We start from the raw sequence: 56,727 nt of genomic DNA, 5'->3' as shown, positions 1-56,727 counted from the left end.
TGGAGCCCAGGACCTCGTAGTCACCCCACTCCTTTACGTGGACCAGCATGGTGTTGCCGCCAGACACGAGGCTTGCGACAAAGGGCGGCTCGAGCTCGCGGTTGGCGAAGAGGTTCGCCAGAAGGTGACCCTCGAGATGGTTCACGGCCACGAGCGGAAGGTCGGTTGCGGCGCAAACGCCCTTTGCGAAGGCGACGCCGACCACCAGCGCGCCCACGAGGCCGGGCCCCGCCGTCACGCCCACGGCAGAGAGGTCCGCGGGAGTCAGTGTGTCGCAGCCAAAGTGGGCGCCGGCCCGGGCGAGCGTCTCCTCGAAGACGCCGACAATGGCCTCGACGTGCTTGCGCGAGGCAATCTCGGGCACAACGCCGCCAAAGCGGGCGTGGAAGTCGATTGAGGTCGCGACGACATTCGCGCAGATGGTTCCATGCGAGTCGATGATGGCCATGGCGGTCTCGTCGCAGGACGACTCGACCGAGAGGATCAGGCCTCCCGCGGCATCCAGCGCGCGCAGGCAGTCCTCGCTCCTCTTGCCCACCTCGATGGGCCACGGGCGCACCGAGGCGCTCGGCTCGACGCGCTCCCCCTGCAGACGCGATGCGTCGAGCGGCAGATCGACCGAGAGGATGAGTGCGTCCTCGCCCTGGCCGTAGTAGTTCGGACGCTTGCCCGTCCGTCGCATGCCAAGGCACTCGTACAGCGCGCGGCCCGCCGCGTTCTTCTCCTCCACCTCGAGTGAGGCAGTCTTGGCACCGAGCATCTGGGCGTCATAGGCAATGCGCGCGAACAGGCGCGACGCCAGCCCCTCGCGACGGCGCGCGGGGCACACGACCACGTCTGTCACCTCGAAGTCATCCCCCGCGAGCATGCCGCCCGCAAAGCCGATGATCTCGCCGCGATCATGCGCGACCCACCAGGAACGTCCCGGCTGGGAGAGGTCCTCGAAGAAGAGCTGGCGAGACCACGGCGTGTGCGCCGCGTCCTGGTAGACCTCGGCCTCGAGCTCCGCGACGGCCTCGAGGTCGTTCACGGTCATCGGCCTCAGCTGCGAGTGAATGCCCGCCAGCAGGTCGTCGACGCCCGTGGTCTGCACGCTGGCCGGCTCCGCCATGCCAAGGCGCCTGCGCTCGTTTTCCTCCGCGTCGGAAAGGCGCGTGTAGATGGGAAGCACCAGCGCGGGGTCGCCGTCGCCCAAATGGGCCTCGGGCGCGACGGCTGCGTGCAGCAGGCCGGAGCCGGTGGGATGCCAGATGGCCTCGTCGGCAATGCACGAGAAGCCCGCATCCTCGAACTTCGCGCGGTACTTCTTGAGGCCGTCACCCGATATCGTCAGGTCGCCCCCGTCGCCGCGGGCGGAGAGCTCCTCGACGAACGCGTCAGCCTTGAGGACGCGCTCGGACGCGAACCGTCGGTGCGCGCCATTGTCATCGAGCGCATAGTCGCCCGGATAGACCTCTCCGCGCATGGCGTCGCCCACCACCAGGAGCTTGCCGCGCACGCCAGCCTCCCACGCGGTCCAGGCGGCCGCGTCGAGCGTCGACGCCCCGTACAGGGGCTTGCCCAGACCACAGGCCAGCCCCTTTGCCGTGGCGATGCCGATGCGGACCCCCGTGAAGGAGCCGGGCCCCCTCCCCACCAGGACCGCGTCGACGTCCGCCATCGCAAGGCCGGCCTCCTCGAGCGCGGCGCGGCAGCTGTTGGCCAGCTCCTCGTTGGCATGACGACGGCACAGGTGGTCGCGCGTGGCCAGCGTCTTGCAGCTCGGGGCCGCGTCGCCACCCTCCCATGTGCCCACGGCGCAGGCGAGCATGTCGGTCGAGGTGTCTACGGCAAGGATGGTGCGGACGCTCATCTGGGGTGCTTCGGTACTCATGTGCGATTGTCTCTTTCGTAGGCCCGCGTCACAACGACGGGCAATTTGCGGGGCGAGAAGCGCATGCACGCCATGGCCCTTACCCCGCCCTTCCGGTTAGTTCATCTGCTGGGCCTGCGCCTCGAGGGCGTCCAACAGCTCTTCTCCCCGCGCGTCGTGAGCGCGCAGGGAGATCAGGCGCGGCGGCTCCTCTCCCGGGGCCGCCTCGTCGTCGAGGCGCGTGACGAACACGTCGATGCGCTCTTCTCCAATGTCGTCAGAGAACTGCTCGCCCCACTCGATGACGCAAGGACCGTCTGAGCCCAGCACGTCGAAGAGGCCCGTGTCCTCAAGCTGCGAAGCGGAGTCCAGGCGGTACAGGTCGAAGTGGTAGAGGGGAAGGTCGCGGCCCTCGTAGACCATCTCGATGGTGAAGGTCGGGCTCGTGACGTCGCCATCGACGCCCATGCCGCGTGCGATTCCCTTGGTGAGCTGGGTCTTCCCCGCCCCCAGGTCGCCCGTGAGGACGAGCACGTCGCCCTCCCGCAGGACACGGCCCAAGGCCTCGCCCACGGCTATCGTCTGCTCGGCCGAGGTCGAGCGGAACTCGCCCCTTCCGACCCTTGTCGCGACGCTCATTGTGCCTCCTCCTGCCTCGGGCTTTCCTTCAGCCAGTCACCCAGCATCGTCAGGTCTGCCTCGAGCAGCGGCGTCCACTCCTCGTGGTAGAGCGTCGCCGCCGGATGGAACGTGGGGATGACCTTGAAATGCCCGGTCTCGTACATCTTGCCGCGAAGCTGCGTCACGCCCCTATCGGTGCGCAAGACGAACTGCGTGGCGAAGTTGCCCAGGCACACGATCACGTCTGGCCAGATGCTGCGGATCTGCTCGCGCAGGAAGGGCGAGCAGGCCTTGATCTCCTCGGGACGTGGGTTGCGGTTCGAGGGCGGCCGGCACTTGATGACGTTCGCGATGTACACGTCCTCGCGCCTCAGCCCAGCCAAGCCCAAGAGCGAGTCAAGCCTCTTTCCGGCCTGGCCCACGAAGGGCTCGCCCTGGACGTCCTCGTTCTTGCCAGGCCCCTCGCCGACGAACATCACGCGAGCATGGGGGTTTCCCGTCCCGAACACGAGGTTGGTTCGCGTCTGGCCCAGGGGACAGAGCTGGCAGTTGCCCATGACGTCACGTATCTCTTGGAGCGCGACCTCACCCGGGCGCTGGTGCTCATGCCCGGGAATGTGCATGACACCCACAAGAACCTCCTAGACGAAGACCCTGTCAAGACGCTGCGAGAAGTTGCAGACGACCTCGTAGTTAATCGTGTTGCGACGCGCCGCCATCTCGTCGGCCGTGATCTCCTCGTCGCCGTCGCGACCGATGATGGTCACGACGTCGCCACGCTCGACCGAGCGGGCCGGGTGATAGGCGCGGATGCTGTTGACGTCCACGGCGAACATGAACTGGTCCATGCAGATACGTCCGACCTGGCGGGCACGGGTGCCGTTGCAGATGACATCCATGTTGTTGGAGAGGACGCGCGAGAGCCCGTCCGCGTAGCCCACGGGAACCGTGGCGATCTGGATGTTGGGCTTCGGCACGCGATAGGTCAGGCCGTAGCCGACGCCCTCGCCCACGGCCGGGTTGATGACGCGCGTCACGCGGGCGCGCACGCTCATGGCAGGCGTCAGCGCGATGCGAGGCGCGGTGGTCTCGGCAGCCTGAAGGCCGTAGAGGCCGATGCCCACGCGGCACATGTCATAGTGGAACTCGGGATGGAGCAGAGTGCCGGGGGTGTTGTCGCAGTGCACGAGCCCCGTCTCGAACCCCGCCTGGCGAAGCGCGCCCACCGTGTCGGCAAAGCGGCGCGCCTGCTGTTTGAAGTCCCAGTCGCCGATGACGTCGGCCGTCGCGAAGTGCGTGAATGTGCCCGCGCACTCCAGGCCGCGATGGAAGTCGATGCTGTGGCGGAATTCGACCGCGTCCTCGGGAAGCACGCCGATGCGCGTCATGCCCGTGTCCACCGCCAGGTGGTACTTGCCGACCTTGTCCAGGGCGACGGCGCGCTCGCCATAGGCATAGGCGAACTCCGTGGTGTAGATGGCCGGCATGATGTCGTAGGCCAGCAGGTCGTCAATGCCCTCGAGCGGCGACTCGTTGAGCATGAGGATGGGCTGGGTCACCCCGCCCTTTCTCAGCTCGATACCCTCGTCGACCGTGGCGACGGCAAACTGGTCCGCGCCCGCGGAGTGCATGGTCTTGGCGCACTCGACGGCACCGTGACCATAGGCGTCCGCCTTGACGGCGCACATCATCTTGGTGCCGCGCTCAATCTGCGCCTTGAAGGCCCTGGTGTTCTTGCGAATGGCGTTGAGGTCAACCTCGACCCATGCCCATCGGTTCTTGGGATACTTAACGGTCGGCATCGCTGCGTTTCCTCCAGTCGCTAATCCATATCCGTGGATTCGGGGAAGGCGATCTGCTCTTCGAGCGCGTCCTCGGCGAGTCCCAATGCATCAATAATGTCACGCGCCATCACGCCGTGAGAGCCAAAGCGCTCGGCCGCAATCGAACCGGCGTAGCCATGGACCTCGCAGGCGAGCGCGGAAAGAACGGGTAGGTCATCGTTGCCCACGTTGGAGCGGGCAAGAAATGCCGCGACCACGCCTCCCAGCACGTCCCCAGACCCGGCGGTGGCCAGGGCCGCGGGGCCTGGCTTGGGCAGGACGGCCGCGTCGACGCTCACACACGCGGTTGCGGAGCCCTTGGCGACGACCGTTATCTCGCTGCCACCATCGGTCCAGACGATGCGCCTTGCGGCCTCCATCGCTGCGGTGAGGGACGCGGGAGGAACCTCCTGCTGCCCCACAAGCCTGCCGAGCTCGCGACGGTGCGGGGTCAGGATGAGCGGCTCGTTCCTGCGAAGCAGCTCGGGGAAGTCATCCAGCTTGTTGGACGTCAGGCGAGCCAGGCAGTTCAGGCCATCGGCATCGATGACCAGCGGGACCTCGCTCGAGATCAGCTTGGAGACCACGCCGACCGTGCCACCGCTCACGCGCATGCCGGGGCCAACCAGGGTCGCCGTGCGCTTGAGGGCGAGCTCGGCCACGATGTCCGCGGCCTCGGCCGAGAAGGTGCCGTCCGGGTCGGAGGGAAGCCCCATGACCGGAATCTCGGGCATCTGCGACTGCAGGATGGGGGCGACAGGCTCGGGAACGGCAAGGGTCACGTAGCCGGCGCCGGAGCGAGCGGCCGCCTGGGCGGCCAGGAGCGGGGCGCCCGGGAAGCGGAGGGAGCCTCCGACGACCAGCACCGACCCGCGCGTGAACTTGTCAACCGCATTGGAGGGCGGCGCGAGCACGTCGACATAGTCCTCGAGGTCGGCCCTCCAGGCGACGGGGTCCGCCTCGAGCACCAGACGCTCGGTCTGCTCGGCAAGCGGGGCGACGACGATGGTTCCGCAGGCGTCGCGGCCCATGTCCGCAAGCAGGCCGGGCTTGAGCACCAGCATGGTGACCGTCATGTCGGCGATGACGCACCTAGAAGACGCAAGACCCGTCTGGGCGGAAAGACCGCTGGGGACGTCGACGGCGATGACCGTGGCGCCCGACGCGTTGATGCACTCGATCCAGATGTCAAAGGGGGCGCGGGGGTCTCCGTGGAACCCGGTGCCCAGCATCGCGTCGACAACGACGTCAGTCGAGAGCAGCAGCTCCTCGACACGACCCTTCGGCGGGGCGACGAGCATCTTCACGCCGGCCGCCTGGGCGCTCTTTGCGACCACGCGGGCGAGGTCGCCCTGGATGTCATCGGGGGCGACCGGCGTGACCACCGTCACGTCGATGTCGCGCTTGCGAAGAGACTCGGCGGCAACCCAGCCGTCGCCACCGTTGTTGCCGAGGCCGCAAAAGACCGTGACCGAGGACACGTCGTCGGTGCGCATGACCTCGTTCGCGGCGGCGGTGCCCGCCCTGTGCATGAGCTCGGAGATGCTGACGCCCACCTCGGTCAGGCCGCTCTCCACACGCTTTACGTCCTCGACGTTAAGTACTGGCTGCATTATTCGTCACTCCCCCGAGCATCCGCAAAGGGTATCTGCTCCATCGCGGGTTCTTCTTCCCCGCGCTCTTCCCCGTCAAGTGTGTCCAAGATTCCGTCCTGAAGGCGCTCAAGCTCGTCAATCACCGAGCGGGCCTGCTTGAATGAGGCCTGGAGCTCCTTGAGGGGGTCCGTCGTCTCGTCCGCCTTGGGACGAACGTCGTCCGTCATCGCCACGGCGTTGGCCACGGCAACCTCGTGGGTGTGCGAGAGCGACAGCAGGACCTCCTGGACGCCCTGCTCCGCCGCCACCTCGGCGGCCCTTCCCGTCAGAACCGCGACGGGACGGCCCCGCGAGTCTCGCCCGACCGACACGTCACGCACCTTCACGCCCTGCGAGAAGCCCGTGCCCAACGCCTTGAGCGTCGCCTCGCGCGCCGCGAAACGGGCCGCATAGTGCTCGGTGGGACGCGCGGTCCCCTCGCAATAGATGCGCTCCTCTTCGGTGAACACCCTCTGGAGGAAGGAGGGATGGCGGCTGATCGCACGCTCCATCCTCTTGATCTCGAGCATGTCCACGCCCACGCCGGCTCGTGCCACGAATAACCCCTACTCAACCGTAACGGACTTAGCCAGGTTGCGCGGCTTGTCGACGTCGCAGCCACGGCTGCGGGCGACGTAGCGGGCAAGCAGCTGCAGGTGGACGATGGCCACCAGAGGAACGATCCACTCCTCGGGACAGGGCGGGATCCAGAGCGTGTGCTCGCAGAGCTTCGCGACGCGCTCGTCCCCGTCCGTCGCGACCGCGACGACCATGGCGCCGCGGGCGATGGACTCCTCGATGTTGGAGACCGTCTTGTCGTGAACGTGGTCCGCCGGGACGATGGCGACCACGGGGAAGCCGGGCTCGAGCAGGGCGATGGGGCCATGCTTCATCTCGCCTGCGGGGTATGCCTCGGCATGCAGGTAGCTAATCTCCTTCAGCTTAAGAGCGCCCTCGTATGCCGTCGTCGAGTTGACACCGCGGCCCAGGAACAGCGCGCTCTTGGCGTTGCGGAACACCTGGGCGGCCTGCTTGTCCTGCCAGCGGCGGCTGATGACCTCGCTCATGAGGCCAGGAACCTGCTCGAGGTTCGCGAAGTGGCCGCGCACGCTGTCGGAATCCATGGTGCCCTTGGCCTTTGCGATCCTCAGGGCAAGAAGCGCGGAGGCGACCATCTGCGCGGTGTAGGCCTTGGTCGAGGCGACGCAGACCTCGGGGCCCGCCTGGATGTACATCGTGCCGTCGCTCTCGCGGGCAGCGGAGGACCCCAGGACGTTGGTGATGGCGAAGACCTTGCAGCCCATGGCCCTCATGCGGCGCGCCGCGGTGAGGGTGTCGGCGGTCTCACCGGACTGAGTGATGATGACGCAGAGCGTGTGCTCGGTAACGAGCGGCTCCTTGTAGTTGAGCTCGGAGGCGTACTCGCAGAAGACCGGCACCTTGGCCCAGTCCTGAAGCAGCTCGCGAGCGATGAGGCTGACGTGATACGAGGTGCCGCACGCGACCATGTAGACGCGATCGATGGCCGCGAGCTCCTCCTCGGTCATATCGAGCTCGTCGAGCTCGATGCCGTGCTTGCCCAGGCGGTCCTTCAGCAGGCGCTCGATGGCCGCAGGCTGCTCGGAGATCTCCTTTGCCATGAAGTCGGAGTAGCCGCCCAGCGTGGCCGCCGAGGCGTCCCAGTCGATGTCGAGGGTCTTGGGATGGTCGACGCGGTTGCCGTCTCGGTCCTCTACGACAATGCTGCCGTCCTCGTGGAGCACGGCGATGTCGTGGTCGTCAAGCTGGATGCAGTGCGACGTGACCCGGGCAAGCGGCATGACGTCGGAGGCGGCGTAGGCGCCGTCCTCGGTCGAGGCGACGACCAGGGGGGAGGCGTTCCTGGTCACCACGAGCTCGCCGGGGCAGTCCGCGCAGGTGACGGCAAGGGCCCACGACCCCTCGAGCCTGTCGCAGGCGTTGCGCACGGCAGCGGCCAGGTCGCCCTTCGCGGGTCCGTTCCAGGCGTCCTCCACCAGGTGCGCGACGACCTCGGTGTCCGTATCGCTCTTAAAGCCGTGGCCCTCGGCCATGAGCTGGCGCTTGAGCTGCTCGTAGTTCTCGATGATGCCGTTATGGACGACGGCGATGCGACCGTCGCAGCTGGTGTGCGGGTGGGCGTTCTTGTCCGTCGGGGCGCCGTGGGTTGCCCAGCGCGTGTGCCCGATGCCGGTGGTGCCCACCAGGTTGGCAGCCTCGCAGCGCTCGCGCAGGGCGGCAACGCGGCCAGCGACCTTTACCAGGTGAAGGTTGTTGTCGGGAGAGAGCACGGCAACGCCCGCGGAGTCGTACCCGCGGTACTCGAGCGTCTGGAGACCATAGAGAAGGAAGTCCACCGCCTGCTTCTTGCCGGTGTAACCGACGACTCCGCACATGTTGTTACCTCCTGGGTTATCCCTGCCGCCCATAAGGCGGCATTGCATACTAGCTCTTCATTCTACCAGCGAGGTGTTATCGCTGCGACAGCGCCACAAAAAGACATGCCACACGCGAGAAGGGCATGCCACCAGCTGGGAGGCACGCCCTTCTCGCGAAAGCGTCACTATGCGCAGCGTCTCGAGCGGCGGAGCTACTCCTTGTAGGGCTCCAGCGCCTTGATGACGATGGCGTCCGCCTGCTGGCAGAGCTCGTCGGTGGGTGCCTCCGCGAGGACGCGGATCAGGGGCTCGGTGCCGCTCGCGCGCACGAGGACGCGACCATTGCCCTCGAGGAACTTCTCGGCCTCGGCGACCGCCGCCTTGATGTCGTCGGAAGCCATGACCGCGTCCTTGTCCTGAACGCGAACGTTGATCAGGAGCTGCGGGTACAGCTTGACGGGGCGGGTGAGCTCGGAGAGCTTCTCGCGCTCGGCACGCAGCACCTCCATGATGCGGAGGCTGGTCATGATGCCGTCTCCGGTCTTCTCGAGGTCACCGAAGATGATGTGGCCGGACTGCTCGCCGCCCAGGGTGTAGCCGTTCTCCATCATGCAGGCCCAGACGTTCTTGTCGCCCACCGCGGTCGCCTCGTGGCCGATGCCCGCGGCCTCGAGCGCCTTGAAGAAGCCGAAGTTCGACATGACCGTGGGAACGACGACGTTCTTGGCAAGGCGGCCGTGCTTGGCGAGGTACGTCGAGCACACGTAGAGGATGAGGTCGCCATCGACCACATGGCCGCGCTCGTCGACGGCCAGGCAGCGGTCGGCGTCGCCGTCGTAGGCAAATCCGACATCGAGGCCGTTCTTGACAACAAAGTCACGCAGGCGCTCGATGTGGGTGGAGCCGCAGTCGACGTTGATGTTGAAGCCGTTGGGGGCGTTGTTGATCACGTGGGTCTCGGCGCCCATGGCGTCGAAGACGGGGCGGGCCACCGAGGACGCCGCGCCGTTCGCGCAGTCCAGGCCGACCTTGACGCCCTGCATCGAGAAGCCGCATGACGAGATCAGGTGGGCGATGTAGCGGTTGCGGCCCTGCATGTAGTCGACCGTGCAGCCAATGGAGTCGCCGGTTGCCAGGGGCACGTCGAACTCGCCGTCGATGTAGGACTCGATCTTCTCCAGAACGTCCTCGTCCATCTTGTAGCCGTCGGTGTTGACCAGCTTGATGCCGTTGTCGTAGTACGGGTTGTGGCTCGCGGTGATCATGATGCCGCAGTCAAAGCCGCCGTCGGCCGTCTCGTATGCCAGGCCCGGCGTGGGGATGACGTGCAGCATGTAGGCGTCGGCTCCCGACGCCACGAGGCCAGACACCAGGGCGCTCTCGAACATGTAGCTCGACCTACGCGTGTCCTTCCCCAAGATGATGCGGGCCTTCTTGCCCTCGCGGGCACCGTAGTACCAGCCGACAAAGCGACCGATCTTGTAGGCGTGATCGACGTTCAGGCCCTCGTTTGCCTTGCCGCGAAAGCCGTCCGTTCCGAAGTACTTCATTTCGCTCCCCTTCTGGTTGCGAACACTTGCTCACGTTTGGCGCGTCAACGAGGCCGCGTCAAACGTATGGTGACAGAAAAGGGGCCTGCCGAAAAGAATCGACAGGCCCCCTGACAGGTATCTGTGACCCAAAGGCCTTAGCGCTTGGAGAACTGCGGGCGCTTGCGAGCCTTCTTCAGACCGTACTTCTTGCGCTCGACCGCACGGGCGTCGCGGGTGAGGAAGCCAGCCTTCTTGAGGTCGGCGCGGTACTCGCCAGCCTCGAGGAGAGCGCGGGCGATGCCCAGGCGCAGGGCGCCGGACTGGCCGTTGATGCCGCCGCCGTCGCAGTTGGCGAAGACGTCGAAGCGATCGACGGTGTCGGTGACGCGGAAGGGAGCGAGAGCGTTGTCGACGAGCTGCTGACGACCGAAGTAGTTCAGAGCGTCGCGACCGTTAACGGTAACCTTGCCGGTGCCGGGAACGAGGCGCACGCGAGCGGTGGCCTCCTTACGACGGCCGGTGCCGGTGTAGACAGCGGAGTTGTCAGCCATCGGTTAAGCCTCCAGATCAATCTTAACGGGGTTCTGTGCAGCGTGCGGGTGCTCGGGGCCAGCGTAGACCTTGAGCTTGGTGGCCTGCTGGCGACCAAGGGTGGTGTGGGGAAGCATGCCCTTGACAGCGTGCTCGATGACGCGCTCGGGGTGCTTGGCCATAGCCTCCTTGAAGGACTCGGTCTTGAGGCCGCCGAGCCAGCCAGAGTAACGCCAGTACTCCTTGTGATCTGCCTTGACGCCGGTAAGCTGGACCTTGTCGGCGTTGATGATGACCACGAAGTCACCGGTGTCGGTGTTCGGGGTGTACTGGGGCTTGTTCTTGCCACGAAGAATCATGGCAGCCTTCGTTGCAAGGCGGCCAAGAGTAGCGCCCTCGGCATCGATGAGAACCCAGTTGCGCTGGACCTCACCCTTCTTGGCGAAACGAGTCGACTTGTTCACTTGACTCCTCCATGTACCTACGAAATGAGAACTGCTTTTTCCTTGAGATTACGGGGCTCAGTGGAAAAGCCTAAGAAGTATACAACAGCGCCCGCAGGTACGTGGCAAAACACCACATTCGTCCACAAAATGTCGAGAAGGACGTCTCGTACGCCCTTCTCGCCCTTCTTGGCCATGCGCCGCGGCTACGCCTCGTGGCCGATGAACGCCGATATCTCCTCGATGCGTCGGGCTGCTTGCTGGCGTCCCTGGATGTAGAGGGAGTGCAGGGCCCCACCGTCCGCGCCCCTGACGTCGACCGTCACGGGCTCCTCGGGAGCAATGACCAGCACGCGCGAATCCTCCTGCTCCTCCATCTCGAACAGGCGCCTGCGCTGCTCGTTGTAGCGCAGGTGGCGCGTCTCGAGCGCATGGGTGAAGTAGGGGTAGTTGTCGTAGCGGTGGGAGCGCAGGATGAGGCCCTCGTTCCCCAGGTCCTTCTGGTAGCCTCGCTCGCGCGTGAGGACAACGACGGCCTTTTGCGCGCCCCCGTATCCCTCGACCTCGTTCGCGCCCTCGAGCCCGAGCGCCGCCTCGTACGGGATGGAGTCCGTGGTGCCGCCGTCCAGGTAGCGCCCGCCGTCGACCTCGACCATCTGCGAGACGCCGGGCATCGAGGCCGATGCGCGCACCTTGAGGACGTCCTCGGGAAGGCTCTTGCACTCGAAGTACTCCGGCGTGCCGAACACGACGTTCGACGCGACGGCGAACATGCGCATGGGGCTTTCGTTGAAGCGGTCGTTGTCGCAGGGGTCGAGCACGTTCTGGACCTCGTCGAACATGAACTCGCTTCCCGCCATGTTGCCCGTGGTCAAAAACGACCAGAGCGACATGAACCGTCGGTCGTCGCGAAACGCCAGCATGATGCGGGCGACGCGTCCGATCTGGTGGCTCTTGAAGCTCAGGGCGCTGATGGCTCCGGCCGAGACGCCCCAGACGCTCGAGAAGTCATATAGCCCGTGCTCCATCAGGACGTCGGTGACGCCCGCGGTGAACATGGCGCGAAACCCGCCGCCCTCGAGCACCAAAGCGTTGTTGGTCATGCGAACCTCCGTGCGAAAGGGCGCCCCGTGGGGCGCCCGGAAAACGTTTCGTGGTGAGGTCATTATCCCCACTTTATGTGACGCGTTTCAAACCAGCGCGGGTCGCGACGCGAACAACTAGGAGCGCTGCAGACGCGCCCTGCCGACGACAAACGCGACGATCACGAAGACGATGGCGTAGAGGGACACGATGCCGAGGCACCCCCACATTTCCACGCCCGCCTCGGTGTAGGCCGTCTCGATCCCGAGGACCTTGTCTATCGCCTGGGTGGCCCAGAACGACGGGGCCAGGTGAGCTACGGAGAGGATGCCGTCGCCGACGATGGACAGGTCGATCCACGCCCCGCCCATGAACGACATCACCATGCCGCCGACGTTCGCGAGAGCGTTGGCGAGCTCTTCTCCCACGCCCATCTGGCCCAGGAGGAATCCGACGCCGACTGAGACCATGGCGTACGCAAGGCTCGGGAGCGACAGCAGCGCGGCCGTTGCCGGGGCGTTGGCGACGAGGGCCTGGCCGTAGAACGCGAGGCCCACGATGACGACGAACGCCCACGCGACGAGGCCGGCCACGACGCAGGCGGCGAACTCCTGAAGGCTCCTGGAGAAGGAGGTGGTGGGGGCCGCAAGGAGGCGCCTGCGCACGTCGTCGCCGTTGAGGGACTTCATCAGCACTGCGATGCACACCGCGCACGAGCAGAAGAGCGGGTACTCGGTCCACATGAAGTACTGGACGAGCGCCTCTGAGACGCTGGAGTCGCCCGTGTCGACGATGGAGACGTCGGCCTCCCGGGACATCGCGTCGGAGGCCAGGCGCGCGACCTCCTCCTGGTCGGCGCCGGTCGCAGACGCGTAGCCATAGAGCGACTGGAGGTACTGCTTGACCTTGATGTCCATCAGCGAGCCAGCCGCGCTCTGGTAGCTGATGACCGTGCGGAGCGCCGGGGCGTCCTGGCCGTCGGCGGCCGCGGACATCAGGTCGTCGCCGTAGCCCTCGGGAATCACGAGTATGTAGGAGGCGGCATCCTCGGCCGTGGCGTCCTGAATGGCACGCTGGCTGTCGTCGACCTGGACCTCGGTGCCGCTTCCACTCACGTACGTGGCGATCGAGCGGGAGATCTGCGAGCCATCACGGTCGATCACGGCGACGTTCGGCTTGGCGGCGGTGTACTCGGTAACTCCTCCCGTGTTCGCCTGGGACGAGATGATCACGCCCATCGCCGTCATCATTACGAGGTAGATAAGGACGTAGAGCTTGTGGCGCCAGAGGACGCGCAACGCGGACTTAAAGATTGACATAGCTGGTCCTCCTCATACGAACCGCCGCGACCGAGCCGAGCACGAGCGCCGTGACCAGAAGGGTCGCGCAATGCGCGGCGAAAGGCTCGAGCGAGTCATAGTACATGAGCGAGTAGAAGGCCTGGGAGATCTGGCGAATGGGGTTGGCCGCCGCAAGCAAGGGCAGGTTGTGGGCGACTTGGTCGGAGAGCTGCTGGGAGTAGGTGCCGTACAGCCCCGCGAAGAACGAGAGCACGCAGGTGATGGCCGTCAGGACCCCGCTGCCCGAATCGCTGGCGAAGGTGCCGAAGATGGCGCCGGCCGACGAGGAGACGAGGGAGGCCGCGCCCAGGGCCAGGAGGGCAAGTCCTTCTCGTCCGCCGAAGTCGACGCCCAGAACGAACCGAATGAAGGCAAAGCCCACAGCAAGGCAGGCGTAGCTCGCGAGCCACGCGGCCGCGGTAGACGAGACGAGCACGCGCCAGCGCGGGAACCCGGCCAGGGTCCTGCGGGCACCCAGGGCGGTCGCGTTTGCCTGGGTCTCGCGAATCGCCTTCATGGCCAGGACGGAGCCTATGCCCGCGGCCATGCCGAGCAGCGCGTAGTAATAGCGGACGCTCGCCTTGGGGTCGTTCGCCGTGACCGAGAGCCTTTCGGTCGAAACGGCGTCCGAGCTGAACCTCTGCAGGACGGTGGGGTCAGCCAGGAGCATGGGGTCCTTCTTCGCAAGGTCCTCCATCTCGGAGCGGACGCGGATGTAGGAGTCCAGCACCGACTGGGCCGAGGTGAGCGATCCGGAGCCGAGGCTAAACGAGGCGCGCGGCGACAGGTGGAGCGAGGGGTTCGCGTCCGCGTCAAGGCAGATGTAGCCCGAGACGTCCCCGTCGACCACCTTGCGCTCGGCCTCGGCCACGCTGCCGACGGAGCTGACGTCGAACACGTGCCACTCGTCGCCGTCGTCGTCGACCGATGAGAGCAGCTCGTCGAAGCCGGTTGCCTTGTCGTAGTTCGCGTCGCGAACGACGGCGACGGAGACCGGCTGCAGGCGATATGCCTGCTCGAGCCCCGAGAACATCATCGAGAAGACAAGCGAGAGGATGATGGGAAACGCAAGCGGCCAGAACAGGAGGCTCGGCGAGCGCACTATGGAGAGGAGCGTCGCCTTGAAGTTCGCACGCATCATGGCAGACCCCCTATGCCTCGTCGCGAAGCTCGCGACCGGTTATCTCGAGGAACACGTCGTTGAGTGTGGGCGGCTCGGAGAGCACGCGGCCGTAGCTCACGCCACGATCTCGAAGGACGCCCAGGATGTCGGAGAGGTTGTGGTCTCCCGCGAGGCACTCGACCAGAAGGTGACCGGACGCGTACGTCGCAGCGCGCACGCACGAGAGGGAGCGGACCGCCTCGAGGGTGGCCTCGTCGGGAACAGAGCACCCGACGTTGATCTTCTCACCCGTGCCAACCATGGACTTGAGCTCGTCTGCCGTGCCGGAGGCCACGGTGCGCCCGGCGTCCATGATGGAGATGCGCGTGCAGATCTGCTCGATCTCCTCCATGTAGTGGGAGGTGTAGATGATGGTCGCGCCCTCGCGGTTGAGGCGTTGGATGCCCTCAAGAATCGCGTTTCGGCTCTGGGGGTCAACGGCGACCGTGGGCTCGTCGAAGATGATGAGCTCCGGCTTGTGGGCGATGCCGCAGGCAATGTTCAGCCTGCGTCGGAGACCTCCCGACAGCTTGCTGGGACGGAACTTCTCGAAGTCCCCGATGCCGACGAAGTCGATGGCCTCGTCCACCAACTGCCTGCGGCGCGCGCGGTCCGAGACGTACAGCGCGCAGAATGCGTCTACGTTCTCGCGCACGCTGAGCTCGTTGAACACCGCGACCTCCTGGGGAACCACGCCGACGCGGCGCTTGAGGTCGTAGCTCGTGGGGGTCGCACGCCTGCCGAAGAGCTCGACCTGGCCGTGGTCATAGGAGAGCAGCTGGAGGATGCAGTTGATGGTCGTGGTCTTGCCCGAGCCGTTGGGGCCCAGCAGGCCGAAGACCTCGCCCTCCCCGATGTTGAGGGTCAGATGGTCCACAGCCGTCAGGCTGCCGTAACGCTTGACGAGGTTGTCTACGGAAACGATTGTCGATGCACTCATGTCTTCACCTTTCCTGAGGTTGGCACCATTCTGTCCTCCGGGCCACGCGGGCGGAAGTGAGCGGCGTCACCACTTGCCCCATGACATTTGTCATGGGGCAAGTGGTGACGCAGTCGACGCGCTTCTCCCCTACAATTGAGCCATGGACAGACTCATCGACAAGACGCTCCTGACTGCGGCCTGCACGCTCTTCGCCGTCACCCTCGACGAGCCCGACGCGCCCAAGATCGTCGCGCTCCTTCTGGCGGTGATTGCGTCTGCGGCGTACGAGCTGCTCGAGCCCCATCGCCCCAAGGCCGCCCGTGCGACGTGCGCCCTTGCGCTCCTGCCACTCGCCGTTCCCGGCGCCGCGTTCGGCGCCCCCCTGTTTGCCTACGACCTTGCGCGTCAGAGCCTGGCGCTCTCGATCGCCACGCTCGTCCCAATAGTCCTGTGGGGGCGCGCGGGCGCACTTGGCCTGGCCCCGTGCGCCACGCTGGTCGCGGTCACGCTCCTGTCCGTCGCGCTCTCGCGCAAGACGCAGCGGGCGACCAGCGCCGAGCGGGGCCTCCACGCCCTCGAGGACGACCTTCAGGACAAGGTTCTGGCACTTAGGGAGAAGAACCGCCAGCTCGAGGACGCACGCGTCTACGAGACCAAGGCGGCGGCGCTCGCCGAGCGCACGCGCATCGCCCGTGACATCCACGACAGCGTGGGCCACCTGCTCACGCGTCTGACCCTCCAGGTCGAGGCGCTCAGGGTAATTCACGCCGACGACGGCCAGGTTGTCGACGAGCTGGGCGAGATCGCCTCTGGCGTCAACGCGGCCCTGGACTCCATGCGCTCGAGCGTCCACGCGCTGGCTGACTCGGCCACGGATCTCTCGGTAGAGCTCAACCGACTGGCAAGCGGAAGCGGCATCGCGAACGTCGAGGTCCGCTGCGACCTTCCAGACGACGTTCCCGCGGACGTCACGCGTTGCGTCATCGCGGTCTCTAGGGAGGCCCTGACCAATGCGGCGCGCCATGCGCGGGCCGGCCACGCGACCGTCAGCGTAGCCTCCTATCCCGGCCTCTGGCAGGTCAGCATCACGAACGACGGATCCGTCCCAAGTCCCGGCAGCAATCTCGAGCGTCTGCTCGAGCGGGGCATGGGGCTCTCGTCCATGCGCGAGCGCGTCCAGGCCCTGGGTGGCACGCTGCGCATCTCTTCCTCCGACGGCATGTTCAACGTGTTCGCATCCATCCCCCGAAAGCAGGCATCATGAACGTCCTCATCGTAGATGACGACAAGATCGTCAGCCGCTCCCTCGCGACCATCCTCTCGGTGCAGCCCGACATCGAGATAGCAGGCTGCGGCTCAGACGGCGACGAAGCCGTATCCCTCTTCGACGAGCTTGCGCCCGATGTCCTGCTGATGGACATCCAGATGCAGGGGCGTGACGGGCTTTCCGCGGCCGAGAAGATCCTCGCGTCCCACCCGGACGCGGCGATCGTGTTCCTCACGACCTTCGCCGACGACGAGTACATAGTGCGCGCGCTCAAGATGGGCGCCCGCGGCTACCTCATCAAGCAGGATGTCTCGACCATCGCGCCCGCGCTGAGGTCCGTCATGGGCGGGCAGCGCGTCCTCGAGGGAGAGGTCCTAGAGAAGGCCGTGGCCCTGGGAGCCGGCATCTCACCCGCTCGCGACGAAGGCGCCCTCGCAGGCCTCTCCGAGCGCGAGCGCGACGTGGTTCGCCTGGTGGCAGACGGCCTCGACAACGGGGAGATCGCCCGGGAGCTCTTCATTTCCGACGGCACCGTACGCAATCACATCAGCGCCATCCTCGCCAAACTCAACCTGCGCAACCGCACGCAAATCGCCGTCTTCTACTATCGAAACTGTATGGGCTAGGCCTCGCTCCACCCTACCGGTCGCGTCTTCCGAATCGTCCCCAACGCACAGGGTAGACGGCCCTCGATGAGCTCGACATGCACTTCTCCATAGCCCGCCGCCTGGAGCAGGCTGCAATAGGAGCCCAAGTCCAGCTGTCTTCCGAACTTGACGCCAATGCATCCCAACAGCGCGGAAAGGCCTCGGACAGACCCGTCGTCACGACGGCCCAGGTACGTCGGGATGACGACCATCCCTCCATCCTTGCAGACGCGCCCGAGCTCCACAAGCGCAGCCCGGGGCTCATCGAGCAGATGAATCACGTTGCCGGCGACGACCTTGTCGAAGCCCCGTCGGCAAAGACGTCGTAGACGCCTGCAACGCCATTCCAAAACATATGGGCGCACCCTTCTTCCCGCGCGATCGCCTCTCCATAGAGTTTACGACAGTTAACAATTTGACGTCACGCACGTGAGCCGGAGAGCATCTTCGGCCGGCAGGCGCCGTGACATGCGCGTCGGCGTCGCACGACGAGGCCCGGGCGCTTCTAAAACGCTTGACAACAAAAAGGGCGGAGCAAGGCACAAAGCCTTGCTCCGCCCATACTTCAACGGCTGCCACGACTTTCAGAGAAGTCGCGCCCAGCCCTTCATACGCAGGTGGAGGCGCGGAGAATCGAACTCCGGTCCAAAGCAATCCCCTGGCAGGTGTCTCCAAGCTCAGTTGCCGATTAGATCTCGGGCGCGTCGCGCTCGGTAACCCGCACTCGGCGCCCCAGTTGGTTCAGTCTTATCCCCTGGCATACCAGCTACGTCCAAAGGAGCATCTCCCTAGATGACGTCGCACCGGAAACGGGAGCAATCCCCGGATTGACGGCTGCAATATTAATTAAGCAGCGAGGGCATAGCCCTGGTAAGAATCATTGTCAATTAAATTTGACGGTACCCCTGATTAACGTGGCGAGGAGACCACGGCTTGCTGCCCACCTCAGAATCACCCTGTCGAAACCAGTCGCCCCCATGAGGTGATGGGACCGATTGTCACCATGCGAATGTCAAGGAACGCGCCCAAGAACGAGCGTGGTAGTAGTGTACCCGTCTCGCATCGCAAATGCTAGAGCAGGTTTCGTTACTCGCCGTCGCGTGTGACGCGGCGCCTCCTGCGGGCACGCAGCCACTGGCGCTCCGCCGCCGCGGCCGTGCCAACCTCTCGGTCCCAGTTCATCACCAAAAGTGCGACCACCAGAATGGCACAGCTCACCAGTATGGCGCGAAGACCAACGAGACCCAGCATTCGAGACCCCAGGATGGCGCCGCACACGAAGCAGACGATCGTGCCATAGTGCAGCAGGGAGCTCTCGAGCGCCTTGCGATTCCCGCTGTGGAAGAACTCCGTCAGCCCATGCGTTGCCGCGCGGAGGTTGCCAATGCACATCGTCGTGGCAAAGCCCACGCCGTGAATCTTCCTGAAGGCCTGGACCTGAATGCCGCACGCCAGGGAGGTCATGCTGTTGGCGAGCAGGTTCTGGCTTTCGGGAACGAACGCCACCGTCGCCAGAAGAACCACTTCGATCGCCAGGCAGATCTGCCGCCAATGCGCCCTGATGTTGTGACAGTGGCACCTTACGCCGTGCGCGACGGCAACACCCAGGGCGAAGAACACGACGGGCATGGCGTACTGGATAGTCTGCGCCCACTCGCCCGCGGCCGCGTGAACGCCCAGCAAAAGCAGGTTGCCCGTCTGCGCGTTCGCGAAGACCTTGCCACGGCCCAAATACGAGTAGGCATCCATAAGGCCGCCTGACATGGCAAGCAGGGCGGCAAGCTCAATGGACTCGGACGTTTGCGTGGCACGGCGCATAAGAGAGGATCATCCCCATCATTTCGTTAAGCATTTCTCGGCGCAAGTGGCCGGGGCGACATTGTACGCCGTCCCGGCCATCGATACGAGAATTGTCACGCACTCGTCACGCGTCGTCTTGGGGAGGCGATCATCGCCCGCCCACAAATCCGCCCGAGCTAGTCGTCGGACTTCTCGAACATCTCGGGGCCAACCCCGCACACGGGACAGACGAAGTCCTCGGGAAGCTCCGGGGTGTCGACCTCGACCTCATAGCCACATACGGTACAGACGAACTTGTACTTCTCCTCTGCCATACCCTTCCCCTCTCTCCAGGCCCGACCCAACGGGCCGGACGTCGAACGCCCGAGTCCGGGCGGCTAACCGGTATACGAAGATGCCCGAGGGGGCGTCTTGCCCTTGAGGATCGTGTGGTAGTACGCATAGGTAAGCGGAGGCTCGTCGGAAAGCGACTGCGCATCCACCACCCTGCCGACAAAGATGATGTGCGTCCCCACGTCGAGGGTCTGTACGACCTCGCAGGCAATAACCGCGGCGGCGCAAAGCGGCGTGTAGGGGTCGCCCGTTGCGGCAACCTCGCGGGCTATGCCCTCGAACTTGTCTATTTCGGCCGAGCTCCTGAACCCAAAGCGACCGATGAAGAGCATGTCGGCCTCCTGCGTTATGGGGCAGAGAGCAAAGTGGCCGGCCCTTTGCACGACATCCGCCGTGTGGTTCTGCTTGTTGATCACGACCTCAACCTGAAGGGGCGAGCTCGTAAGCTGGAGCCCTGTGTTGATTACGCAGGCCCCAGTATCGCCATCGGCCTCGGCCGAGACGACATACAGACCGCTCGAGAACCGATGCAGGGCGGACACATCCATAGACGACCTCCTCTTTGGCAGCCATTGAATCTAGTATTCCCGCAAGGCCGCCGACAAGAGCCGCTTCCCCGCGAGCGGCATGAAAAACGGGCGGCAGAGCTCTGTCTGCCACCCGGAGGCGCTCGTCCTTCTCTTTTGCCACGCCTGCCGGCCTAGCGGCTCCGTTCCTTGAGGGCGCGCTGGATGTCGCGGTCAGTCTGCCGCTTCTTAAGGTCGGCTCGCTTGTCGTAGAGCTTCTTGCCTCGACCCAGCCCCAGCTGCACCTTGACGCGGCTGTGCTCGTCGAAGTAGATCTTAAGCGGCACCAGGGCGAGGCCCTTGTTGCGCAGCTTGCCCTCGAGCGTGTCAATCTGCCTGCGATGGAGCAGCAGCTTGCGGCGTCTGTCGGGATCGACGTTCCACACGCCGCCGTGCGAGTAGGGGTGGATGTGAACGTTGAGCATCCACACCTCGCCGTCGCGCACGATGCAGAACGAGTCCGTAATCTGGGCGGAGCGCTCGCGGATGCTCTTGACCTCGGTCCCCGTCAGCACGACGCCCGCCTCGTAAGTCTCCTCGAACTCGTACTCGTGATGGGCGGTGCGGTTCTTTGCGATCAGCTTGATCTCGCGCTTAGGCATCGTCGCCCTCCTTGGCGGCACAGCCGTCCGCGCCGCTCGGGCTCGCCTCGTCGTCTTCCTCGCGAATCAGCTTGAGCAGTGCCATGCAGGCGCCCTCGCCGACCAGGTCGCGCGCCCTGCGCGTGAGGTCGGCCGCAAGGTTGCGGTCCCTCGCGGCCGCAGCGTCGGAGGCGCACAAAAGTAGGCAGACCGCCATCTCTGCGTTGGCGCCGTCGGGGAGCCCCTCCTGCGCCAGCAGGTCGCGAGCCTCGTCGTCGTCGACGGAGTCCGGGTCGTGGTCGGTTCCCGCGGCAAGCTCGAGCGCCGCCTTGAGGGCGGAGTCCTCGACGCCGAACCTGCGTGCGGCGCGCAGCGCGGCCGCAGAGGCCTTTGGCTTTTCGGATACCTGGAAGTACTCCGAGAAGTTCACGAACGCGCGCACCAGGTGGCGCGCGTCGCTCGCGCGCTCGAACACAGAGTAGCTCAGGGCGAGGTACTCGTTGGGGTCTCCCGCCACGCGGTAGAGGTCGGCCAGGTTGAGCCTGTACTCGCAGCCCATGGGGTTCCAGCGCACGGCATGGCGCAGCGCGGCCATCGCGCTGTCGTAGTCGCCGTTGCGCACGCAGGCCAGGGCGAGGTCGCCGTAGAGTCGGTCGAGGGGCTCGCCTACCGACCTCAGCTCGCGCGGGTCGTTCTCGACGCGACGGTAGGCCAGTCGCTCGAAGAGGGACGGGAAGCTGAACCACTGCAGCTCGTCGGTCGTGGGACAGTTGCTGTCCACATACTGCTCCGCGTCCTCCGCCAGACGAGAGAGAAGCTCCTGCGCCTCCTCGTTGTGCCCCTCGACAAGAAGCCCCTCGGCATGAGCCAAGGCATCAGTCATGTTGGTCTCTTCCATATGTCCTCCAGTGCCACCGGATGCCCGGCTGCCGCTTTGGTCGTTCTTCTCGCCTTTCGCGACGGGCGCGTCACATGACGGACGCGCCGCGCGCCAGGCGCTCGTTTAGGCGTAGTGTAGCCTACCCCGTCACGCGCGGCTTGATTCTCGCACGTGACCCGCAAGCACAAAGTCTATCTGACCACGCGACGGCTCCGCAGAAACGACGGTCACCGCGACGCGCTTTCCCGGGCGCCACTCACGCCCGGTCTCCTCCCCCACCAGGCATAGCCTGCGTTCGTCGTACCAGAACCACTCGTCGCCCAGGTCGCGCACGGGAATCATCCCCTCGGCGCAGCTTTCGTCCAGCATGACAAAGAGGCCGTGGCGCGTGCAGCCGGTGACGACACCCGAGAAGGACTCGCCCACTCGGTCGGCATACATCTGGGCCATCTTGACCTTCTGGGACTGGCGGGCGGCCCGGTCGGCCACGCGCTCTTGGTCGGAGCAGGTTCGACACAGCTGGGGCAGAAGCTTCTTCGCCTGCGCCTGGTCACGCGAGTCGAGCTTCCCCTCAAGCTTCGCACGCAGCGCACGGTGCACCAAAACGTCGGGATAGCGCCTGATGGGAGAGGTGAAGTGACAGTACGCGCGTGCGCCCAGGGCGTAGTGCCCCTCGTTGTGGGGCAGGTAGATGGCACGGCGCTGCGCCCTCAGCAGCACGGAGTTCGCAAGGTACTCGCCCGCCGTCCCCCTCGCGCGCTCCAGAACCGTGCGGATGGCCTCGGGCTCGCCCGCAACCAACCCGGCAAGCGTCTTCGGGTCCGTTAGCTCCAGCTCCTCAAGAATGGGGATGGTCGAGACAAGGTCGTCGTGCGCCGGCGGCTCGTGGACGCGATAGGCCGCGGGCACGTCGGCGTCGCCCAGCACTCCAGCCACGAACTCGTTGGCCATGAGCATGGCCTCCTCCACCAGGCTCGTCGCCCTCGTCTTGCGACGCACCCTCACCCCCGTGGGCGCGCCCTTCTCGTCCAGGACCACCTTGGCCTCGCGCGTCTCGAAGTCGATGGCGCCACGACGATGCCGAATGCCCTCGCGCAGCCGGGCGATCTTGTCGAGCAGGCGAAGGGACGTCATGACTTCCAGGCGCGACGACTCCTCAACCGCAAGCCCGCTGGCATCGACATCCCCCGCAAGAAGCGCGTCGACTGCATCGTAGTCAAGCCGACCACGCGAGCGAATGACCGCCGGGCCGGCGCTTCCGCCCACGACCTCGCCCCGCTTGCTCAGGCGCATGACGACGCTCATCGTGAGTCGGTCCTCGCCGGGCCTGAGCGAGCACGCGTCGCAGCTAAGCGCCTCGGGGAGCATTGGGATGACGCGGTCGACCAGATAGACGGAACAAGTCCTGCGCTTAGCCTCGTTGTCTATCGCAGAGTTCCACGCCACGTAGTGCGAGACGTCCGCGATGTGGACCTCTACCTCGAAGCCGTCGTCCACCTCGCGCGCGCAGACCGCGTCGTCGAAGTCGCGCGCATCAGCGGGGTCGATGGTCACCGCACACGACGAGCGCAGGTCACGGCGCAGCCGGTCGCGGACAAGAGCCTCGTCCGCATCCACGCGAACGGCGGCTGCCTCCTCGAGCGCCGCGGCAGGAAACTCCGTGACGAGGTCGTTGGAGGCGATTACAGCTTCGACGTTGAGGTCGAGCTCGTCCGCGGAGCCCACGCGCCGGTCGATGGTGACGACGCCGGCGCTCCGCCGCGAGGGGTACTCCATGATGCGCGCGACCACCACGTCGCCCGTCCGCACGCCCCTCTTGCGGGCGCTGTCGTCTTGCGGAACCACGAAGAAGTCGCGCCTGATGCGCGCATCCAGCGGAGAGACCGCACCCAGGGGGTCGATCCATTCGTAGGTGCCCAGGAACGACTCCGTGGCCCTGGTGATGACCCCTTGGACGTAGGCGCGCTTTTCTCCGCCGCGCGAAGAGATGCTTACCTGCACCTCGTCTCCGCTCATGGCCTCGCGAATGCCGCCTCGGGCCACCGGAAACGTCCCCTCCGATGTGCTGACCTCGGCCACGCCCCGCCCAAACACACGGATGGTGCCATCCAGAAAGACCTTCGGCTTGCGATGGGCGGAGCCGAACCCCCGGCGACGATTTCCCCTGTGGGGACGCTTGCGACCCATGTGTTCCCTCCTTTGCAAAATGGGCGACGCGGCCTAACGACCGCGCCGCCCACGCGCGCTTAAGCATTGGCCTCAACGAGCCCGACGCTAGACCTTGAGGTAGCGCCTCATTGCGATCATCGAGCCAAAGAGACCCAGCAGCATGCCGATGACGACCAGCGAGATGTAGGTCAGCACCAGCACGTGCACCGGCAGCTCAAACGAAAGGAACTGCAGGCTGTTCTGAAGCTTGGGCACAACCAGCCCCATGCCCACGTGAAGAACGATAACCGCGAGAATGGAGCCGATGAGGGCCTCAAGCATGCCCTCGGTCATGAACGGCCCGCGGATGAAGCCGTTGGACGCGCCGACGAGACGCATGATGGCAATCTCGCGACGACGAGCGGCAATGGCCAGGCGAATCGTGTTGTTGATGAACACGAACGCGATAAAGGCCAGAAGGGCCACGAGCACGACCGCACCGATGCGCAGGTAGTAGGTGACGCTAAACAGACGCTCGACCGTCTCGCGACCGTACTGGACCGAATTCGTCGGGTTGTCGTGGTCGTCTGCAACCTTCTTGAAGTCGGAGTCGGAGGTCAGCTGAGAAGCGACGTCCTCAACGCTCTTGGGGTCCTTGAGGGTGATGACGAGCGAGGCGGGAACAGGATTCTGACCATCGAGCGCCGCGACCGCGTCGGCGGCGTTGCGATTGCTCATCGTCTCCTTGTACTCGTTGAGCGCCTCCTCCTTGCTCTTGTAGGCAACGGAGTCCACGCTGCCCCAGCTCTCGACCTTCGCCTGGAGGGCGTCAACATCCTCCTGGTTGGCGTCGTCGGCAATAAACGCCTGGATGGTGACACGGTCCTCGACGCTGCCGACGAGGTTCGTGACCATTACGGAGCCGATGACGAACAGGCCGATGACGAACAGCGAGAGGAAGATCGTGACGATTGCGCCAAGAACCGTAGACCAGTTCCTGCGGAAGTGACGTCCCGCCTCGCGAAGCGAATAACCAATGTTAGAGGGCACCATAGTAACCGTAGCCTCCCCTCTCCTGATCGCGGACCACGTGACCCGCCTCAAGCGCGATGACGCGTCTGCGCATGGAGTCAACCATCTCGCGGTCATGGGTTGCCATGACGACGGTGGTACCGGTGCGGTTAATGCGGTCGAGCAGTCTCATGATACCGAGCGAGATTGCGGGGTCGAGGTTGCCCGTAGGCTCGTCGCAGACCAGCAGCGGCGGGCGGTTGACCATCGCTCGAGCAACAGAGACGCGCTGCTGCTCGCCGCCCGAGAGCTGGTCGGGATAGTTGTCCATCTTCTCGGCAAGGCCGACCAGGCGCAGGGTCTCGGGGACCTGCGCCCTGATGACGGCGCGAGGCTTGCCGATGCACTCAAGCGCAAAGGCGACATTCTCGTAGACCGTCTTGTCGGGAAGAAGCTTGAAGTCCTGGTAGACCGTGCCAATCTGACGCCTCAGGTAGGGAACCTTCCTGTTGCGCAGCTTGGTCAGCTCCTGTCCGGCCACGATGACCTGGCCGCTCGTCGCGCGAAGCTCTCGCGTGAGGAGCTTGAGGAACGTGGACTTGCCCGAGCCCGAATGGCCGACGACGAAGACGAACTCGCCGGGGTAGATGTCGAGGCTCACGTCCTCGAGTGCGGGCTTGTTGGGCTGGGCCGGGTAGATGAGTGTTGCGTTTCTGAGCGAGATGGTCGGCTTTCCCGTGTGGGGGATAACCTGCGACCCATCATCCTGCAGAGGTGCGAAGACGCTCGTGAACCCCGGCTGCGCGGTGATGTCGTTAGACTCTGGCGCATCCGAGACGACCATTGCGCTCTGCCCCTCGCCCTGGACGGGTGCGGGCTGAGGCTCGGGCTCCGGAGCCGCGAGGGGCTCCGCCGCCGGCGCCGCGGAAGGCTCCGGCGTCTCGTCCGCCGCGTACGCAGGCACGGAATCGTCTGCAGGCGCCGCGAAGTGAGCGCCTCCCGTGCGTCCCTCGGAATAGCCGGCGGCCGTGTCATCCAGACTTGCATCTGAAGTCAGCGGTGCCTGCTCTACGCCCTGCGCATCCAGCGGAGTCGAAGCGACGTTCTCTTCGTTCCCCTGCCGCTCGCTGCTGCGAAAGTGGTTGGCCACAAGAGCTCCTTTTTCTACATAGCGATACTGACAGATATCATGATTCTACACGCAAGGCCTGCAACGACAAAGTTACCTCGCCGCTCGCACATTTAAAGCAGAGCGCAAAAGGGGCGCGGCCATCGCCGCGCCCCCCCGGGGCCCAAGTTTTCCCTGTTGGAGGAGCTAGCCCTCAACAACCTTCTTCCAGTCGGCCGCAAACTTGACAAGGCCCTGGTCGGTCAGCGGGTGGTGCACGCACTTCTTGAGCGCCGCGAACGGAACCGTGGCGATGTCGGCGCCCATGAGGGCGGCCTGCGTGACGTGGTTCGGGGTGCGGACGGACGCCGTGATGATCTCGGGGCCGCCCTCCTCTGGCAGTTCGTGGTCTGCGGACCCGTCGTCCGACTCGCCTTCCGAGCCCTCATGGTCGCGCAAGGCGCCATAGAGCCCAATCGCGGCCTTCAGCAGCCCGAACGGGACCGTCAGAAACGCCATGATCAAGAAGAATTGCTCCATAGGCAACACCTCCCTCGAGAGGCGCCGCCCCGCACGTAGATCCGTCGACCAGCGTGAGTGGAGCATAACGCGTGCGCGGTCGAAACGGCGCGAGAATGGCCTTCCAATCCGCAGAAATCCTTGTCTCTAGCTGGGCTTTTGCTGGCCCGAAGCTTGCCGGCGCCAAACCATGCGACGCCCTAGCAGAAGACGCCCTCACGTTGGCGGGCCTTCGCCTGCTCTAACGTCATCGGCTCGACGTCCTGCTCGAGATAGGCTCGAAGCTCGCCGATCCCCTCCCCCGTGGCGCTGTCCACGAGGAAGATGCGATCGCACCCGCAGTTCTCGAGCCACTGCCGAACCATCGCCACGTTGGCGTTGGGCTCGTTGATCTTGGTGATGACGCCGATGAGCGTCCTGTTGAGAAACGACTTGCAGTTGGGCGCGAACACCGTGAACGGCTCGTTGGCCGCAATCAGAAGCGCGATGACGTCCGCCTCGAACGAGAAGCACGCCAGGCCAACGCCCACCGCCTTCGTCTCCGAGTACTCGCCCGGCGTGTCGATGGTGTCGCCGTCGGCGTATGTGTACTGCGTCTTGTGATAGTGCAGCCTCTCACCGCGCAGGGCCTGCGTGAGCGACGTCTTGCCCGCCTCGCTTCGGCCCATCAGGAACAGTCGCTTCATCTCGCATCACCTACCTGCGGGTCATCGGACAGACATAGAAGCCGAGCTCGTGCTCGAAGAAGTCGAGGACCTCCCGCTCGGCGCTCTCGATCTCGCTGATCTCCCCCGAGAGGATGAGCGATCCATTGAAGCGATCCATGAACGCAAGCTCCACCGCGCCGGCCTTCATCGCGACGTCGGCGGCAATGACGACCGACTCCCACGGCGTGAAGCGCATGAAGCCAAGCGCCTCGCCCACGTGGTCCTCGCCCTCGTGGGTGCCGATGTCAAGGCCGAGCGTCTTGCAGGTGCTCTCCCGCGACGTGCCGATGACGTGCGCGAGGTCCACCTCGCGCCCCGGCACGCTCACGCGCGTGAAGCGCAGCTCGCCATGCTCCCCGCGCGGCACCTGGCCGTGGAGCACGCGCTCGAAGAACTCCTCCCTGGTAACCCTCTCCCTCATGGCACGCCTAGCGCTTCGTGACCTTGCAGGTGACGTAGCCCAGCGTGTCGCGGAAGAACGCGACCACCTCGGTGATCGCCGTCGTGACGTCGGCGACCTCCCCGCTGATGATCATCGTGCCCGTAAAGCGGTCGGCAAAGCCAAGGTAGACGTCCGCGCTCTTGACGGCCAGGTCGGAGGCGATCACGGCGGACTCGGGCGGCGTGATGTTCATGATGCCCAGGGCGCTCGTCCCGAAGTCGATCTCCGGGTTGAGGCCCAGCTTGGTGTAGATGATGGGCTCGGGCCCGCCGATCACGTGGGCGAGGGTGATCTCCTTGCCCGAGACGGTCTCCTGGACCACGCGAATCTGCTCTTGTCCGTTCTCCACTGTCAGTCCTCCAGCACGTGCTTCGGTCGTTCGGGGATGCCGGCGGGCGAAGGGCGCCCGCCGGCAGAGGGTGGGCTAGCCGCGATAGGCGTCGCGATACAGGTTCACGAGGTCCTGCCTCGAGACGGGGCGCGGGTTCGTGGGCGTGCAGCGGTCGTTGGCCGCGGCCTCCGCCATGTCGCACACGTGCTCCTCGAAGCACGAGGCGTCGATCGAGCCAAGGTCAGCCAGGCAATCCTGGATGCCAAGGCGCGACCTCAGGTCGATGACGCGCTGCAGGAGCTCGTCTGCGCCAGACATCCCAAGCTCATGCGCGAGACGCTCGTAAGGCTCGCGGTAGGCGGACTCTGCCATGTGGAAGCGCATGACATAGGGCAGAAGGATCGCGTTCAGGCGGCCGTGGGCCACGTGGAAGCGCCCGCCCAGGGCGTGAGCCAGGCTGTGGTTGATCCCCAGGCCGGCGTTCGTGAAGGCGATGCCCGCGACGCAGGACGCCTCGGCCATGCGACCGCGGGCGCGCATGGCGTCGCCGTCACGGAAGACCAGGGGAAGGTCCTCGAAGACGATGCGCAGCGCCTTGACCGCAAGCGCGTCGGTGAAGGTGGTCGCCTGGTTGCTCACGTAGGCCTCGAGCGCATGGGTCAGCACGTCCATGCCCGTATCGGCCGTGATCTGGGGCGGGACCGAACGCGTGAAGCTCGCGTCGAGAAGAGCCCCGTCCGGCGCCAGCGCGTCGTCGATGAGCGCGACCTTGGTGCTGCCGCGCGTGATGACCGCAAAGTTGGTCACCTCGGAGCCGGTGCCCGCGGTCGTCGGAATCGCGAGGAAGTACGGGCGCTCCATCCCCTTCTGACTGGCGAAGTACAGGATGGCCTTGGTCGCGTCGATGCACGAGCCGCCGCCGAAGGCGATCACGAGGTCGGGGCGCTCTCGGAAGATCATCTCGACACCCTCGTCGACGAGCTCCTGGCTCGGATCGGGCTTGACGTTGGAGTACACGCTCACGCGCGCTCCCGAGGGCAGGTGCTGGCACATCTTGCCCACCATGCCCGACTCCTGCAGGAAGCCGTCCGTGACCACCAGGACATGCGAGCACGAGAGGCTGCCCAGGTGCTCGACGGCACGCGGCCCGAAGAAGAGCTTCGCGTTGAGGCTGAACTCGTTCATTGTCACTCCGTTTCGGTTCTGAGAAGGAGCTCCGTGACGAAGAGCTCGGAGTTGTAGGTTGTCCAGAAGTCCGTGACGAAGCGCTCCGTCACGGGACCGCAGATCTTGTAGCCGTTCTCGTGGGCGAATGCGAGCAGACGGTCGAGGGCCTCGTCCATCTCCTCGAATGCACCCACGTGGTAGGTCGAGAGGTACATGCCCTCGGGCATGACGTAGGCCTCGTCCTCGGCGACGGGCCTCATGGCCTTCTGCAGGAGGCGGACGGGGCAGGCGTGTCCGCCCGCAGCCGCCTTGGCATCCCCCACGGTCTCGAACTGCAGGATGACCGGGCCGCAGATGGCGTTGTCTGCCTCGCGCACGAACGCCGCGTAGTCCAGGCTGACGACCGAGTCGGCGAAGCCGCCCGAGAAGGTCGACTCCATGCACAAGAGCTCCCGGCTCGCGAGGTAGCGAACGCTCACGGTCTTGGGCTTTACCCTCAGGACCATGTTGGCCTCGTCGACCAGCTCGGCCCACTCGACGATGGCCTGGCGCTTCTCGGCGATCAGGCGCGCCTCCTCGTCACAGGAGCTCAGGTGCTCCGCCAGGTTGCGGCGCACCTCGGTCAGGCTCGAGCGCTGCAGCATGTGCGTGATCTCGTCGAGCGAGAAGCCGAGCATCTTGAGGTAGTTGATCACGGGGATCTTGAGCATGGTGTTCAGGCTGTAGTAGCGGTACCCGTTGTCCCGCACGACGTCGGGACGCATGAGCCCGAGCTCGTCGTAGTGCCTCAGGGTACGCTGCGAGATGCAGCCCATGCGGCTGACCTCTCCGATCTGGTACAGGTCGCACCTGTCTGCACGTGCGTGTGCGATCACGATCTCATCTCCTCAAACGCTCACCTGACGCGCCGGCCGCGGACGGGCCGCGCAACAAGACCAAAGTCTATTGCCTGGCGTCGCCCATGGTGCCGACAATCCCGTCTCGACCGGGGCGCCCCAGCGCGCCATGGGCGCCCCGATCGGGCGAGAAGAGCCTGGCCTTACTCGCCGCGGAAGGCGGAGACCAGCTCGCTCACCATCTTGCGGAGCTCCTCCGCGTCGATGGTGTCGCTCTTGCGCGCCTGCTGTTCGTGCGCCGGGGCGGAGCAGCAGCCCACGGAGTAGCTGATGGGGCTCGACGCGGGCTCGCAGGAGCCGGCCCCGTGCCACGCGCCCGCGCACTCGTGCGTCGTCGCGCAGCCGTACTCAGCCGCGAGCTCGGGGTGCCACTTCGCGAACGTCGCGTCGGCGGCCGCGACCTGGTCGGGCTCGACGATGCCGTTGGCGACGCGCTTGAGGTTGACGAGGTGCTGCGGGCCCACGTTCTCGGAGACGGAGCTGCCGCCCCAGGTGCCGCAGCCCAGCGTGAGGGCCACGTCGAGACCGGTGGAGAGACCCGTGCCGCCCTGGGTGCCACCCGTGTTGATGAGGATGCGCGAGGCGGGCTTGACGGAGAACTTGCGGACGATCTCCTTGTCCTGCGTGTGGATGTTCATCGTGTGGCCGATGCCGTTCTGCAGGAGCGCGATGGAGAGCTCGCACGCCTCGTGCCAGTCGGCCACGGTGTAGAAACCGAGCACGGTCGTGAGCTTCTCGTAGGAGAGCGGCCACTCGGGACCGACGCCGTGCTGCTCGCCGATGAGGACGCGGGTGTCGGCGGGAACGCAGATGCCCGCGGCGTGGGCGATGCTCTGGGCGTCGTGGCCGACGAAGTTCGGGCTCATCGCGTGGCCGTTGCGGAACAGGATCTTGCAGACCTTGGCGCACTCCTCCTCGCTCATGAAGTAGCCGCCCTGGCGCTTGAACTCGGCGACGACCTCGTCGTGGTTGCACGTCTCGCAGATGACGCTCTGCTCGGAGGCGCAGATGGTGCCGTTGTCGAAGGTCTTGGACGCCATGATCTGGCGGACGGAGTCGTGCACGTTGGCGGTGCGCTCGATGTAGGAGGGCGAGTTGCCGGCGCCGACGCCCAGCGCGGGCTTGCCCGAGCTGTAGGCGGCCTTGACCATGCCGGGGCCGCCGGTGGCGATGATCATCTTGACCTCGGGCGCGTGCATGAGCGCGTTGGTGGCCTCGATGGTCGCGAGGCTGACGCCCTGGATGATGTTCTCGGGGGCGCCCGCGGCGACGGCCGCGTCGCACATGAGCTTGATGGCAAGGTTCGTGCACTTGGCGGCCTTGGGGTGCGGCGAGAAGACGATGGCGTTGCGCGCCTTGAGCGCGATCATCGACTTGTAGAGGACCGTGGAGGTCGGGTTGGTGGAGGGGACGATGCCCAAGATCAGGCCGACGGGCTCGGCGATCGTGATCGTCTGCTTCTTCTCGTCCACGTCGATGACGCCGATCGTCTTCGCGTCCTTGATCTGCTCGTAAAGCAGGCCGGAGGCCATGTGGTTCTTGAAGATCTTGTCGTGCACGTTGCCGAAGGTCGTCTCCTCGACGGCCATCTCGGCGAGCTGCTTGGCGTTCTTCTCGGCAGTCTCGACCATGGAGCGAAGGATACGGTCGATCTGCTCGGTGGTGTAGGTTGCGATCTTCTCGGCGGCAACCTGGCCGGCGCGCGCGAGGTCGCGTGCGGCCTGGATGCTCTCGAGGTCGCGGTCGTATTCGTGCATCATGCCTCTTTCCGGTTAGCTATGGCTCTATCTCGCGGGTTCGCTACTCGGCGTGGGGCAGGATGGACTCGACCATGCCGTCCGGGCGCGGGATGACGTGGACGCTGAGGAGCTCGCCCACGCGCTGGGCGGCCGCGGCGCCGGCGTCGGTGGCAGCCTTGACGGCGCCCACGTCGCCGCGGACGAAGACGGTGACGAGGCCGCCGCCCACGCGCTCCTTGCCGATGAGGCGGACGTTGGCCGCCTTGACCATGGCGTCGGCCGCCTCGACGGAGCCGACCATGCCCTTGGTCTCGATCATTCCGAGTGCCTCGATGGTGTTAGCCATGCTGGAAACCTCCTTGGTTGCGGGCGAGGTGCCCGCGCTCTTCTCGTCTGCTTGCTTCTACTCGGCGTGGGGCAGGATGGACTCGACCATGCCGTCCGGGCGCGGGATGACGTGGACGCTGAGGAGCTCGCCCACGCGCTGGGCGGCCGCGGCGCCGGCGTCGGTGGCAGCCTTGACGGCGCCCACGTCGCCGCGGACGAAGACGGTGACGAGGCCGCCGCCCACGCGCTCCTTGCCGATGAGGCGGACGTTGGCCGCCTTGACCATGGCGTCGGCCGCCTCGACGGAGCCGACCATGCCCTTGGTCTCGATCATTCCGAGTGCCTCGATGGTGTTAGCCATGCTGGAAACCTCCTTGGTTGCGGGCGAGGTGCCCGCGCTCTTCTCGTCTGCTTGCTTCTACTCGGCGTGGGGCAGGATGGACTCGACCATGCCGTCCGGGCGCGGGATGACGTGGACGCTGAGGAGCTCGCCCACGCGCTGGGCGGCCGCGGCGCCGGCGTCGGTGGCAGCCTTGACGGCGCCCACGTCGCCGCGGACGAAGACGGTGACGAGGCCGCCGCCCACGCGCTCCTTGCCGATGAGGCGGACGTTGGCCGCCTTGACCATGGCGTCGGCCGCCTCGACGGAGCCGACCATGCCCTTGGTCTCGATCATTCCGAGTGCCTCGATGGTGTTAGCCATGCTGGAAACCTCCTTGGGATCCTCTTCAGAGCCGCAGCTCTCGTTACCTGATTACGCGGAGCGTAGAACCGCTCTTGACCTGGAGCGCGTTGGCCTCCTCGGTGTCGATGTGACAGTCGAGGTTGCCGCCCTCGGTGACGCGGACGATCACGTTGTCGAGGGTGCCGCCGCGCTCGCCGTCGGCCTTGATGGAGACGACCTGGCCGTCATGGAAGCCGCGCTCGGCGGCCTGCGCGGGGTTCATGTGGATGTGGCGCGCGGCCACGATCGTGCCCTCGTGGAGGCAAACGCTGCCCTTGGGGCCGATGACCGTGACGCCTGGCGTGCCCTCGAGGTGCCCCGAGAGGCGGACCTTCTGCGGCACGCCCAGCTTGAAGGTATCGCCGGCGAGCACCTCGACCTGCGTCTGGGATCGCACGGGGCCCAGGACGCGGACCTTCTCGATCACGCCCTTGGGGCCGGCGATCGTCACGCACTCCTTCGCGGCGAACTGGCCGGGCTGGCTGAGATCCTTGATGCGCGTCAGCTCGAAGTCGGGCCCGAACAGCTGGTCGAGGTCCACCTGCGAGAGGTGGATGTGGCGGCCAGAGACGCCCACGGGAACGACGTCGGCGTCGACTTGCGCCGCGCCGTTGGTGCCCAGCAGGCCCTCAAGGTCGCCCTCGCTCCAGATTCCCTTGTCGAGAGCGGCCGCGATGACGCGCTCGAGCTCCTCGGCGGACAGCGCAGACGCGCAGCCCTCCTCCTTGTCATGGCATGCATGAGCCTCTGCGTGGGGCTGCTCCGCACACGCCTCGTGGCCCTCGTGCGGCGCGGGGCCCTGCTTCAGGCACACGCCCATCTCGTGAGCGAGGTCGACGGCCTGGGCGGTCACGATGGTGTTGTCATCGATGTAGATGTCCTCGTGCCCGTCCTTGGCGGCGATCACGTCCTGCGCGCTCACAAGTTTCTTCATGCCGTCCTCCTTTCCGAAATACAAATCGCTTTATTGCTTACAGACTCACGTCTTCGTCGATGATCCCTACAATCACGGCATCGACCGGGACGTTCTGGTCGAAGGCGTCCCTCATGAACAGGTAGGCCGACGCCCCCGTGGTGACGATCACGCGGTCGCCCACGCCGGCGCTGATGGTGTCAACGCAGATGAGCTGGCGCCCGGCCTCGTCGCCGGTGATGACCTCGACCTGCATGAGCTTCATCCCGCTCAGCTCGTCGTACTTGCGCGTGGCCCAGATGGAGCCGATGAGCCTACCAACAATCATGGGTCTGGTCCTTTCCGTCTCGAATCCGCCTGAGGCACTCCATGACGCTCTCGGTCTCGCCGGCGATGGCGAGGAGCACCATGTTCTGGGGACACGAGCCCCGGATGTCGGTCACGACCACGTTGGCGCTCTTCTCGGCCACGTCGCTCGCGACCAGCATCTCGATGAGCTTGCCCTGCACGAGGCCGACCGCGGCGGGGCGGAAGTCGTCATCCCAGCGGGCGCCGCTGCGCTGCCTGATGACGCGCATGGTGCCTGGCGCGGGCGCCTTGATGACCCTGATGTCAAGCATTGGCCTGCCCCTTTGCCGCCTCGACGCAGCCGAGGGCGATGCCCATGGGCGTCACGAACATGGGGTGGTTGGGCTTGTGGACCTCGACGCCCAGGCCCTTCCGGACCCGCCCCTCGATACCCGTCAGCTCGGCCGTGCCGCCGACGAGGATGACCTCGCCGACGTCGTGGGGCTCGCAGGCACGCGCGATGATCGAGGTGACCTTGTCGATGGTCGGCGCCACGATCGGTAGGACCTCCGCGTGGTGCGCGGGGTCGCGCTTGTAGACCTCGGCCTCGTCGAAGCTCATGCGCTTGGCGCCCGCGAGCACGAGCGAGAAGTGCGTGCCTCCGGTCGACTCGTCGACGCACTCGACGACGCGACCGTCCTCGAAGACGGAGATGCCGGTCGTGCCGCCGCCGATGTCGACCACCGCGCCGTCGCGGGTGCCGATGAGCAGGTTCGCCGCCGTGGGCTCGTCGAAGACGGCCACGCACTCGAGGCCCGTGCTTTCGCAGACGTTCTTGACGACGCCGCCGTCGAGGGACTCGGTCTCGGGTGGAATCGCAACCGCGCAGCTTTCGAGCTCGACGCCGAGCTCCGCCTCGACCTGCTCCTTGAGGCGGCGCGCTATGTCGCACGCCCCGACGTAGTCGACGACCATGCCGTCCTTAACGACGCTGGCGAACTCGTACTTGCAGTCGATGGGGTTGCCATCCTCGTCGAGCACGACCAGCACGATGAAGGCCGTGCCGAGGTCGAGGCCGCAGAAGAGGCGCTGTCCCTCGCGAACCGCCTTGGGATGGTCCACGCAGTCGAGGAGCTCCTCGAGCCTCTCGTTGGCTGCCTTGAGATCGACCATCTTCTACACCTTCCCCTCTGCCTTACCCATCGACTCCTCCAACAACTGACACGCCTGTGCCGCACGTGCGACCCAACCGTCAAGGGACGCGGCCTCCGCGTCCGAGGCGCCCGCGCGAGCCTGCGCCCAGGCGTGGGCGCAGCGCCCCACCTCCGCGTGCATGCGGGCCATCTCGAAGAAGACCGGATGCACGCCGGCGGCGAGCGGCGGGGCCGGGGGCGGCCCGGGCGGGCTCGGGCTCTGGGCGGACGCGTCCGCGAGGGCGAGGTCGCCCGCCTCGCGCACGTCCTGCCACGCGTGGCCCAACGCGTCGGCCTGGCGCGCGAAGGCGTTGTCGATGCCCTGCGAGCGACGAGCCAGGAGCCTGAGCTCGGAGCCGAGCAGGCGAACGTCCCAGACGAGGTCGGACAGGCCATCGCAGGGCGCGGTCTCGTGCGAGCCGCGCCACGCATGGGACGGTGTCCCTGCCCCGGCGCGCTCGCTCCTCTCGGCGTCGGATGCCTCGAAGGACACGCCGAAGTCGATCAGGAACTGCCGGGCCCCCGGCGTGAGCCGCGCACCGTCAGGCAGGTCATAGCTGTCGAACGGCGTGGTGGCATAGGCGTCGCGAAGTTCGTCCTCGGTTACGAAGCGCATGGTTTCCTCCTCTCTCGTGACTGGCGACCCGGGGGTGCCTGATGTGTTCGTCTCGCTAGTGCCTGACGAGGTTGACCTTGAAGTCGGCGCCCTTGATCCAGCCCTCGATGCGGGCGAGGTCGTCGTCGGTGAGCGACGGGTCCCCCTCGATCTGGTAGTCGCGGCCCAGCGACGCGTACTTGCCGACGCCGAGCTTGTGGTACGGCAGGAGGTCGACCCCGTCGAAGTTCTTCTGGTAGCGGTACGGCTTGAAGAAGTCGATGACCGCGTCAATCTCGTCCTTCGAATCGTTCACGCCCTTGAGCAGCGGCATCCTCACGCGGACGTTGTGGCCGCTCTCGAGCAGGGTGCGCACGTTGGCGAGGATCAGCTCGTTGTTCACGCCGGTCCAGAACTTGTGCTTGACCGGGTCCATCTGCTTGATGTCGAACAGGAAGAGGTCGACGTAGCGAGCGATCTTGAGGACCGTCTCGGTCTTCGCGTAGCCGCAGGTCTCGATCGCCGTGTGGTAGCCACGGGACTTTGCCGCCATGAGGATCGAGTAGGTCGCCTCGGCCTGCGCGAGCACCTCGCCGCCGGAGAGTGTGATGCCACCGCCCGACATGCGATAGAAGTCGGCGTCCTCGTCGAGGAAGGCCACGACATCGTCGACCGTGCGGTCGTCGCCCATGACCTCGAGCGCATGGTTCATACAGGCCGCCTCGCATCCGCGGCACCCGATGCACGACACGGCCCTGTCGACCACGTGCTCGCCGTCGACCATCTTGTGGACGCCCACGGGGCAGACCGCGGCGCATGCGCCGCAGTCGACGCAGTTGACGCGCTTGAACATGACCTCGTGCACGCGCAGCTGGCTCTCGGGGTTGGAGCACCACTTGCAGCGCAGGGGGCAGCCCTTGAGAAACGCCATCGACCTCACGCCGGGCCCGTCGTACATGTTGTACTTCTGAAGGTTGAAGATGCGGACCTTGCGCTCGACCGCCTGCTCGCCGCTCATATGGAATGCCTCCCCTCCTTGGTCCCCGGGGCCGCCTGGGCCCCGGGCCTCGTTCTCTTCTCGTCTGGCGCTAGAACTTCTCGAGCATCGTTCGGCTGATGATCTCGTCCTGAACGTCCTTGCAGAGCTCGTTGAAGAACGCCGAGTAGCCAGCGACGCGGACGACCAGGTCGCGGTGGTTCTCGGGGTGCTTCTGGGCGTCGATGAGCGTCTCGTTGTCGAGGTAGTTGAACTGCATCTCGCCGTTGCCGAACATCGACGCGGTGCGCAGCAGCGTGATGAGGCCGTTCTCGCCCTCGGGCGTGTCGAGCAGGCCGCTCATGAGCTTGAAGTTGTGGACCATGCCGATGTTCATCGAGTCGTTGGAGAGCTTGGAGACCGACTTGATGATCGCGGTGGGGCCGCGGAAGTCCGCACCCTGGGTGGGGCTGATGCCGTCGGAAAGCGGCGTCCAGGCCTTGCGGCCGTTTGCGGTGGCGCCGGTCATCTCGCCGAAGGGCGTGTTGTTGGAGATCGAGAGCGTGCCGGTGGACATGTGGGAGTAGAGCGTCTTGAAGTCCACGTGGATTCGCTCGGTGTAGTCGACGATGTCGGCCGCGATGGAATCGGCGTAGTCGTCGTCGTTTCCGTACTTGGGCGCATCGAGGCAGTCCTTGCGCATCTGCTCGCGACCCTCGAAGTCGCTCTTGAGGGCATCCGCCATCTCGGTGAGGGTGTACTTGTGCTCCTCGAAGACGAGCTTCTTGATGGCCGCCATCGAGTCGGCGTAGGTCGCGAGGCCCGTCCAGACGACGCCGGGGCCGTAGTTGTACATGGCTCCACCGGCGGAGACGTCCTTGCCGCTCTCCATGCAGCCCTCGTACATGATCGACATGAGGGGCTTGGGGGCGACGGCGCGAGCGACGCGCTGGGAGATGACCGTCGCGACGTCGGTCCACTTGGTGACGAAGTAGATGGTCTTCTTGACGGCCTCGTCAAACTCCTCGTACGTCTTGTACTGCGCGGGATCGCCGAGGTCGGGGGTCACCTGCTTGCCGTACCACAGGGGCACGCCGTGGTTGAGGGTGAGCTCGATGCAGATCGGCCACTGCGTGTAGGACGTCGAGGTCCACTGGTAGAGGCGGCCGGACTTCTGGGGCTCGACGCAGCCCATCATGCAGTAGTCGCGGGCGTCCTCGACGCTGACGCCCTTGGCGAGCATCATCTTGATGTGCGTGTCGTCGAAGTGGCAGGCGGGGAAGCCCATGCCGGAGCGGACGATGTCCACGATCTTGCGCATGTACTTCTCGGGCGACTTGTTGTTGATGCGGCAGGCGACCGTGGGCTGGTAGACCTTGACGTGACGGACGGCGTCCATCAGGAGGTACGTGAGCTCGTTGGTCGCGTCGTGGCCCTGGCGCGTGACGCCGCCGAGGGTCATGTTGATGAAGGGCTGGTAGCCGGCGAAGAACTCGGACTGGCCGCGCGAGGTGACCCACATCATCTCGCTCATCTTGATGAGCATGCAGCCCGCGATGTCGAAGGCCTGGTAGGGAGTGAGGCGCCCGGCCTCGATGTCAGCCTTGTAGAAGGGATACATGTACTGGTCGACGCGGCCGAGCGACATGCCCGTCTGGTTCTCCTCGACCGGAAGCAGGCTCTCGATCACGAAGACGGACTGGACGGCCTCCCAGAAGGTGCTCGGCGCGTGCGCCGGTACGCTCTGGAGGATGTGCGAGATCTGCTGGAGCTCGGCGGCGCGCTTGGCGTCGTGGCAGGAGGACGCGAGCTGGGCCGCGTACTCGCTCATGCGCCTGGCGTAGATCATGACGCCCTCGGTGGTGTCGATCACGCTCTTGTAGAAGTAGATCTTCTCGAGGTCGTCGGGGTTGGCGTAGTCGAGGTGGGCGAGGTGCTCGCGCGCCTCGGCCTGGATGTCGAGCATGCCCTTCTTCATGAGGATGACGTCATAGCCGGGATTGGAGTCTCCGCCGCCGCTCATGGCGTGGTAGGAGCAGTCGGAGACGAACGACTCGCCGGAGAGCTCCCAGACGCCGGCCTCGCGGTACTGGTCCTCGCAGACCTCGTCCTGCGACTTGCCCTCCCAGAACGGGAAGAGGACGTCGCGGCAGTACTGCTTGTCCTCCTCGGAGATGTAGAAGGGGTCCTGCGGACGCTCGCCGATGGTGTCGAGCTCGTCGCGCAGCCACCTCCAGGCGAGGTCGGGCGAGAACGCGCCGGCGCGCGGCGCGCCGCAGGGGGCGCCCACCACGAGCTCGTCGTCCTGGATAACGAGCGGGGCCGTCTCGCAGCAACGGCGGAAGGCCTTGGCGCGCAGCTCGATCATCGGCATGCCCGGGTTGGCCTTCATGATCTCGGTAACCGCGCGTGCGCGGTGCATGGTGATGCTCGGCACCTGCTTGAGGAAGTTGTCCTTCAGGCGGCGCTGGCGGTCGGTGGGTCCCTCGGGCACATCGTAGGGCTCGCCCTCGCCACGCGGGACGGCGGGCGCCGCGCACGGCGCGTCGAGCTGGTCTGCGACCTTCTCGAACATCTGGCGAACGGTCGCACGCTGCTCGTCGGACATGTTCTTCGTTGCCTCGGAGAGTTCCTTGGCAAACTCCTTGATGTCCATTCTCACTCCTTCGCTTAATCGTTTCGAATTGCCTTGACCACGCCGTCGAACCACCCCTGTGGGTTGGCGCCCTCATGGGCCTCCGACCCGTGGTCTTCCGGCTCGTCCGTGGGATCGGCGATCCTCGTCCTGAAGACGACCGGCGTGTGGTCGCAGGAGCTCGCGCGCTCGAGAAGAGCGTGCTCCGCGGCCGTGGAGCCAACACCGACCTGGCGGCGACGCACGAAGTCGCCGTAGGTCACGCCGAGCTCGGAGGTCGTCGCGCAGTCCCAGCCCGTGACGGTGAGCGTCTTGGGCAGGTCGCTGTGACATCCGATGCAGCCCAGGGCGCAGCTCACGTTCACGAGCACCCTTCCCACGGGCTTCTTGAGGATGAACTGGCGAATTACCTCCGGGTCCTGCGAGAAGATCGAGAGAGCGTTGCCGTGACCGCTGTTCAAGATCAGCTCAATGCACTTCTCGCAGGCCGTGCGCCAGCTTTCCTCGACGTAATACGAGAGAACGGGTCCATACTTCGCCTTGGAGAAGAAGCTGTACTCGCTCACATAGGGCTTTTGGACCACGAGCACCCTGGTGCTCTCGGGCACCGTGATGTCCGCGCGACGGGCGAGGTCGAAGGCGCTCTTCGCGATGAGCTCGCGATAGGGCAAGCCATCGGGCGCGAAGAGGATCGACACGAGCCGGTCTGCCTGCTCGTCGGTAAGGAAGAAGCACCCCTGTCGGCGGAGCTCCTCCTTGAAGGCGTCGTCGACCGCACGCTCGACGACCACGCTCTGCTCGGCGCCGGGAAGCATGCCATGGCAGAACGACTTTCCCAGCACGACCTCCTTGGCACAGGCCGCAAGGTCGGCCGTCTCCTCGACGAAGACGGGGTTGTTGCCGAGGGTCGCATGGTAGACGTCGCGACCGGCGGCGTCGAAGTCGTGGCTCTCCTGCTCCTCGCGGGAGTCGATCACCACGTGGACGCACGGCTGCGAACAGACCCACTGCTCTCCCTCGGGACAGAAGATGCTGAGGAATCCCAGCGCCTCGAGGGGGTAGTGACAGAACTCGGCCACCTCGGCGATGTCACGCATGGCGCGCTCGCAGGTGCCGTGGATGCGGGCGCTCGCCGAGAAGACGATCGGGCTCTTGGAGCGCACCGCCATGAAGAGCTGACTCAACATCGTGGGGACCGCGAGCCAGTCGGGAAGCAGCGACACCACCACGCCCTTGGACAGGCAGACCTCCGCGGCGCCGGAGCGCGAGCGCACGATCTTCTGGACCGGCGTGCGCGCACAGACGTCGTCGAGCAGGTCAGTGAGCACCCATTCGGTGAGGCTCGCCTCGTCCTCGGCGCAGCAATAGTCGCTCTCCGAGAAGGCCTGCTCCGCATATGCCCCCGCAAGCGGGAGCAGGCGCTCCTTCAGGTGCGACAGGAAGTCGTCGACGAGTGATGCCGGCAGCCCCTCGAGGACCTCCGCGGACTCGGCCGCGTGCTCCAGGAGGATGCGTGCCTCCTGGATCGAGAGGAGGTCGTTGTCGATGAGAGACATACGGCGCCTCCTTAGTAGGCCAGAAGCTTCTCGACGTCGTACTTGTCGGTGATCTTCTTGAGGCTCGGGTGCGGCCTCGGAATAACCACCGAGCTGTAGACCTCGGCGCCCAGCGCCTCGACGGCCTTCACGCCGGCCGCGACAGCCGCCTTGCAGGCGGCGACGTCGCCCTCGACGAGAATCGAGATGTATCCCGAGGCGGTGTTCTCGTAGCCAATGAGCTCGACGTCACCGGCCTTGCACATGGCGTCGCCGGCCTCGAGAACCCAGACCAGGCCGAAGGTCTCGATAGCGCCAAGTGCGTTCATGCTCTCGCTTGCCATAGTCCTGGCCTCCCTAGTTGCAGTCGACGTCGTGCACGGAGACCACGTCGCCGATCGGCGGGACGGGTCGCTTCATGACATTGGCGGCGGTGAGCTTGCCGATGCTGGCGGCAGCCTCCTTGCCGGCCCTGACGGCGGCCTCGCAGGCGGCGACGTCGCCCTTGACGATGATGGTGACGAGCGTGGACCCAACGTTCTCGTAGCTGACGAGCTCGGTGTCGCCCGCCTTGAGCATGGCGTCCGCCGCGTAGATGGCGGGAACCATGCCAATGGTCTCGATGAGGCCGATGGCCTCCTCTCCGCGATAGCGCATGTTCCCTCCCTACTTGATGTACGAGTCGATGGTTGCGCGCTGCTCTTCGCTGGCGCTGTAGAAGACGCGCAGGTCGCCGTTGGAATCAAGGTCGACGCGCGACTCGGCGATGAGACCGTTCTTCTCGGCGGTCATCAGCGCCTCCTGCATCTTTTCGCGCTTGAACGCGGTGAAGGTCGAGTAGTCGCCGGCAAGCGCGCCCATCACGTCGTCGGCGCAGGCCTCGTCGACCGTGGTGAAGTACTTGAGCATTGCGTAGTTAAGCGGTCGCATGAGCCGCCTCCTTCTTCTTGAAGAGCTCCTTGGGGTCAACGGCGATGACGAGGATGCCGAGGATCATGACGACCGCGGCGATCCAGGCGATCGGCGGAAGCGCGTAGCCGTCGATGCCCATGGCGAGGCCAACCACGAGGTAGGTCACGAGCGGCGCCACGAAGGTGTAGGTGCCGTTGCAGGCCATGCCCAGCGCGGTTCCGCACATGGAGTTGCCGCGGTACCAGCTGGCAAAGGACTTGTAGGCGGCGAAGCCGGCGACCACGAAGCACGCGATCGTGGGAAGGTTAGCGACGGCAGCGCTGAGGTAGGAGAAGGTCTGCGCCATGGGAACGCCGCCTGCGACGGAGAGGATGGGGAGGACGACGAGCAGCTCGACGACACCCGAGACGCACTGGCGCAGAGTGATGCCGATCTGGGTGTCGATCATGCAGGAGGCGTAGCCGGCGATGCAGCCCTCTGCGCCCCAGCCCAGGGCGGCCACGAAGGCCAGCGCGAGGCCCATGACGATGTTGGAGGAGGAGTCACCCGTGAGGCTCGCCGAGCCGATCATGAGGCCGGCGGCGACGCAGATGAGGATGCCCACGATCTTGCGGGGACCAAGCTCCTGCTTGTAGAGGATGCGCGAGAGGATCGAGCCAATCGCGGGATTGAGCGCGGCGATGGGAACCACGATGGTGCCGGCCTGGGAGAGCGCGATGATGTAGGCGACGGTCGCGATGGGGCCACCCACAAGAGCGCTCAGCATCAGGATGATGCCCGGCCTCGTGTTCACCGTACGACCGAAGTCACCAAGCTTTCCCTGCTTGATGGTGATGGCCAACGCCCAGATGGCACTGCAGGTATCGTTGATGGCGCTTGCGATGGTCGGAATGATGAACACGGCGAGAAAAGCGGTGGGTGCGATCTCGGCGGTCCAGCCGGCCCAGAGGACAGAGTTCTGACCCGCTGTCACAAACGCGGTGTAGAAGCCGTACATAAGGCTCGAGAACAGGGCGATCATGATGCCCTTCTTGAAGAAGCTCGCGTCAAGCGCACTCTTCTTCTGCCTGGCCAGATCGGCAGGCGACAGCGTTGCGGATGCGTCTTGCATTCCATACCTCCACTTCGGAAGAACTTCAGTTCACAGAACCTTCACGTCACGGCGGGGCCGATGGTACAAGCCTTCCGTTGTGTAAGGGCACAGCCGCGCACGATTCTTCGGCGCGTTTTGTGTGAACGGACGAGCGAGAGCCGCTGAGCGGAAGAAGTTGTTCAAACGAGATGACAGCTTCGCCGCGAGCGCCGGCCCAATCGAGTGGCAAAATAATGGAATTGCAGAAGTATTGGATTTCGCTCGTTCCAAGGCGTCGGCATGCATCCGCGCCGATTTACCCGACGCAGTGCGGATCGCAAATTGTGGCCATCAACAGCTTCCCCAGCAATACACGCACACGCACGCGATACGTATTTGCGTCGCCCGTGTCCACTGCTCGGCAGCAACGCCAACACGGCAAATGCGATACGACAGTTGCATTTCTGAAGCGTTGATAAAATCTCTCACATAGGGTATGGGTATGCAGGATTGCGCGTCGAATATTCACGGTCGAGCATCAGTGTGCATATGGTCAGCCGAATCGGAGACGAGCAGACAGCCGACCCACGCCTCCGGCCGCTCGGCCAACGACCCTCGCGCAACCGTTGGCCCGGGCCGCTGCCGCGTGCGAAGATGTAGCTGGCGACGTCCTACGGTCTTGGGTAGGCGGCGCCTGTCCCAGGTCCCGCGATGTTGGTGCATCACGGGACCCTACTATTGACTCAGGTGCCGAGCCCTACGTGTATCGGCGTAGTCCTCCCTTCGAGTCTTGGCGAGGGCGCACTCGGCGCCCGCCAGCTCCATCGCTGCCTTCGCGAGGCCGACCAGGCCCGCAAGGAATGGCAGGATCAAGAAGAATTGCTCCATAGGCAACACCTCCAACGGTGAGGCGCCGCCCCGCACGTAGGTCCGTCGACCAGCGTGAGTGGAGCATAGCGCGCGATCGAAATGGCGCGAGAATAGCCTTCCAATAGACAGAAATCCTTGTCTCTAGCTGGGCGTTTGCTGGCACGGAGCTGGCCGGTGCCACTCCGCGGGAGGCAGCGCGCGCCCAAAAACCGCTAGACTTGGCTCGATGCCGCCCGTGGCACCACACGACAGGCCCGCGCCGTGCATCCCTGCCCGACGCTCGCATTTGAAGGAAGCCCGCATGGCCAGCAAGAAGCACCGCGTCCTGCTCTACACGCTCTCGGGAGACGCCACGCTCGCCGACGCCATCCTCGACGGGTGGGGCGTCCGCGACCAAATCGAGCTCGTGGGCGTCCCCCCACGACATCTTCGTCCCCATCACCGAGGGCGCCCCCGACGAGCTCGAGCGTGGCTGCGACGCCATCGTCAACGAGATCGCCGGCATCTCCGAGGCGGGCGCGTCGGCAGTCGCCGCCTCGGGCGCGCGCCTCTTCGCAAGCCTCTCCATCGGCGTCAACCACATCGCGACCGACGCGCTCGCCCGCAAGGGCGTCCTGGCCACCAACTGCCCCGGCTACTGCACCGAGGACGTCGCCCTACATACCATCGCGCTCATGCTCGACCTCATGCGCAAGGTCACGTCGTCGAACCGCGATGTCGTCGCCAGCCGCTGGGACCCGTGCTTCGGCTACCCCGTGCACCGCCCGTCCACGCAGACGCTCAGAATCGGCAAACACTTTGTATTGGAAGTTCGAGAGACCGGTCGACCTATTTTGATAACCCCACGTTCTACCGGCAGAGTACATTTCCTGAAGCCAGTAGTAGACAAATTCGCTATTCGCTCTGTTGTCAAATCTAAGGAGACGACAGAAACTCGCGGGGATGACCGGGCAGTCATAGGCGTCAATCAATTCATTAGTGACGAAAACCGTCCTACCAGTTGGCCGAGAATCAGTTCCTCCTGAATTTTCCGAAACAATATCCCCGGCGCGAAGAGCGACGCTATTAACCTTAGAATCCTTCTCATACCTCACGGGAAGGCCGCCATAAGAGCCCTGCGCGACTGAAGGAAAATCTGCACCGCGAATAATTGCGACACGAGACGACCCCTCAAAAGGATTTTCTCTCCCCCATCCGCCTCCCCACTCCTCCGCAGTTAGCTGGCTGATCGAGAGAAAATTTTTCGATGCCCGACCTGCCCATACGGGCATTTTTCTTTGTCAAGTTTCTTGCTACGTATTGTTACGTATGGTACCTAGCGTATCCGCAGGTGGAACGGGGTGTGCCACGTACCTGAAGAAGACGCCGACCAAGCCGGGAAGGGTGAGCCTCTCGGCCGTGCGGGACTACCGCGACGAGAGCGGCCGCACGCGCCAGAGGACGGTGAGGACCTTCGGCTTCGTCGACGCGCTCGAGGCGGAGTTCGAGGACCCCGTGGCGCACTTCAGGAGGGACGAGGACGTCGAGGCCAAGGTGGTCGCGATGTGGAGCCGCAAGTACGCCGAGCGCGCCCGCCACGAGAGGGAGAAGGTGCTGGAGAGGGCGAGACAGCTCGTCGAGAGGCCGGGCGCGTGCACCCGCGCCGCGCACTACGGCGCCGCGCAGTACGTCAGGGACGTCACGTTCGACGCGAAGACCGGCGAGGCGCTCGAGGAGGCGGGGGTCAGGCCCCAGATCGACCAGGCCGCGATAGACGAGGCGGCCAGGCTCGACGGCTACCACCTCATCGTGACCAGCGAGACCGACTGGGAGGACTTCCGCATCCTCGACGCCTACCGGGAGCCGTGGAGGATCGAGGAGTCGTTCAAGGTGACCAAGACCGGCGGACTCGAATCCAGGCCCGTCTGGGCGTGAACCGAGTCCCACATACGCGCGCACTTCCTGACCTGCTACCTGGCGCTCCTGATCGTCCGCCTCTCCCAGCGCGCGCCGCCGTCGCACCCCCTCAGCGCGCGCCCTGCTGGAGGACATGCGCGACCTGGGCTGCTCCTACGCGGACGACGGCTGGTGGCTCTTCGACCACAGGACCGACCTCACCGACGAGATCTTCGCGCTCGCGGACGAGGAGGCTCCGCGCAAGTGGATGAGGACGGCGGACGTGAGGGTCCTGTTCAAGAAGGGGAAGAAGATCCACTGGAGGTAGCCGCCGAGCGGCGTGCCGTCAGAAAAAACAAGTAAAGGACGCCGTTTGCCCAGCTAGAAAGGGGCAAACGGCGCTAAACTGCTGCGGAAGTCAGGATTTAAAGCAGAGCGCAAAAGGGGCGCGGCCATCGCCGCGCCCCCCCGGGGCCCAAGTTTTCCCTGTTGGAGGAGCTAGCCCTCAACAACCTTCTTCCAGTCGGCCGCAAACTTGACAAGGCCCTGGTCGGTCAGCGGGTGGTGCACGCACTTCTTGAGCGCCGCGAACGGAACCGTGGCGATGTCGGCGCCCATGAGGGCGGCCTGCGTGACGTGGTTCGGGGTGCGGACGGACGCCGTGATGATCTCGGGGCCGCCCTCCTCGTCCCAGTAGCCATAGTCAAAGTTCTGGACCGCGTTGATGACGGTCTCGAGCTGGGCCAAGCCGTCGTCTCCAATGTCATCAAAGCGGCCGACGAAGGGAGAGATGTAGCGGGCGCCGGCGCGCGCGGCGAGAAGCGCCTGGGGCGCCGAGAAGACGAGCGTCATGTTGACGCGAATGCCCTCCGCCGCAAGGGCGTGGGTCGCGGGCAGCGACGCCTCGCAGATGGGGAGCTTGACGACGATGTTCGGGGCCAGCGAGGCAAGGCGCTTGCCCTCGGCGATCATCTCCTCGGTGGTCTCCGCGGTGGACTCGGCGGAGACGGGCAGCCCCTCGCAGATGCTGCAGATCTTGACCATGTGGTCCTCGAAGTCCGCAAGCTTGCCGCCAGTCTTGGCATAGAGGCTCGGGTTGGTGGTAACGCCAGAGAGGACGCCCCAGCTTGCTGCCTCGCGAATCTCGTCGAGGTCGGCGGTGTCGATAAAGAACTTCATGTACGCTCCCCCTTCGATGGCGGTCGCCCGCCAATCCGGAAAACAGTTCATGGGCTCAGCCCACAGGTAGATACCATATCGCTATTGTCGCGAATGCACAGCACCGTTTTCCGTCTGCGTGAGCTTAGGCTTGGCGAACGCTAAAAAAGATGGCCGGGCAAAACCTCGTCCAACCATCTTCTAGACACATCTCAAGGCATCAGGGGCAAGAAGGACTGCCGCCGACGCCGATTGGCTACTCGCTCTTGGAAGCAAGGAATGCCTCGAGGGCCTCCTTGATCTCCTTCTTGTCCACGATGTTGCGGATGCCCGCAACGTACTTGTGGTTGCCGTCCTCAATGAGCTCCTCGGCAAGGTCCGACATGGTGATGACCAGGTCGCCGTCAAAGCCCATCAGCGCGTCAAGGTTGCCCTGGGAGGTCTCGATGGGATAGCCCTCCTCGCTGATGACCTGGTCACACTTGATCTTGAGCATCGCGGAGGAACCCATGCCGGCGCGGCAGCAAACAAGAGCGCGGAACTTCTGAGACATTAGAGACTCCTTTCCATGTCGCGGATCATCTCCACGACCTCAACCGGGGCTTGGGCCCCATCCATAGAAGACAGGAACCGCTCTTCCGAGAGCAGGTCCACCAAACGTGCCAAAACCTCAAGGTGCCCATCCGCCTCGGTCGCGCTGAGGGGGAACAGATACCTGACAGGATCATTCTCGCGCGCCCCGAAGCTCACTGGCAAGGACAAAATGCACGCGCCCATCGCCATGCGCCTGGCCCCAGACTCGGGCCTTGCGTGCGGCAGGGCCACGTGCGGGCAGACGACATAGTAGGGCCCGTACTTCTCGACCCCTGCGACGGCATCGGCGACATATGCCTCGCTCACCGCGCCCGACTCGACCAACGGGGAGAACGACTTGCGAACGGCATCGCGCCAGTCACGCGCCTCGACGCCAACCTGCACGCACTTCTCGTCGAGCAAATCGCTCAGGAACATCCTTGCCCCCGCTCTCGCGTCAAACGCAACGGGCCACACGCGGACGCGACCCGAGCACCTTGCCTCCCTAGGATGAGGTCGAGTAGCTAAATTTGCGACAACCAAACACCAAAAGTCGCACAATGCCTACGAAAATGCAGCCAAGGTGTTTAGATTGTCCATTTATGAGGGGCCAATTTCGCCAAAGCCCTCGCCAAAGGCCTCGTGCACCTCCGAGACAATCACGATGGCGTCCGGGTCGAGCTCGGCAACGATTCCCTTGAGGCGCGCGGTCTCGGTTCGGCCGAGGACGCACATCAGAACCGGACGGCTGTTGCCGCTCCAGACACCCCTGGCCTGCAGCTCCGTGCAGCCGCGACCCATCTCGTAGAGGATCTTGTTGGCGATTTCGTCATGCCTGTGCGAGATGATGTAGGCCACACGCGCCGTCCGGGGGCCGTCGACCACCATGTCGATCACCACGCCGCCGATGTACATTGCGATGCCGGCATAAAGCGCGTTTCGCACCGAGAACACGGGGATCGACGCCAGGACAATCGCGCCGTCGACCAGCATGCTCAGCGTGCCCAGCGGCAGGCCGGTGGGCTTGTTCAGCAGCTGGGCGACGATGTCGGTGCCACCGGTGTTGCCGCCCGAGAGGAAGACGATGCCCACGCCGGCACCGACCAGCACGCCACCCCAGATCGCAGAGATCAGCAGCTCGCCCTGGGCGAGCACGGGCACGACGGGCGCAAGCGCATCCATGAAGAGGCCCGAGATGATGATGCCCGCGATGCTTCTGGCGACGTAGCTCCAATCGCGCGTCGTGAGCACGACGTAGCTCAGGAGAAGGACATTCATGACGATGGTCTGGATACCAACGGGAAGCGTGATGCCCACGCTCGCGGCGATGGCCGCAAGAATGGTCGCCAGACCGGTCAGGCCACCGGCAGCCAGGCCGTTGGGGACCTCGAAGCAGTCAACGCCCAGGGCGAACACGAAGGAGCCGGCCACGATCAGGAAGGCCTCCTTGAGGTATCGGCGCCAGTCGACCTTCTTCACGAGGCATCCTTTCTGCCAACGGCCCACCTGTGGTAGGCAATCACGAACGGATCGAGGTCACCGTCCTGCAAGACGGAGTCGACGTTGCTCGTCTCGAGTCCGGTGCGCGTGTCCTTCACCAGCTGGAAGGGGTAGAGGACGTAGTTTCTAATCTGGTTGCCAAACGAGATCTCGCTCTTGGGGCCGCGCAGCGCCTCAAGCTCGGCCTCGCGCTTCTCGCGCTCCATCTCGTACAGGCGGCTCCTGAGAATCTGCATGGCGACGGCCTTGTTCTGCAGCTGGCTTCGCTCGTTCTGGCAAGTGACGACCGTCCCGGTCGGGAGGTGCGTGATGCGCACGGCCGAGTCGGTCGTGTTGACGCCCTGGCCGCCGGGGCCAGACGCGTGGTAGACGTCGATGCGAAGGTCGTTTTGATCTATCTCGACCTCGATGTCATCGGGCAGGACGGGAACGACGTCGACGCCGGCAAAGGTCGTCTGGCGGCGCTTCTTCGCGTCCGTAGGCGAGATTCGGACAAGCCTGTGCACGCCCTTCTCCGCGCGGAGCATTCCATAGGCATTCTTGCCGGAGACCGTGAAGGTCGCTCGATCCAAGCCGATGACCTCGGCGGGCGTGACGTCGTTGAGGTCGACCTTCCAGCCGCGCTTGTCGCAGTAGCGCAGGTACATGCGGAAGAGCATGTCACACCAGTCTTGTGCCTCGAGTCCGCCCTGTCCGGGCGTGATGGTGACGATCGCGTCGCCATGGTCAAGGTCATCCGTAAACCAGCTGGAAAGCTCGAGTTCGGCGAGGCTCTTCCTGAGCTCCCCGGCGAGGCGCGCGGCCTCTTCCCCCAGCTCGTCGTCGCCCACCTCGTCGCCAAGCTCAAGCGCCGCGACCGCGTCGTCGAGCTTCTGGTGGGCGTCTTCGATGTTCTGGACGTCCTCGCGTGCGCGCGTCAGCTCGGCCATTGTGGAGCTGGCTGCCTCCGCATCATCCCAGAATCCTGGTTCCGCGCTCTTGCGCTCCAGCTGCGCGACATCATGCCTGCGCAGGTCGATGTGCAGGTAACCTTCCACCTCATCAAGACGGGCCTTGAGCGCCTCGATGTCTGCGTGCGTAATTCCTGTCATGCGAGCTATTTCCTACCGTGGCAGTTCTTGAACTTCTTGCCGCTGCCGCAGGGGCAGGGGTCGTTGCGGCCGACATTGACGTACGGGTTGGGGTCCTCCGACTTCCTGTAGGTGCTTGCCTTGGTGGGAGCGGAAGCGCCCCGGACGGCCTGGGCGCGCGTGACGCGCGTCCTCGTGACGCCGTCGGCATGGTCGCCGTCGACCTCGCCGGGGCCCGAGTACTTCGCACCGCGAAGTTCCTCGGCCTCGTCGCTGCTTGTTGGTGCGGGCGCGACGCCCTGAGCGAGCTCGATGCGAAGAATGGTCTGGAGGAAGTCCTCGTACATCGTGTTGACGAGCTCGGTAAAGGCGGCGTACGCCTCGGCCTTGTACTCCACGAGCGGGTCGCGCTGGCCGAAGCCGCGCAGGCCGATGCCCGTCTTCAGGTAGTCCATCTCCTGCAGGTAGGACATCCAGCGCGTGTCGATAACGCGAAGCATGACCTGGGCGGAGAGCTCATGCATGATGGCGTCCGAGAGGCGCTCGGACTTCTCGGAGTAGCACTTGAGGACGAAGTCGTCCACAACCTCCTCAATTTCGTCGCCCTCGGCATCCTCGTCGAACTCGGGAAGGTCGGCCCTTCCCGTAAGGTCGGCGACCCACTTGCGAAGGCCCTTGACGTCCCAGTCGCCCGAATCAATCTCGCTGGAGCAGAACTCCCCCACGCGACGCTCGACGACGTCGTGGGTGACCTCCTCGACATGGGCGACCAGGTCCTTGCCGTCCAGAATCCTGTTGCGCTCCTCGTAGATGACCGTACGCTGCTTGTTCATGACGTCATCGTAGTCAAGAACGTTCTTGCGCATCGAGAAGTTGATCTCCTCGACCTTGTGCTGCGTGTTCTCGATCGCCTTCGTGACCATCTTGGCCTGAATGGGCATGTCCTCCGGCATGTCGTACTTCGCCATCATCTGCGCGATCTTGTCCATCCTGTCGCCACCGAACAGGCGCATGAGGTCGTCGTCCAGCGACAGGTAGAACTGGGTCTCGCCGGGGTCGCCCTGACGACCGGAACGACCGCGAAGCTGGTTGTCGATTCGGCGGCTCTCATGGCGCTCGGTGCCGATAACGCACAGGCCGCCAGCCTCGATGACCGCGTCCTTCTCCTTTGCGCAGACCTCTCGAGCACGCTCGAAGTACTCGTTGCGCTGCTCGGGAGTGACCTCCTCCGGATCGATGCCGTCCTGGTCCATGAGCTCCTTGGCAAGAACGTCAGGGTTACCGCCCAAGAGGATGTCCGTACCACGGCCTGCCATGTTGGTGGCGATGGTCACCGCGCCCTCGCGGCCGGCCTGCGCAACAATCTGCGCCTCTCGCTCGTGGTACTTCGCGTTGAGCACCTCGTGGGCGATGCCCCTCTTGTCGAGGATCCTCGAGAGCCTGTCAGAGCTCTCGATGGAGACGGTGCCGACCAGGACCGGCTGGCCTGTGGCGTGACGTCTCGCGACGTCCTCGGCAACCGCATTGAACTTCGCGTCGAGCGACTGGTACACCAGGTCGTCGTAGTCCTTGCGGATGACGGGCTTGTTGGGAGGAATGACCTGAACGGCCAAGCCATAGATCTCTCGGAACTCCGCGTCCTCGGTCATTGCGGTGCCGGTCATGCCGGACAGCTTGTCGTACAGGCGGAAGTAGTTCTGGAGCGTGATGGTTGCGAGGGTCTGGTTCTCCTCGCGGACAAGGACGCCTTCCTTGGCCTCGATTGCCTGGTGCAGCCCCTCGGAGTAGCGCCTGCCCTCCATGATTCGGCCGGTGAACTCGTCGACGATCTTGACCTCGCCATCCATCACGACGTACTGCTGGTCGCGATGGAACATGTACTGGGCCTTGAGCGCCTGCTGGAGGTGGTTGACAAGCTGGCCGCTCATGTCGGCGTAGATGTCGTCGATGCCCAGGTTGTTCTCGATCTTCTTCAGGCCGATGTCCGTGGCCGAAATGGTGTGCTTCGCCTCGTCCATCTCGAAATCGACGTCAGGCTTGAGACCTCGCACGGCGCGTGCGAAGTCCTTGTAGGTGCCGGCAGACTTCGTGCCCGCGCCGGAGATGATGAGCGGCGTCCTGGCCTCGTCGATCAGAATCGAGTCGACCTCGTCGACGATGGCGAAAGAGTGTCCGCGCTGGACGCGCATGTTCGCCCTGCCGACCATGTTGTCGCGCAGGTAGTCGAAGCCGAACTCGGAATTCGTGCCGTAGGTCACGTCGGCCTCATAGGCGGGCTTCTTGAGGTTCAGCTTCATGCCGTTCTGGAGCAGGCCGACCTTCATGCCCATAAAGCGATAGATCTGGCCCATCCACTCGCTGTCTCGCTTGGCGAGGTAGTCGTTTACGGTAACGATGTGCACGCCCTTGCCGGGGATGGCGTTCAGGTAGCCCGCCAGCGTGGAGACGAGCGTCTTGCCCTCGCCGGTCTTCATCTCGGCAATCATGCCGCGGTGAAGCGCAATGGCGCCGATCACCTGAACGTCGAAGTGCCTCATCCCAACCGTACGCCACGACGCCTCGCGCATTGCCGCAAAGGCCTCGGGCAGTAGCTCGTCGAGCGTCTCGCCGTTCTGGTAGCGCTCGCGGAACAGAGCCGTCTGTCCCCTGAGCTCCTCGTCGCTCATGGCCTTGAACTTGGGCTCCTGATCGTTGACGCTCTGGGCGATCTTCTCGATCTCCTTAAGCTGCTTGTCGGCGCCACGCGACAACAGACGAGAGAAAAAGTTGGGCATGAGAAATCCTTAGGCACTCAAGGGGAGAAGAGCGTGACTCTACTCCCCAGACTATTCAGCGATTTTTACTTTATCAATTGGCACCCGCAGACAGTGCCTCTCACGCGTCAACCATCAAAACGGCACCATGGCGGCGCGTTTCGGCCGCTTCCGGAGCATTCTGCAGGCGTTCTCCGGCCTATTGTGTACCCATAGCCCGACTTCTAGTCGCACTCAATCCAGTCGCCCGGCATCACGTGCCGCCCGCCGAATACAGCACCCCCCCCGCAAGGAATAATGCGGGTCGAAAAAGCCGCGGCCGAACCTCTCTCGGCTCGGTCGCGGCGAGCCAGACTCGCGTCAGGCGGCTCCCTTCCTATGTTGGCCCCAGCTTTTCTCTCTTAGCTTGCGATGCCTCTTTCGCCAATGTCGCTTGTCCCACGTCCGCCTAGACTAGCGCCGAACCCATGCGAGTCTGCAGCATCCGTTCGCTCCCTTGGCTCGCCTTCGTCTCTCGCCATGTCCGTTGGCTCGTCGGCCGTGTCGCACGGGCCGTTCGAAGAGGGCGACGGGTCGCACGCGATGCCCTCCTCCATCTCGCGCCCCTCTTGCGCCGACACCCCTTCGTCGCTTCGGTCCGACTGTCCTTCGCCGACAATTTCCTCGACCATGGAGAGGATCTCCAGACTCGGACGAATCCCGAGCTCCGAATACAGCGTCGTCTTGTGTTTTCGGAAGGCGTAGAGCGCCTCGGAGCGTAGGCCCAGACCCTTAAGGGAGCCAAGCAGAACGAGCAGCGCGTCTTCCCTGCTCGGCCACTTGTCGAAAACTGCGCGCGAGAGCTCGGCCGCCAGATAGTACCTACCAGACCTCAGGGCGCACTGTGCCCCTTCGACGCAGCTGCTCGCATAGAGCCGATCGATTCTCTCAATCTTGCGCGCCGCGTTGCCGGTCACGTCACTTGCCACGTAAGCCGGGCCACCCTCATACATCTGATGGACGACGACGGCCTTCCGCGCCCTCGCCTCATCGTCACAGCCGCCCGCAAGAACGCGCTGGCAGATCTCGTTGAAGCGGTCCACGTCGAACTCGACATCACCCTCGCCGACAGTCACATACCCACCGTGCCGCGAGCTGTGCACGGGATCGAACCCCATGTACCTTCCGCCGAGCGCCGACCTGAGAGATGCAATGGCCTCATAGAGCTTCTGAGCCCCCGTGGCATAGTCGTCCTCGCCCCAAATGCAACGGAGAAGTTCGACCTTGCGCATCTTGTGCCCTGGCGTGAGGGCGAGAAGCGCAAGGACATCCTTTGCCCTTCTCTTGTTGATTCGGGAAAACGGCACCAGGCGGCCGTCAACGCGAACCTCGAATGAGCCCAAAACCTTTACCTGGACGCGCTTCGCCTTGGCATCCGCCTCACCCGCGGGCGGAACGGTCGGCGTCAGCGAGCCCGAGTCATCGTCACGCTCCTCGACCCCCGGCACCGCACGGCCCGAAACGCGTCGCCAGTTTGCCGGGATAAGCCCTCGGAAACACTCGGACGCATCCCCAAGGTCATTGCACAGGAACCAAAGAGCCCAGCTCACTTCATGGGACACGCCGCTTCTGCTCAGCGAGTCAAGCCTCACCCTCGAGTCATCGCCCACGCAGGCCTTGTAGAGCATGCGGGCAAGGTCGCCAAGCGCACCATTCTCGATCTCGCCGGGACGATACGATAGCTCTTCTCCCAACTTAGCCTCAGCTGCATACGTGATGAGCGTGGCAGCGTCACGCAAATAGGTGCAACCGCAGGCATCGGCCCTCTTTATTGCTTGGCGCGCCCTGACATAGCCTCTCTTGCAGCTGCCAAGCCTCACGTCACCTACAGCCGCAGCCAGCAGAAACACGATTTCGGCAACGCGGTCGCCATGGGCCGACGCACGAGAGATTGCCCTCTCCGCATTCCTGAACACGGCGTCAAACCCCATAACGGTCCACAGAGCCTCGTTGAAGTAGTCGCGGTATGCCTCCAAAAGCTTAGAGCCAGTCGATGAGACGACGCGTTTCAGAGACTCTCGCCCAAGTTCGTCATCCCTTGAGCCGCGCTCGCCCAATAGCAATGACGCAATTCTGAAGTCATCGTGTATAAACAGCGATGTCAGGTCATTTACATGCACGCAAGCTTCTGAATTTATTAAGGACTCATATACATCTGAGAAGTGCCCATCTATCAAGGCTCTGCACGCGTTGAGATGCTCGACGAGGCGCAGCGCGAACTCGTCTTGGCACCCATAGCGAGGATCAGGAGAATAGCGCGTCACCATCCCCGCCAGTGCCTTGCGCGAGAGACACAAGAGACATGCCTTCATCTGCTGGTTGACGTCGTCGCTCGGTGAGATGTACGGCAAACGCTGCTCGTAGTAATGATTCGACTCGAGACCATCCCCAGATCCACCGCCTGAACACGCAGCAAGGCCGTTTTCGGACCCCTCGCCATGTCCGCCAAGGGGCTCAGGAAGAGCGCCCTCTTCAAATGTAAGGGGAGCATCACCTGGAAGGCCAAGGACTTTTGGCAGGTCACCTTGCTCACCCTCAAGTGACCTCGCGGCCCAGAAGGCCCACGAGCGGCGTGCGAGAACCGTATCTGCCCACTCGATTTCCGACTGCTGGGGAAGGTGTGCATCCACGAGCGCCAAAGCGCCCGCGTTGATGAAGTCGACGCCGAAATCGCACGACAGCTCTTTCAGGAAAGCTCCATCATGACTCAGGCCCGCGACGATAGCGCAACGGCCATACTCGCCAAGGCGAGCGAGCGTGCACGCCGCACTCTGAATGACGACCTCCGACGAATCAAGGCATCCATAGAGGGCCGGCAGTGCCGCGGAGAAGAGTGTGTCGTCACACACTCCGGCAACACTAAAAGTTCGCGCGAGGAGATTAGCACCGAAAAAGGGTGCGTCTGCTTCCAGCGACGCAGCCATATCGTCATCGAAGCGACAGGCGTCTGAAAGATCGTCAAAGTCACCCCGGCCGATAAGAATCATAGCGAGACGTACCCGCTTCTCCTCATCCGTAAGGGAATCTCGCACCGCAGAGGTGACGCAAGCCCTAAGGGCTTCGACGTAAGCGGGAAGGACGTTACCTCGAGAGGCGTGCTCAGAAACGCCAACAAAAGAGCTTGCGAGCGCAGGGACCCCATTGGCAAGCCAAAGATACTTGCCGTCTCCCTCAATTGGGCAAATCAGGTCTCGGCTCCTAACGATGGCGTACCCATGGCAAGAGTCCACTAGAGTGGCCTCTTCAGGACGAAGAGCGACAATCACCGAGAAGCCCTGTCCAGACAGCCTGGCGAGCGCGTTGGCCTCACGGTCCGCGTCAAACTCGTCTGCGGCGGGCATGCCATCAATTAGTATGAAGCGCTCCCCGCTGCCAGCGGATGAGGCTATGCTTCGTGCATAACGCCCCATGCGAGAAGGAACCTCACGACTGTCACAATCGCAGAAAGAAACCTGGTCAACAAAAGCACCGTTCTGACGTGCGAGACGAGCGAAACAGTCAAGGGCATACGACTTGCCAAGGCCAGAATCCGCAACAAGAAACATAAGGTGAGATGGCGAATCAACGACGCGAGAGCAGATGCCGCAAAGGTCATCCGGCGTTAGGAGACCAAGGCCAACAGAAGACGCCTCCACAGCATTGGCATACTTGCATGGGGGTACAATGAGATCTTTTGAACTTATCATAGCTAAAACCCTTTGATTTATGTTTACACAATTGGATTGATGCATGCATCCTTGAATCAAGATTAGTTCTATCCAATTGGTCAACAAAAAGAAAGAGTTATGCATGAAAGATTTTGCCACCGTGATAGATTTCTTTGCAGATAACTGTCACTTGAAATTCTTTCTTAAAGTGGCACCTTAGAAAGGTTCAAAACATCAGCCTCCCGCCGGCATACGGGGGGAGGCCCCCGGCCGCAGAGCCGGGGGCCTCCCCCACGCGAAATGCCCCTAGTTGGTCAGCGGCGTCCTGCTCTCCCACGGACTGACTCCGCAGTACCATCGGCGCTCGGGGGCTTAACTTCTGGGTTCGGAATGGGACCAGGTGTGCCTCCCCTGCCATGGCCGCTGACCAACTAGGGGCATTCTGTTGTCACGGGGCCTTCGCCGCCGTGCCCTGGGGGCCGCACAGCGCGACGCGGACGACGCCTCTCCAAGAGGACCGCTCCGATCCGGAACACATGTAAAGGAAGGGAAGAGCTCGACCGATTAGTACTGCTCGGCTGAACGCCTCGC

At 64.6% G+C, this 56,727-nt stretch carries 54 protein-coding genes, 1 rRNA gene, 1 other RNA gene and 2 pseudogenes (1 of these 58 only partly in view); 4 read left to right on the top strand and 54 right to left on the bottom strand.

All coding sequences use genetic code 11. The features are described 5' to 3' along the window. From tsaD to BMY31_RS08220, 14 genes are all read right to left on the bottom strand, one after another. A protein-coding gene (tsaD, locus tag BMY31_RS08285; protein WP_091009755.1) for a tRNA (adenosine(37)-N6)-threonylcarbamoyltransferase complex transferase subunit TsaD crosses the window boundary here: on the bottom strand, positions 1–1,873 show its 5' portion. It extends 590 nt beyond the left edge of the window; only the first 1,873 of its 2,463 coding nucleotides appear in the window; the start codon lies at positions 1,871–1,873; its stop codon lies beyond the left edge, outside the window. A gap of 96 nt (positions 1,874–1,969) precedes the next feature. After that, positions 1,970–2,491, bottom strand: coding sequence for a tRNA (adenosine(37)-N6)-threonylcarbamoyltransferase complex ATPase subunit type 1 TsaE (gene tsaE / locus BMY31_RS08280; protein WP_078687761.1), 522 nt, complete (start codon positions 2,489–2,491; stop codon positions 1,970–1,972). After that, on the bottom strand, positions 2,488–3,105 hold the full coding sequence (locus BMY31_RS08275; protein WP_091009752.1) for a uracil-DNA glycosylase: 618 nt from the start codon (positions 3,103–3,105) through the stop codon (positions 2,488–2,490). The genes tsaE and BMY31_RS08275 overlap by 4 nt, the downstream gene beginning before the upstream one ends. A gap of 9 nt (positions 3,106–3,114) precedes the next feature. Further along, complete coding sequence (gene alr / locus BMY31_RS08270; protein WP_078687763.1) at positions 3,115–4,275, bottom strand: alanine racemase; 1,161 nt, start codon at positions 4,273–4,275, stop codon at positions 3,115–3,117. Between the two features lie 20 nt (positions 4,276–4,295). Next, the gene (locus BMY31_RS08265) at positions 4,296–5,909 is read right to left on the bottom strand and encodes an NAD(P)H-hydrate dehydratase (protein ID WP_091009749.1); all 1,614 of its coding nucleotides are present in this window, start codon (positions 5,907–5,909) and stop codon (positions 4,296–4,298) included. Then, positions 5,909–6,487 carry a holo-ACP synthase gene (gene acpS, locus BMY31_RS08260; RefSeq protein WP_091009746.1) on the bottom strand — a complete coding sequence of 193 codons (579 nt, stop codon included), beginning with the start codon at positions 6,485–6,487 and terminating at the stop codon, positions 5,909–5,911. The genes BMY31_RS08265 and acpS overlap by 1 nt, the downstream gene beginning before the upstream one ends. 9 nt (positions 6,488–6,496) lie before the next feature. Continuing rightward, positions 6,497–8,344 (bottom strand): glutamine--fructose-6-phosphate transaminase (isomerizing), encoded by a 1,848-nt coding sequence (glmS, locus tag BMY31_RS08255; RefSeq protein ID WP_078687766.1) that lies wholly within the window; start codon positions 8,342–8,344, stop codon positions 6,497–6,499. A gap of 194 nt (positions 8,345–8,538) precedes the next feature. Beyond that, complete coding sequence (gene glmM / locus BMY31_RS08250; RefSeq protein WP_091009742.1) at positions 8,539–9,876, bottom strand: phosphoglucosamine mutase; 1,338 nt, start codon at positions 9,874–9,876, stop codon at positions 8,539–8,541. Between the two features lie 137 nt (positions 9,877–10,013). After that, positions 10,014–10,409, bottom strand: a complete 396-nt coding sequence (rpsI, locus tag BMY31_RS08245; RefSeq protein WP_078687768.1) for a 30S ribosomal protein S9 — start codon at positions 10,407–10,409, stop codon at positions 10,014–10,016. Between the two features lie 3 nt (positions 10,410–10,412). After that, a complete protein-coding gene (gene rplM / locus BMY31_RS08240; RefSeq protein WP_078687769.1) occupies positions 10,413–10,853 on the bottom strand; it encodes a 50S ribosomal protein L13 in 441 nt (146 codons plus the stop codon). A 185-nt stretch (positions 10,854–11,038) separates the two neighbouring features. Next, complete coding sequence (locus BMY31_RS08235) at positions 11,039–11,935, bottom strand: patatin-like phospholipase family protein (protein WP_091009740.1); 897 nt, start codon at positions 11,933–11,935, stop codon at positions 11,039–11,041. A 117-nt stretch (positions 11,936–12,052) separates the two neighbouring features. Further along, on the bottom strand, positions 12,053–13,234 hold the full coding sequence (locus BMY31_RS08230) for an ABC transporter permease (RefSeq protein ID WP_091009738.1): 1,182 nt from the start codon (positions 13,232–13,234) through the stop codon (positions 12,053–12,055). Continuing rightward, positions 13,221–14,396 carry an ABC transporter permease gene (locus BMY31_RS08225; protein WP_078687772.1) on the bottom strand — a complete coding sequence of 392 codons (1,176 nt, stop codon included), beginning with the start codon at positions 14,394–14,396 and terminating at the stop codon, positions 13,221–13,223. Before BMY31_RS08225 ends, BMY31_RS08230 begins: the two co-directional genes overlap by 14 nt. Positions 14,397–14,406: 10 nt before the next feature. Next, positions 14,407–15,357 carry an ABC transporter ATP-binding protein gene (locus BMY31_RS08220; protein ID WP_091009735.1) on the bottom strand — a complete coding sequence of 317 codons (951 nt, stop codon included), beginning with the start codon at positions 15,355–15,357 and terminating at the stop codon, positions 14,407–14,409. Between the two features lie 142 nt (positions 15,358–15,499). On the opposite strand from BMY31_RS08220, the gene BMY31_RS08215 reads away from it, so the two are divergent. Then, positions 15,500–16,603 (top strand): sensor histidine kinase, encoded by a 1,104-nt coding sequence (locus BMY31_RS08215; RefSeq protein ID WP_091009733.1) that lies wholly within the window; start codon positions 15,500–15,502, stop codon positions 16,601–16,603. Then, positions 16,600–17,232, top strand: a complete 633-nt coding sequence (locus BMY31_RS08210; protein ID WP_078687775.1) for a response regulator — start codon at positions 16,600–16,602, stop codon at positions 17,230–17,232. The genes BMY31_RS08215 and BMY31_RS08210 overlap by 4 nt, the downstream gene beginning before the upstream one ends. Here BMY31_RS08210 and BMY31_RS09055 read toward each other — a convergent pair. From BMY31_RS09055 to BMY31_RS08050, 32 genes and pseudogenes are all read right to left on the bottom strand, one after another. After that, positions 17,229–17,534 carry a hypothetical protein gene (locus tag BMY31_RS09055; RefSeq protein ID WP_374057313.1) on the bottom strand — a complete coding sequence of 102 codons (306 nt, stop codon included), beginning with the start codon at positions 17,532–17,534 and terminating at the stop codon, positions 17,229–17,231. The two genes, BMY31_RS08210 and BMY31_RS09055, sit on opposite strands and share 4 nt — an antisense overlap. Positions 17,535–17,868: 334 nt before the next feature. Beyond that, positions 17,869–18,230, bottom strand: a transfer-messenger RNA (tmRNA) gene (gene ssrA, locus BMY31_RS08200). Positions 18,231–18,339: 109 nt separating this feature from the next. Beyond that, on the bottom strand, positions 18,340–19,071 hold the full coding sequence (locus BMY31_RS08195; RefSeq protein ID WP_091009727.1) for a YoaK family protein: 732 nt from the start codon (positions 19,069–19,071) through the stop codon (positions 18,340–18,342). Between the two features lie 158 nt (positions 19,072–19,229). Beyond that, positions 19,230–19,367 (bottom strand): rubredoxin-like domain-containing protein, encoded by a 138-nt coding sequence (locus BMY31_RS08190; protein WP_078687778.1) that lies wholly within the window; start codon positions 19,365–19,367, stop codon positions 19,230–19,232. Between the two features lie 63 nt (positions 19,368–19,430). After that, a complete protein-coding gene (locus BMY31_RS08185; protein ID WP_078687779.1) occupies positions 19,431–19,934 on the bottom strand; it encodes a flavin reductase family protein in 504 nt (167 codons plus the stop codon). 152 nt (positions 19,935–20,086) lie between these two features. Then, on the bottom strand, positions 20,087–20,554 hold the full coding sequence (gene smpB / locus BMY31_RS08180) for an SsrA-binding protein SmpB (protein ID WP_078687780.1): 468 nt from the start codon (positions 20,552–20,554) through the stop codon (positions 20,087–20,089). After that, positions 20,547–21,431: a hypothetical protein gene (locus BMY31_RS08175; RefSeq protein ID WP_091009724.1), complete on the bottom strand. Its 885-nt coding sequence runs from the start codon at positions 21,429–21,431 to the stop codon at positions 20,547–20,549. Before BMY31_RS08175 ends, smpB begins: the two co-directional genes overlap by 8 nt. A gap of 129 nt (positions 21,432–21,560) precedes the next feature. Further along, positions 21,561–23,600 carry a ribonuclease R family protein gene (locus BMY31_RS08170; protein WP_091009721.1) on the bottom strand — a complete coding sequence of 680 codons (2,040 nt, stop codon included), beginning with the start codon at positions 23,598–23,600 and terminating at the stop codon, positions 21,561–21,563. A gap of 87 nt (positions 23,601–23,687) precedes the next feature. Next, complete coding sequence (gene ftsX / locus BMY31_RS08165; protein ID WP_078687783.1) at positions 23,688–24,614, bottom strand: permease-like cell division protein FtsX; 927 nt, start codon at positions 24,612–24,614, stop codon at positions 23,688–23,690. Continuing rightward, the gene (gene ftsE, locus BMY31_RS08160; RefSeq protein WP_091009718.1) at positions 24,601–25,722 is read right to left on the bottom strand and encodes a cell division ATP-binding protein FtsE; all 1,122 of its coding nucleotides are present in this window, start codon (positions 25,720–25,722) and stop codon (positions 24,601–24,603) included. Before ftsE ends, ftsX begins: the two co-directional genes overlap by 14 nt. A gap of 165 nt (positions 25,723–25,887) precedes the next feature. Beyond that, positions 25,888–26,076 (bottom strand): annotated as a pseudogene (locus BMY31_RS08155) (transaldolase family protein); the annotation flags it as partial. A 323-nt stretch (positions 26,077–26,399) separates the two neighbouring features. Continuing rightward, on the bottom strand, positions 26,400–26,885 hold the full coding sequence (locus tag BMY31_RS08150; protein ID WP_091009716.1) for a EutP/PduV family microcompartment system protein: 486 nt from the start codon (positions 26,883–26,885) through the stop codon (positions 26,400–26,402). Positions 26,886–26,895: 10 nt separating this feature from the next. Continuing rightward, positions 26,896–27,327, bottom strand: a complete 432-nt coding sequence (locus tag BMY31_RS08145) for a BMC domain-containing protein (protein WP_091009713.1) — start codon at positions 27,325–27,327, stop codon at positions 26,896–26,898. A gap of 7 nt (positions 27,328–27,334) precedes the next feature. Continuing rightward, on the bottom strand, positions 27,335–27,697 hold the full coding sequence (locus BMY31_RS08140; RefSeq protein ID WP_091009710.1) for a BMC domain-containing protein: 363 nt from the start codon (positions 27,695–27,697) through the stop codon (positions 27,335–27,337). Positions 27,698–27,772: 75 nt separating this feature from the next. After that, positions 27,773–28,864, bottom strand: a complete 1,092-nt coding sequence (locus BMY31_RS08135; RefSeq protein WP_091009707.1) for a 1-propanol dehydrogenase PduQ — start codon at positions 28,862–28,864, stop codon at positions 27,773–27,775. 2 nt (positions 28,865–28,866) lie between these two features. Beyond that, entirely contained in the window at positions 28,867–29,721 is an 855-nt protein-coding gene (locus BMY31_RS08130; RefSeq protein WP_257612401.1) for a MerR family transcriptional regulator, read from the bottom strand. A gap of 164 nt (positions 29,722–29,885) precedes the next feature. After that, the gene (locus BMY31_RS08125; RefSeq protein WP_257612400.1) at positions 29,886–31,502 is read right to left on the bottom strand and encodes an acetaldehyde dehydrogenase (acetylating); all 1,617 of its coding nucleotides are present in this window, start codon (positions 31,500–31,502) and stop codon (positions 29,886–29,888) included. Positions 31,503–31,542: 40 nt separating this feature from the next. Next, a complete protein-coding gene (locus BMY31_RS08120; protein WP_091009700.1) occupies positions 31,543–31,827 on the bottom strand; it encodes a BMC domain-containing protein in 285 nt (94 codons plus the stop codon). A gap of 57 nt (positions 31,828–31,884) precedes the next feature. Then, positions 31,885–32,169: a BMC domain-containing protein gene (locus BMY31_RS08115; protein ID WP_091009700.1), complete on the bottom strand. Its 285-nt coding sequence runs from the start codon at positions 32,167–32,169 to the stop codon at positions 31,885–31,887. Between the two features lie 57 nt (positions 32,170–32,226). After that, on the bottom strand, positions 32,227–32,511 hold the full coding sequence (locus tag BMY31_RS08110) for a BMC domain-containing protein (protein WP_091009700.1): 285 nt from the start codon (positions 32,509–32,511) through the stop codon (positions 32,227–32,229). A gap of 43 nt (positions 32,512–32,554) precedes the next feature. After that, positions 32,555–33,466: a phosphate propanoyltransferase gene (locus BMY31_RS08105; protein WP_091009697.1), complete on the bottom strand. Its 912-nt coding sequence runs from the start codon at positions 33,464–33,466 to the stop codon at positions 32,555–32,557. 37 nt (positions 33,467–33,503) lie between these two features. After that, positions 33,504–33,773, bottom strand: a complete 270-nt coding sequence (locus BMY31_RS08100; RefSeq protein ID WP_091009695.1) for a EutN/CcmL family microcompartment protein — start codon at positions 33,771–33,773, stop codon at positions 33,504–33,506. Next, positions 33,760–34,065, bottom strand: coding sequence for a BMC domain protein (locus tag BMY31_RS08095; RefSeq protein WP_091009692.1), 306 nt, complete (start codon positions 34,063–34,065; stop codon positions 33,760–33,762). The genes BMY31_RS08100 and BMY31_RS08095 overlap by 14 nt, the downstream gene beginning before the upstream one ends. Then, complete coding sequence (eutJ, locus tag BMY31_RS08090; protein WP_091009690.1) at positions 34,058–34,906, bottom strand: ethanolamine utilization protein EutJ; 849 nt, start codon at positions 34,904–34,906, stop codon at positions 34,058–34,060. Before eutJ ends, BMY31_RS08095 begins: the two co-directional genes overlap by 8 nt. Positions 34,907–34,909: 3 nt before the next feature. Beyond that, the gene (locus BMY31_RS08795; RefSeq protein ID WP_143802954.1) at positions 34,910–35,542 is read right to left on the bottom strand and encodes a hypothetical protein; all 633 of its coding nucleotides are present in this window, start codon (positions 35,540–35,542) and stop codon (positions 34,910–34,912) included. Between the two features lie 55 nt (positions 35,543–35,597). Beyond that, positions 35,598–36,539, bottom strand: a complete 942-nt coding sequence (cutD, locus tag BMY31_RS08080) for a choline TMA-lyase-activating enzyme (RefSeq protein WP_091009685.1) — start codon at positions 36,537–36,539, stop codon at positions 35,598–35,600. A gap of 70 nt (positions 36,540–36,609) precedes the next feature. Further along, on the bottom strand, positions 36,610–39,153 hold the full coding sequence (gene cutC / locus BMY31_RS08075; RefSeq protein ID WP_091009682.1) for a choline trimethylamine-lyase: 2,544 nt from the start codon (positions 39,151–39,153) through the stop codon (positions 36,610–36,612). Positions 39,154–39,167: 14 nt separating this feature from the next. Next, positions 39,168–40,688 (bottom strand): aldehyde dehydrogenase, encoded by a 1,521-nt coding sequence (locus BMY31_RS08070; protein WP_091009680.1) that lies wholly within the window; start codon positions 40,686–40,688, stop codon positions 39,168–39,170. An 11-nt stretch (positions 40,689–40,699) separates the two neighbouring features. Continuing rightward, on the bottom strand, positions 40,700–41,011 hold the full coding sequence (locus BMY31_RS08065) for a BMC domain-containing protein (RefSeq protein WP_091009677.1): 312 nt from the start codon (positions 41,009–41,011) through the stop codon (positions 40,700–40,702). Positions 41,012–41,024: 13 nt separating this feature from the next. Beyond that, positions 41,025–41,324: a BMC domain-containing protein gene (locus tag BMY31_RS08060; RefSeq protein ID WP_091009674.1), complete on the bottom strand. Its 300-nt coding sequence runs from the start codon at positions 41,322–41,324 to the stop codon at positions 41,025–41,027. 9 nt (positions 41,325–41,333) lie between these two features. Beyond that, positions 41,334–41,597: a hypothetical protein gene (locus tag BMY31_RS08055; RefSeq protein ID WP_091009671.1), complete on the bottom strand. Its 264-nt coding sequence runs from the start codon at positions 41,595–41,597 to the stop codon at positions 41,334–41,336. After that, positions 41,584–42,690, bottom strand: coding sequence for a hypothetical protein (locus BMY31_RS08050; RefSeq protein ID WP_091009669.1), 1,107 nt, complete (start codon positions 42,688–42,690; stop codon positions 41,584–41,586). The genes BMY31_RS08055 and BMY31_RS08050 overlap by 14 nt, the downstream gene beginning before the upstream one ends. 1,256 nt (positions 42,691–43,946) lie before the next feature. Between BMY31_RS08050 and BMY31_RS09050 the strand changes: the two genes are divergently transcribed. Then, positions 43,947–44,546 (top strand): hypothetical protein, encoded by a 600-nt coding sequence (locus BMY31_RS09050; protein ID WP_091009666.1) that lies wholly within the window; start codon positions 43,947–43,949, stop codon positions 44,544–44,546. Between the two features lie 397 nt (positions 44,547–44,943). Next, positions 44,944–45,724 (top strand): annotated as a pseudogene (locus tag BMY31_RS09075) (IS1634 family transposase); the annotation flags it as partial. Positions 45,725–45,894: 170 nt separating this feature from the next. Here BMY31_RS09075 and BMY31_RS08035 read toward each other — a convergent pair. The 8 genes from BMY31_RS08035 to rrf form a co-directional block, all read right to left on the bottom strand. Beyond that, positions 45,895–46,575, bottom strand: a complete 681-nt coding sequence (locus BMY31_RS08035) for a transaldolase family protein (RefSeq protein ID WP_078687784.1) — start codon at positions 46,573–46,575, stop codon at positions 45,895–45,897. 235 nt (positions 46,576–46,810) lie between these two features. Beyond that, on the bottom strand, positions 46,811–47,107 hold the full coding sequence (locus tag BMY31_RS08030; RefSeq protein WP_078687785.1) for a PTS sugar transporter subunit IIB: 297 nt from the start codon (positions 47,105–47,107) through the stop codon (positions 46,811–46,813). After that, positions 47,107–47,565, bottom strand: coding sequence for a PTS sugar transporter subunit IIA (locus BMY31_RS08025; RefSeq protein WP_091009888.1), 459 nt, complete (start codon positions 47,563–47,565; stop codon positions 47,107–47,109). Before BMY31_RS08025 ends, BMY31_RS08030 begins: the two co-directional genes overlap by 1 nt. A 162-nt stretch (positions 47,566–47,727) precedes the next feature. Further along, the gene (locus tag BMY31_RS08020; RefSeq protein WP_091009658.1) at positions 47,728–48,606 is read right to left on the bottom strand and encodes a YitT family protein; all 879 of its coding nucleotides are present in this window, start codon (positions 48,604–48,606) and stop codon (positions 47,728–47,730) included. Beyond that, a complete protein-coding gene (prfB, locus tag BMY31_RS08015; RefSeq protein WP_078687788.1) occupies positions 48,603–49,718 on the bottom strand; it encodes a peptide chain release factor 2 in 1,116 nt (371 codons plus the stop codon). Before prfB ends, BMY31_RS08020 begins: the two co-directional genes overlap by 4 nt. 5 nt (positions 49,719–49,723) lie before the next feature. After that, a complete protein-coding gene (secA, locus tag BMY31_RS08010; protein WP_091009655.1) occupies positions 49,724–52,471 on the bottom strand; it encodes a preprotein translocase subunit SecA in 2,748 nt (915 codons plus the stop codon). A gap of 380 nt (positions 52,472–52,851) precedes the next feature. Continuing rightward, on the bottom strand, positions 52,852–55,899 hold the full coding sequence (locus tag BMY31_RS08005) for an AfsR/SARP family transcriptional regulator (protein ID WP_180371389.1): 3,048 nt from the start codon (positions 55,897–55,899) through the stop codon (positions 52,852–52,854). Between the two features lie 549 nt (positions 55,900–56,448). Continuing rightward, positions 56,449–56,564, bottom strand: a 5S ribosomal RNA gene (rrf, locus tag BMY31_RS08000). Positions 56,565–56,727 lie beyond the last annotated feature (163 nt).

It is taken from the genome of Parafannyhessea umbonata, assembly GCF_900111255.1.
GTDB lineage: Bacteria > Actinomycetota > Coriobacteriia > Coriobacteriales > Atopobiaceae > Olsenella_J > Olsenella_J umbonata_A.
The sequence above is the reverse complement of the archived record's forward strand: the minus strand, read 5'-3'. Positions and strand labels throughout refer to the sequence as shown.

Coding starts and splice junctions, on each gene's coding strand:
- tsaE (WP_078687761.1), bottom strand. CDS start 2,491: ATGAGCGTCGCGACAAGGGTCGGAAGGGGCGAGTTCCGCTCGACCTCG.
- alr (WP_078687763.1), bottom strand. CDS start 4,275: ATGCCGACCGTTAAGTATCCCAAGAACCGATGGGCATGGGTCGAGGTT.
- BMY31_RS08265 (WP_091009749.1), bottom strand. CDS start 5,909: ATGCAGCCAGTACTTAACGTCGAGGACGTAAAGCGTGTGGAGAGCGGC.
- glmS (WP_078687766.1), bottom strand. CDS start 8,344: ATGTGCGGAGTCGTCGGTTACACCGGCAAGAAGCAGGCGGTGGACTTC.
- glmM (WP_091009742.1), bottom strand. CDS start 9,876: ATGAAGTACTTCGGAACGGACGGCTTTCGCGGCAAGGCAAACGAGGGC.
- rpsI (WP_078687768.1), bottom strand. CDS start 10,409: ATGGCTGACAACTCCGCTGTCTACACCGGCACCGGCCGTCGTAAGGAG.
- BMY31_RS08235 (WP_091009740.1), bottom strand. CDS start 11,935: ATGACCAACAACGCTTTGGTGCTCGAGGGCGGCGGGTTTCGCGCCATG.
- BMY31_RS08230 (WP_091009738.1), bottom strand. CDS start 13,234: ATGTCAATCTTTAAGTCCGCGTTGCGCGTCCTCTGGCGCCACAAGCTC.
- BMY31_RS08225 (WP_078687772.1), bottom strand. CDS start 14,396: ATGATGCGTGCGAACTTCAAGGCGACGCTCCTCTCCATAGTGCGCTCG.
- BMY31_RS08220 (WP_091009735.1), bottom strand. CDS start 15,357: ATGAGTGCATCGACAATCGTTTCCGTAGACAACCTCGTCAAGCGTTAC.
- BMY31_RS08215 (WP_091009733.1), top strand. CDS start 15,500: ATGGACAGACTCATCGACAAGACGCTCCTGACTGCGGCCTGCACGCTC.
- BMY31_RS08210 (WP_078687775.1), top strand. CDS start 16,600: ATGAACGTCCTCATCGTAGATGACGACAAGATCGTCAGCCGCTCCCTC.
- BMY31_RS08195 (WP_091009727.1), bottom strand. CDS start 19,071: ATGCGCCGTGCCACGCAAACGTCCGAGTCCATTGAGCTTGCCGCCCTG.
- BMY31_RS08190 (WP_078687778.1), bottom strand. CDS start 19,367: ATGGCAGAGGAGAAGTACAAGTTCGTCTGTACCGTATGTGGCTATGAG.
- BMY31_RS08185 (WP_078687779.1), bottom strand. CDS start 19,934: ATGGATGTGTCCGCCCTGCATCGGTTCTCGAGCGGTCTGTATGTCGTC.
- smpB (WP_078687780.1), bottom strand. CDS start 20,554: ATGCCTAAGCGCGAGATCAAGCTGATCGCAAAGAACCGCACCGCCCAT.
- BMY31_RS08175 (WP_091009724.1), bottom strand. CDS start 21,431: ATGGAAGAGACCAACATGACTGATGCCTTGGCTCATGCCGAGGGGCTT.
- BMY31_RS08170 (WP_091009721.1), bottom strand. CDS start 23,600: ATGGGTCGCAAGCGTCCCCACAGGGGAAATCGTCGCCGGGGGTTCGGC.
- ftsX (WP_078687783.1), bottom strand. CDS start 24,614: ATGGTGCCCTCTAACATTGGTTATTCGCTTCGCGAGGCGGGACGTCAC.
- BMY31_RS08150 (WP_091009716.1), bottom strand. CDS start 26,885: ATGAAGCGACTGTTCCTGATGGGCCGAAGCGAGGCGGGCAAGACGTCG.
- BMY31_RS08145 (WP_091009713.1), bottom strand. CDS start 27,327: ATGAGGGAGAGGGTTACCAGGGAGGAGTTCTTCGAGCGCGTGCTCCAC.
- BMY31_RS08135 (WP_091009707.1), bottom strand. CDS start 28,864: ATGAACGAGTTCAGCCTCAACGCGAAGCTCTTCTTCGGGCCGCGTGCC.
- BMY31_RS08125 (WP_257612400.1), bottom strand. CDS start 31,502: ATGATGCACGAATACGACCGCGACCTCGAGAGCATCCAGGCCGCACGC.
- BMY31_RS08120 (WP_091009700.1), bottom strand. CDS start 31,827: ATGGCTAACACCATCGAGGCACTCGGAATGATCGAGACCAAGGGCATG.
- BMY31_RS08115 (WP_091009700.1), bottom strand. CDS start 32,169: ATGGCTAACACCATCGAGGCACTCGGAATGATCGAGACCAAGGGCATG.
- BMY31_RS08110 (WP_091009700.1), bottom strand. CDS start 32,511: ATGGCTAACACCATCGAGGCACTCGGAATGATCGAGACCAAGGGCATG.
- BMY31_RS08105 (WP_091009697.1), bottom strand. CDS start 33,466: ATGAAGAAACTTGTGAGCGCGCAGGACGTGATCGCCGCCAAGGACGGG.
- BMY31_RS08100 (WP_091009695.1), bottom strand. CDS start 33,773: ATGATTGTTGGTAGGCTCATCGGCTCCATCTGGGCCACGCGCAAGTAC.
- BMY31_RS08095 (WP_091009692.1), bottom strand. CDS start 34,065: ATGCTTGACATCAGGGTCATCAAGGCGCCCGCGCCAGGCACCATGCGC.
- eutJ (WP_091009690.1), bottom strand. CDS start 34,906: ATGGTCGATCTCAAGGCAGCCAACGAGAGGCTCGAGGAGCTCCTCGAC.
- BMY31_RS08795 (WP_143802954.1), bottom strand. CDS start 35,542: ATGCGCTTCGTAACCGAGGACGAACTTCGCGACGCCTATGCCACCACG.
- cutD (WP_091009685.1), bottom strand. CDS start 36,539: ATGAGCGGCGAGCAGGCGGTCGAGCGCAAGGTCCGCATCTTCAACCTT.
- cutC (WP_091009682.1), bottom strand. CDS start 39,153: ATGGACATCAAGGAGTTTGCCAAGGAACTCTCCGAGGCAACGAAGAAC.
- BMY31_RS08070 (WP_091009680.1), bottom strand. CDS start 40,688: ATGTCTCTCATCGACAACGACCTCCTCTCGATCCAGGAGGCACGCATC.
- BMY31_RS08065 (WP_091009677.1), bottom strand. CDS start 41,011: ATGGCAAGCGAGAGCATGAACGCACTTGGCGCTATCGAGACCTTCGGC.
- BMY31_RS08060 (WP_091009674.1), bottom strand. CDS start 41,324: ATGCGCTATCGCGGAGAGGAGGCCATCGGCCTCATCGAGACCATTGGC.
- BMY31_RS08055 (WP_091009671.1), bottom strand. CDS start 41,597: ATGCGACCGCTTAACTACGCAATGCTCAAGTACTTCACCACGGTCGAC.
- BMY31_RS08050 (WP_091009669.1), bottom strand. CDS start 42,690: ATGCAAGACGCATCCGCAACGCTGTCGCCTGCCGATCTGGCCAGGCAG.
- BMY31_RS08035 (WP_078687784.1), bottom strand. CDS start 46,575: ATGAAGTTCTTTATCGACACCGCCGACCTCGACGAGATTCGCGAGGCA.
- BMY31_RS08030 (WP_078687785.1), bottom strand. CDS start 47,107: ATGTCTCAGAAGTTCCGCGCTCTTGTTTGCTGCCGCGCCGGCATGGGT.
- BMY31_RS08025 (WP_091009888.1), bottom strand. CDS start 47,565: ATGTTCCTGAGCGATTTGCTCGACGAGAAGTGCGTGCAGGTTGGCGTC.
- prfB (WP_078687788.1), bottom strand. CDS start 49,718: ATGACAGGAATTACGCACGCAGACATCGAGGCGCTCAAGGCCCGTCTT.
- secA (WP_091009655.1), bottom strand. CDS start 52,471: ATGCCCAACTTTTTCTCTCGTCTGTTGTCGCGTGGCGCCGACAAGCAG.
- BMY31_RS08005 (WP_180371389.1), bottom strand. CDS start 55,899: ATGGGGCGTTATGCACGAAGCATAGCCTCATCCGCTGGCAGCGGGGAG.